Source organism: Streptomyces sp. NPDC029292, from assembly GCF_055569295.1.
Genome location: NZ_JBVHXR010000009.1, coordinates 159,658 through 217,328 on the forward strand (window position 1 = coordinate 159,658; position 57,671 = coordinate 217,328).

Annotated in this window: 40 protein-coding genes and 2 pseudogenes (1 of these 42 running past the window's edge); 26 read left to right on the forward strand and 16 right to left on the reverse strand. The window is 69.8% G+C overall.

Annotated features, from left to right (window positions below):
* Positions 1 to 802, reverse strand: partial view of an SPFH domain-containing protein gene (locus tag ACZ4WS_RS21190; RefSeq protein ID WP_467982503.1) — the 5' portion only. It extends 245 nt beyond the left edge of the window; 802 of the gene's 1,047 nt are visible here — the first part of the coding sequence; its start codon is at positions 800 to 802; the stop codon falls past the left edge of the window.
* Positions 803 to 968: 166 nt separating this feature from the next.
* Between ACZ4WS_RS21190 and ACZ4WS_RS21195 the strand changes: the two genes are divergently transcribed.
* From ACZ4WS_RS21195 to ACZ4WS_RS21205, 3 genes are all read left to right on the forward strand, one after another.
* A complete protein-coding gene (locus tag ACZ4WS_RS21195; protein ID WP_467982505.1) occupies positions 969 to 2,192 on the forward strand; it encodes an arginine deiminase in 1,224 nt (407 codons plus the stop codon).
* Between the two features lie 71 nt (positions 2,193 to 2,263).
* Complete coding sequence (argF, locus tag ACZ4WS_RS21200) at positions 2,264 to 3,271, forward strand: ornithine carbamoyltransferase (RefSeq protein ID WP_467982506.1); 1,008 nt, start codon at positions 2,264 to 2,266, stop codon at positions 3,269 to 3,271.
* Positions 3,272 to 3,467: 196 nt separating this feature from the next.
* Entirely contained in the window at positions 3,468 to 4,928 is a 1,461-nt protein-coding gene (locus tag ACZ4WS_RS21205; protein WP_467982507.1) for an amino acid permease, read from the forward strand.
* On the opposite strand, the gene ACZ4WS_RS21210 is transcribed toward ACZ4WS_RS21205, so the two are convergent.
* Positions 4,888 to 5,340, reverse strand: coding sequence for an ATP-binding protein (locus tag ACZ4WS_RS21210; protein WP_467982509.1), 453 nt, complete (start codon positions 5,338 to 5,340; stop codon positions 4,888 to 4,890). The genes ACZ4WS_RS21205 and ACZ4WS_RS21210 overlap by 41 nt on opposite strands.
* A 317-nt stretch (positions 5,341 to 5,657) precedes the next feature.
* On the opposite strand from ACZ4WS_RS21210, the gene ACZ4WS_RS21215 reads away from it, so the two are divergent.
* On the forward strand, positions 5,658 to 6,485 hold the full coding sequence (locus tag ACZ4WS_RS21215; RefSeq protein WP_467982510.1) for an enoyl-CoA hydratase family protein: 828 nt from the start codon (positions 5,658 to 5,660) through the stop codon (positions 6,483 to 6,485).
* 242 nt (positions 6,486 to 6,727) lie between these two features.
* Positions 6,728 to 9,109: a bifunctional salicylyl-CoA 5-hydroxylase/oxidoreductase gene (locus ACZ4WS_RS21220; RefSeq protein WP_467982759.1), complete on the forward strand. Its 2,382-nt coding sequence runs from the start codon at positions 6,728 to 6,730 to the stop codon at positions 9,107 to 9,109.
* A gap of 22 nt (positions 9,110 to 9,131) precedes the next feature.
* On the opposite strand, the gene ACZ4WS_RS21225 is transcribed toward ACZ4WS_RS21220, so the two are convergent.
* The 5 genes from ACZ4WS_RS21225 to ACZ4WS_RS21245 form a co-directional block, all read right to left on the reverse strand.
* Positions 9,132 to 10,343: a sulfate adenylyltransferase subunit 1 gene (locus ACZ4WS_RS21225; RefSeq protein ID WP_467982511.1), complete on the reverse strand. Its 1,212-nt coding sequence runs from the start codon at positions 10,341 to 10,343 to the stop codon at positions 9,132 to 9,134.
* Between the two features lie 2 nt (positions 10,344 to 10,345).
* The gene (cysD, locus tag ACZ4WS_RS21230; RefSeq protein ID WP_467982512.1) at positions 10,346 to 11,287 is read right to left on the reverse strand and encodes a sulfate adenylyltransferase subunit CysD; all 942 of its coding nucleotides are present in this window, start codon (positions 11,285 to 11,287) and stop codon (positions 10,346 to 10,348) included.
* On the reverse strand, positions 11,284 to 11,835 hold the full coding sequence (gene cysC / locus ACZ4WS_RS21235; protein WP_467982514.1) for an adenylyl-sulfate kinase: 552 nt from the start codon (positions 11,833 to 11,835) through the stop codon (positions 11,284 to 11,286). Before cysC ends, cysD begins: the two co-directional genes overlap by 4 nt.
* Positions 11,836 to 11,948: 113 nt before the next feature.
* Positions 11,949 to 12,836 (reverse strand): PaaX family transcriptional regulator, encoded by an 888-nt coding sequence (locus tag ACZ4WS_RS21240; RefSeq protein WP_467982516.1) that lies wholly within the window; start codon positions 12,834 to 12,836, stop codon positions 11,949 to 11,951.
* Positions 12,837 to 12,851: 15 nt separating this feature from the next.
* The gene (locus tag ACZ4WS_RS21245) at positions 12,852 to 14,648 is read right to left on the reverse strand and encodes an AMP-binding protein (protein WP_467982517.1); all 1,797 of its coding nucleotides are present in this window, start codon (positions 14,646 to 14,648) and stop codon (positions 12,852 to 12,854) included.
* Between the two features lie 139 nt (positions 14,649 to 14,787).
* Here ACZ4WS_RS21245 and ACZ4WS_RS21250 point away from each other — a divergent pair, with 139 nt between their 5' ends.
* Both ACZ4WS_RS21250 and ACZ4WS_RS21255 read left to right on the forward strand, forming a co-directional pair.
* Positions 14,788 to 15,981 (forward strand): acyl-CoA dehydrogenase family protein, encoded by a 1,194-nt coding sequence (locus tag ACZ4WS_RS21250; RefSeq protein WP_467982519.1) that lies wholly within the window; start codon positions 14,788 to 14,790, stop codon positions 15,979 to 15,981.
* Positions 15,978 to 16,376 (forward strand): RidA family protein, encoded by a 399-nt coding sequence (locus ACZ4WS_RS21255; protein ID WP_467982520.1) that lies wholly within the window; start codon positions 15,978 to 15,980, stop codon positions 16,374 to 16,376. Before ACZ4WS_RS21250 ends, ACZ4WS_RS21255 begins: the two co-directional genes overlap by 4 nt.
* 16 nt (positions 16,377 to 16,392) lie before the next feature.
* Here the strand turns inward: ACZ4WS_RS21255 and ACZ4WS_RS21260 are convergent, their stop codons facing one another.
* Positions 16,393 to 16,587 carry a DUF5999 family protein gene (locus ACZ4WS_RS21260; protein ID WP_467982522.1) on the reverse strand — a complete coding sequence of 65 codons (195 nt, stop codon included), beginning with the start codon at positions 16,585 to 16,587 and terminating at the stop codon, positions 16,393 to 16,395.
* A gap of 311 nt (positions 16,588 to 16,898) precedes the next feature.
* Here ACZ4WS_RS21260 and ACZ4WS_RS21265 point away from each other — a divergent pair, with 311 nt between their 5' ends.
* The 3 genes and pseudogenes from ACZ4WS_RS21265 to ACZ4WS_RS21275 all read left to right on the forward strand — a co-directional run bounded on the left by ACZ4WS_RS21265 (position 16,899) and on the right by ACZ4WS_RS21275 (position 17,945).
* A complete protein-coding gene (locus ACZ4WS_RS21265) occupies positions 16,899 to 17,330 on the forward strand; it encodes a DUF6299 family protein (RefSeq protein ID WP_467982523.1) in 432 nt (143 codons plus the stop codon).
* A 121-nt stretch (positions 17,331 to 17,451) separates the two neighbouring features.
* Positions 17,452 to 17,589 (forward strand): annotated as a pseudogene (locus ACZ4WS_RS21270) (12-oxophytodienoate reductase); the annotation flags it as partial.
* Positions 17,590 to 17,684: 95 nt separating this feature from the next.
* The gene (locus tag ACZ4WS_RS21275) at positions 17,685 to 17,945 is read left to right on the forward strand and encodes a molybdopterin dinucleotide binding domain-containing protein (protein ID WP_467982760.1); all 261 of its coding nucleotides are present in this window, start codon (positions 17,685 to 17,687) and stop codon (positions 17,943 to 17,945) included.
* A gap of 40 nt (positions 17,946 to 17,985) precedes the next feature.
* On the opposite strand, the gene ACZ4WS_RS21280 is transcribed toward ACZ4WS_RS21275, so the two are convergent.
* The 3 genes from ACZ4WS_RS21280 to ACZ4WS_RS21290 form a co-directional block, all read right to left on the reverse strand.
* Positions 17,986 to 19,515 carry a helix-turn-helix domain-containing protein gene (locus tag ACZ4WS_RS21280; protein ID WP_467982525.1) on the reverse strand — a complete coding sequence of 510 codons (1,530 nt, stop codon included), beginning with the start codon at positions 19,513 to 19,515 and terminating at the stop codon, positions 17,986 to 17,988.
* A 78-nt stretch (positions 19,516 to 19,593) separates the two neighbouring features.
* Positions 19,594 to 23,970: a hypothetical protein gene (locus ACZ4WS_RS21285; protein WP_467982527.1), complete on the reverse strand. Its 4,377-nt coding sequence runs from the start codon at positions 23,968 to 23,970 to the stop codon at positions 19,594 to 19,596.
* A gap of 142 nt (positions 23,971 to 24,112) precedes the next feature.
* Positions 24,113 to 24,706: a TetR/AcrR family transcriptional regulator gene (locus ACZ4WS_RS21290; protein WP_467982529.1), complete on the reverse strand. Its 594-nt coding sequence runs from the start codon at positions 24,704 to 24,706 to the stop codon at positions 24,113 to 24,115.
* A gap of 70 nt (positions 24,707 to 24,776) precedes the next feature.
* Between ACZ4WS_RS21290 and ACZ4WS_RS21295 the strand changes: the two genes are divergently transcribed.
* From ACZ4WS_RS21295 to ACZ4WS_RS21320, 6 genes are all read left to right on the forward strand, one after another.
* Positions 24,777 to 25,616 (forward strand): class I SAM-dependent methyltransferase, encoded by an 840-nt coding sequence (locus ACZ4WS_RS21295; protein WP_467982530.1) that lies wholly within the window; start codon positions 24,777 to 24,779, stop codon positions 25,614 to 25,616.
* Between the two features lie 274 nt (positions 25,617 to 25,890).
* A complete protein-coding gene (acnA, locus tag ACZ4WS_RS21300) occupies positions 25,891 to 28,605 on the forward strand; it encodes an aconitate hydratase AcnA (RefSeq protein WP_467982532.1) in 2,715 nt (904 codons plus the stop codon).
* 439 nt (positions 28,606 to 29,044) lie between these two features.
* Positions 29,045 to 29,761: a response regulator transcription factor gene (locus ACZ4WS_RS21305; protein WP_467982533.1), complete on the forward strand. Its 717-nt coding sequence runs from the start codon at positions 29,045 to 29,047 to the stop codon at positions 29,759 to 29,761.
* Complete coding sequence (locus ACZ4WS_RS21310) at positions 29,758 to 31,320, forward strand: sensor histidine kinase (RefSeq protein WP_467982535.1); 1,563 nt, start codon at positions 29,758 to 29,760, stop codon at positions 31,318 to 31,320. The genes ACZ4WS_RS21305 and ACZ4WS_RS21310 overlap by 4 nt, the downstream gene beginning before the upstream one ends.
* 477 nt (positions 31,321 to 31,797) lie before the next feature.
* A complete protein-coding gene (locus tag ACZ4WS_RS21315; RefSeq protein WP_467982762.1) occupies positions 31,798 to 32,889 on the forward strand; it encodes a lytic polysaccharide monooxygenase auxiliary activity family 9 protein in 1,092 nt (363 codons plus the stop codon).
* 343 nt (positions 32,890 to 33,232) lie between these two features.
* The gene (locus tag ACZ4WS_RS21320) at positions 33,233 to 36,505 is read left to right on the forward strand and encodes a GH92 family glycosyl hydrolase (protein WP_467982538.1); all 3,273 of its coding nucleotides are present in this window, start codon (positions 33,233 to 33,235) and stop codon (positions 36,503 to 36,505) included.
* Positions 36,506 to 36,575: 70 nt separating this feature from the next.
* Here ACZ4WS_RS21320 and ACZ4WS_RS21325 read toward each other — a convergent pair whose 3' ends face one another.
* Positions 36,576 to 40,403, reverse strand: a complete 3,828-nt coding sequence (locus ACZ4WS_RS21325) for a GH92 family glycosyl hydrolase (RefSeq protein ID WP_467982540.1) — start codon at positions 40,401 to 40,403, stop codon at positions 36,576 to 36,578.
* 490 nt (positions 40,404 to 40,893) lie between these two features.
* Here ACZ4WS_RS21325 and ngcE point away from each other — a divergent pair, with 490 nt between their 5' ends.
* Genes ngcE through ACZ4WS_RS21340 form a run of 3 tightly spaced genes read left to right on the forward strand, consistent with a single transcriptional unit; the run spans position 40,894 to position 44,248 of the window.
* A complete protein-coding gene (ngcE, locus tag ACZ4WS_RS21330) occupies positions 40,894 to 42,345 on the forward strand; it encodes an N-acetylglucosamine/diacetylchitobiose ABC transporter substrate-binding protein (RefSeq protein ID WP_467982542.1) in 1,452 nt (483 codons plus the stop codon).
* 59 nt (positions 42,346 to 42,404) lie between these two features.
* Positions 42,405 to 43,328, forward strand: a complete 924-nt coding sequence (locus ACZ4WS_RS21335) for a carbohydrate ABC transporter permease (RefSeq protein ID WP_467982544.1) — start codon at positions 42,405 to 42,407, stop codon at positions 43,326 to 43,328.
* Positions 43,328 to 44,248, forward strand: a complete 921-nt coding sequence (locus ACZ4WS_RS21340; RefSeq protein WP_467982546.1) for a carbohydrate ABC transporter permease — start codon at positions 43,328 to 43,330, stop codon at positions 44,246 to 44,248. Before ACZ4WS_RS21335 ends, ACZ4WS_RS21340 begins: the two co-directional genes overlap by 1 nt.
* Before the next feature lie 9 nt (positions 44,249 to 44,257).
* Here the strand turns inward: ACZ4WS_RS21340 and ACZ4WS_RS21345 are convergent, their stop codons facing one another.
* Positions 44,258 to 44,560, reverse strand: coding sequence for a thiamine pyrophosphate-dependent enzyme (locus tag ACZ4WS_RS21345; RefSeq protein ID WP_467982548.1), 303 nt, complete (start codon positions 44,558 to 44,560; stop codon positions 44,258 to 44,260).
* A 46-nt stretch (positions 44,561 to 44,606) separates the two neighbouring features.
* Positions 44,607 to 45,518 (reverse strand): annotated as a pseudogene (locus ACZ4WS_RS21350) (molybdopterin cofactor-binding domain-containing protein).
* Between the two features lie 169 nt (positions 45,519 to 45,687).
* On the opposite strand from ACZ4WS_RS21350, the gene ACZ4WS_RS21355 reads away from it, so the two are divergent.
* The 7 genes from ACZ4WS_RS21355 to ACZ4WS_RS21385 all read left to right on the forward strand — a co-directional run bounded on the left by ACZ4WS_RS21355 (position 45,688) and on the right by ACZ4WS_RS21385 (position 55,841).
* Positions 45,688 to 46,887 (forward strand): ROK family transcriptional regulator, encoded by a 1,200-nt coding sequence (locus ACZ4WS_RS21355; protein WP_467982549.1) that lies wholly within the window; start codon positions 45,688 to 45,690, stop codon positions 46,885 to 46,887.
* Positions 46,888 to 47,020: 133 nt separating this feature from the next.
* On the forward strand, positions 47,021 to 48,100 hold the full coding sequence (locus ACZ4WS_RS21360; RefSeq protein WP_467982551.1) for a sugar ABC transporter substrate-binding protein: 1,080 nt from the start codon (positions 47,021 to 47,023) through the stop codon (positions 48,098 to 48,100).
* A 232-nt stretch (positions 48,101 to 48,332) separates the two neighbouring features.
* Positions 48,333 to 49,124 (forward strand): ATP-binding cassette domain-containing protein, encoded by a 792-nt coding sequence (locus tag ACZ4WS_RS21365; RefSeq protein WP_467982553.1) that lies wholly within the window; start codon positions 48,333 to 48,335, stop codon positions 49,122 to 49,124.
* Entirely contained in the window at positions 49,121 to 50,443 is a 1,323-nt protein-coding gene (locus tag ACZ4WS_RS21370) for a sugar ABC transporter permease (RefSeq protein WP_467982555.1), read from the forward strand. Before ACZ4WS_RS21365 ends, ACZ4WS_RS21370 begins: the two co-directional genes overlap by 4 nt.
* 257 nt (positions 50,444 to 50,700) lie before the next feature.
* The gene (dxs, locus tag ACZ4WS_RS21375; RefSeq protein WP_467982556.1) at positions 50,701 to 52,632 is read left to right on the forward strand and encodes a 1-deoxy-D-xylulose-5-phosphate synthase; all 1,932 of its coding nucleotides are present in this window, start codon (positions 50,701 to 50,703) and stop codon (positions 52,630 to 52,632) included.
* Between the two features lie 146 nt (positions 52,633 to 52,778).
* A complete protein-coding gene (locus tag ACZ4WS_RS21380) occupies positions 52,779 to 54,302 on the forward strand; it encodes an amino acid permease (RefSeq protein WP_467982558.1) in 1,524 nt (507 codons plus the stop codon).
* A gap of 72 nt (positions 54,303 to 54,374) precedes the next feature.
* On the forward strand, positions 54,375 to 55,841 hold the full coding sequence (locus tag ACZ4WS_RS21385; protein ID WP_467982560.1) for an ArnT family glycosyltransferase: 1,467 nt from the start codon (positions 54,375 to 54,377) through the stop codon (positions 55,839 to 55,841).
* 20 nt (positions 55,842 to 55,861) lie between these two features.
* Here the strand turns inward: ACZ4WS_RS21385 and ACZ4WS_RS21390 are convergent, their stop codons facing one another.
* Both ACZ4WS_RS21390 and ACZ4WS_RS21395 read right to left on the reverse strand, forming a co-directional pair.
* Positions 55,862 to 56,227 (reverse strand): NTP pyrophosphohydrolase, encoded by a 366-nt coding sequence (locus tag ACZ4WS_RS21390; protein WP_467982562.1) that lies wholly within the window; start codon positions 56,225 to 56,227, stop codon positions 55,862 to 55,864.
* A 125-nt stretch (positions 56,228 to 56,352) separates the two neighbouring features.
* Entirely contained in the window at positions 56,353 to 57,459 is a 1,107-nt protein-coding gene (locus ACZ4WS_RS21395) for an LCP family protein (protein ID WP_467982563.1), read from the reverse strand.
* Positions 57,460 to 57,671: the final 212 nt, after the last annotated feature.

The following is a 57,671-nucleotide window of genomic DNA, read 5'->3' on the forward strand; positions in this document are numbered from 1 at the left end:
CGGCCTCCGCCTCCGCCAGACGCACCGTCCGCGCCGCCTCCGCCCCGGCGCGCACCGCGTCCGCCGCCGCGTGCTCCTCCGCCTCGCGTCGCGCGTTCGTGCCGCGCTGGTCGACCAACTGCTCCTCGCGGCGGGCGAGTTCGATCTGGCTGGCGAGTTCGTTCTCGGCGATGGCGCGTTCCCGCTCGACGGCGACGGCACGGCGTTCGTACGTCGCCTTGTCCGCCTCCTGCTGGATCTGCTCGCGGGCGGGGGTGCGCAGCGCCCGCTCCACCTCGGGCTCCGGGCGCAGGGCGACGACGCGTACGGCCACCACCTCGATCCCGGTCGCGGGCAGCCGGGGTTCCGCGGCGAGACCGCCCGAGACGCGTTCCCGTACCGCCGCGACGCCGTCGACCAGGGCGGCCGCCAGCGACGTACGGGCCAGCACGTCCAGCGCGTGCTGCTGGGCCGTCTCGGTCAGCAGCCCCGCCAGCTGTTCCAGGGGCGTGCCGCGCCAGACGCCGGTGTCGGGATCGATGGAGAAGTCGAGGCGCGCGGCCGCGAGCGCGGGATCGCTGATGCGGTAGGTGACGGTCGCCTGCACCGCGACGTCCTGGAAGTCGGACGTACGGGCGTGGAAGGTCATCGCCAACTCGCGGTCGTCGACCGGGACTTCGGAGAGCGCGGCGGTCAGGGAGCGGTACCAGAAGCTGAGTCCGGGGCCGTCGTGCACCAGACGGCCCGCCCGGTGGTGGCGGACGTGGGTGGTCGGCGCCCCGCGCAGATGGCGCCAGCCGAGACGCCGGGTGATGTCGGCCATGGAGCTACCCCCTCGTCGCCGGGCAAACCCGGCGACCCTCGCTCACCAATTTTCGTCAGTACGACGATAATGGTGAGGTCTGGTTATCGTCAAGGGGACGAAATCAAGTGGCCCGGGTCGAGGAGATCGGCGGGTGAACACGCGTCCGGATGGTCAGGATGGAGGCATGGGATTCCATGTCGACTCCGAGGCCGGGCGGCTGCGCCGCGTCATCCTGCACCGGCCGGATCTTGAGCTCAAAAGGCTCACCCCCAGCAACAAGGACGCCCTGCTCTTCGACGACGTGCTGTGGGTGCGCCGGGCGCGCGCGGAGCACGACGGGTTCGCCGATGTGCTGCGCGACCGCGGGGTCACCGTCCACCTCTTCGGCGACCTGCTCACCGAGGCCCTGGAGATCCCGGCGGCCAGATCGCTCGTCCTGGACCGGGTCTTCGACGAGAAGGAGTACGGGCCGCTCGCCACCGATCATCTCCGGGCCGCCTTCGAGACCCTGCCCGCCCCGGAGCTGGCGTCCGCACTCGTCGGCGGCATGACCAAGCGGGAGTTCCTGGACGCCCACCTGGAGCCGACCTCCGTGCGCTTCCATGTCATGGATCTCGACGACTTCCTGCTCGGGCCGCTGCCCAATCACCTCTTCACCCGGGACACCTCCGCCTGGATCTACGACGGCGTCTCCATCAACGCCATGCGCTGGCCCGCGCGGCAGCGCGAGACCGTGCACTTCGAGGCGATCTACCGGCACCATCCGCTGTTCCGTAAGGAGAGCTTCAACCTCTGGTCGGAGGGTCAGGTGGACTATCCGTCCACCATCGAGGGCGGTGACGTGCTCGTCATCGGCAACGGCGCGGTACTCATCGGCATGAGCGAGCGGACCACGCCCCAGGCCGTCGAGATGCTCGCGCACAAGCTGTTCGAGGCGGGCTCGGCGCGCACCATCGTGGCGCTCGACATGCCCAAGCGGCGGGCCCTCATGCACCTCGACACCGTGATGACCATGGTCGACGGCGACATCTTCACGCAGTACGCGGGGCTCGGCATGCTCCGCTCGTACACCATCGAACCCGGCGTGGGGGAGAAGGAGCTGAAGGTCACCGACCACCCCCCGGAGCACATGCACCGCGCGATCGCCGCGGCACTGGGCCTGAGCGAGATCCGTGTCCTCACCGCCACCCAGGACGTGCACGCCGCCGAGCGCGAGCAGTGGGACGACGGGTGCAACGTCCTCGCCGTCGAACCGGGCGTCGTGGTCGCGTACGAGCGCAACTCGACCACCAATACGCATCTGCGCAAGCAGGGCATCGAGGTGATCGAGATCCCGGGGAGTGAGCTGGGCCGGGGGAGGGGTGGGCCGCGGTGCATGAGCTGTCCCGTCGACCGGGAGGCCGTATAGGCTCCGTATAGAAATGTTGGATGTCGTATAGAATTCCAATGTCCCCGTCTTCGTAACCCAGGAGCGCCCCCATGGCGACAGTCCCGACCGCCCTCGCCGGCCGCCACTTCCTCAAGGAGCTGGACTTCACCGAGGAGGAGTTCCGCGGCCTGATCGAGCTGGCCGCCGAGCTGAAGGCGGCCAAGAAGGCCGGGACCGAGACCCAGCACCTGCGGGGCCGCAACATCGCGCTGATCTTCGAGAAGACCTCGACGCGTACGCGCTGCGCGTTCGAGGTCGCGGCGGCGGACCAGGGTGCCTCGACGACGTACCTGGACCCGTCCGGCTCACAGATAGGCCACAAGGAGTCCGTGAAGGACACCGCGCGCGTCCTCGGCCGGATGTTCGACGGGATCGAGTACCGGGGCGACAGCCAGGCCTCCGTCGAGGAGCTGGCGGCGTACGCGGGCGTGCCCGTCTACAACGGTCTGACCGACGACTGGCACCCCACCCAGATGCTCGCCGACGTGCTCACGATGACCGAGCACAGCGACAAGCCGCTCGGCGAGATCGCCTTCGCCTACCTCGGCGACGCCCGCTTCAACATGGGCAACTCGTATCTGATCACCGGCGCGCTGCTCGGCATGGACGTCCGCATCGTCGCCCCGCAGTCCTACTGGCCCGCCGACGAGATCGTCGCGCAGGCCCGCAAGCTCGCCGAGAACAGCGGCGGCCGCATCACGCTCACCGAGCACCTCGCCGAGGGCGTCCACGGCGCCGACTTCGTCGCCACCGACGTCTGGGTCTCCATGGGCGAGCCCAAGGAGGTGTGGGACGAGCGCATCGGCGCCCTCTCCCCGTACGCCGTGACGATGGACGTCCTGCGCGCCACCGGCAACCCGGACGTCAAGTTCCTGCACTGCCTCCCGGCCTTCCATGACCTGGGCACGAAGGTCGGCCGCGAGATCTACGAGACCCACGGGCTCGACTCCCTCGAGGTCACCGACGAGGTCTTCGAGTCGGCGCACTCGGTCGTCTTCGACGAGGCCGAGAACCGGCTGCACACCATCAAGGCGATCCTGGTCGCGACGCTGGCCTGACCCCGCGTCGCCCGCCCGCCCGACACGTCGCCCGCCCGACATCCGCGCCCGCGCGACAGATCGCCAACCCGCCCGAAAACCGCGCACGCCCGAAATCCCCGTACGATCCTCGACGGGCCCGGAACCACCCCTTCCGTGGCCCGCCGCGCGGCCCACCCCGCCGCGCCCCGCACCACCGGAAATGAGCACCACCCGCATGCCCGCTCCACGCACCGCGCTCCGCAAGCGCGCTCCCCGTATCAAGTCCCCCGAGCTCCTGATCGCCGACTCCGGCGCGGACCTCGAAGGCCATGGCCTCAAGCGCACCATGGGCCTCTTCCAGCTCGTCTGCTTCGGCGTCGGAGCGATCGTCGGCACCGGAATCTTCGTCGGCCTCTCCGACTCGGTCGCGCAGGCCGGACCCGCCGTGGTCGTGTCCTTCCTGCTCGCCGCGGTCACCTGCGTCTTCACCGCGTTCTCCTTCGCGGAACTGGGCGGCGCGATCCCGGTCTCCGGATCCTCGTACTCCTTCGCCTACGCGGGGCTCGGCGAGAGCACGGCCTTCCTCGTCGGCTGGTGCCTGCTCCTGGAGTACGGCGTCTCCGTGTCGGCCGTCGCGGTCGGCTGGAGCCAGTACGCGAACGAGCTGCTCAGCAGCCTTACCGGCTGGCAGCTGCCCGCCGCCCTCTCCGCGGGTCCGTCCGACGGCGGAGTCATCAACTTCCCCGCGATCATCGTGATCGCGCTGGCCTCGGTCCTCCTGATGCGCGGCGTGCGCGAGAGTGCCCGGGCGACCGCCGCCATGGCGGTCCTCAAGCTCGTCATCCTCGTGCTCTTCTGCGCGATCGGGTTCAGCGCCTTCAAGGACGGCAACCTCACGCCGTTCTCGCCCGCCGGACTCGGCGGCATCGGCGCGGGCACCACGGCCGCCTTCTTCTCGTACATCGGCTTCGACGCGATCACCACGGCCGGCGAGGAGGCCAAGAACCCCCGCCGCAACATCCCCATCGCCATCCTGATCTGCATCGGCCTGGTCACGTTGCTGTACTGCGCCGTCGCCCTCGCCGCGATCGGCGCCATCGGCGCGGACAAGGTCGGCGGGCAGCCCGCCGCGCTGTCGTACGTCGTCAACGAGGTCACCGGCTCCACCGTCGGCGGCGGAGTCATCGCCTTCGGCGCGGTCGTCGCCATCGCCTCGGTCGTCCTCGCGGTGATGTACGGGCAGACCCGCATCCTCATGTCCATGTCCCGTGACGGACTCATCCCGCGCGTCTTCGAGAAGATCTCGCCGAAGACCTCGACACCGGTCGCGGGCACGGTGATCGTCGCGGTCGTCTTCGCCGTCCCGGCGGCCTTCTCCTCGCTCGACGCCGTCGTCAACCTGACGACCATCGGCACGCTCGCCACCATGGCCGCCGTCAATGTCGCGGTGATCGCGCTGCGGCGCAGGGAGCCGGGTCTGGCGCGCACCTTCCGGGTGCCGCTCTACCCCGTCGTACCGGTGCTCGGCGTCGGCTTCTGCCTGTATCTGATGTACGAGACGGGCTGGACGACCTGGATCCAGTTCGCGTTGTTCCTGGTGGCCGGATTCCTGGTGTACGTCCTCTACGGGCGCCGCCACTCCCGGCTGGCCGTGGCTACACCGGCCGTCGCTGAGCAGGAACCACAGGCAGTCTGAACCAGACCGCCTTGCCGGAGTCGGTGGGGCGGTGGCCGCAGGAGGAGCTGAGGGTGCGGATCAGGAGGAGGCCGCGCCCGTGCTCCTGCCAGGGGTCGGGCTGGCCGGGCGGGCCGGGGACCGTGAGATTGCCCGGCGGCGCCGGGTCCGGGTCGTGCACCTCGACCTGACAGCCGGTCGGCAGCAGCTCCACGACCAGCTCTATGGGCCCCTTGCCCGCGGTGTGCTCCACGGCGTTGGCGACCAGCTCCGCGGTGAGCAGCTCCGCGGTGTCGCTGTCGGCCGCGTGCCGCAGTTCGGCCAGCGCCGTCCGGACCAGGGCGCGCGCGACAGGCACGGCCGCGGCGGTGTGCGGCAGCGCGATGCGCCAGGAGGAGGGGGCTGGGGTGTCGTACAAGGTGGGTCCGTTCATGGAGCAGGCTGTCCTGCTTTCAACTTTAGAAATGGTACGGCGCGTCCGGACAGAGGCGCTCGGCGGGCTTATTTCGGGACATCGGCTGGTGTTTCTTCGGGACATTCGGCCCGTTGTCCGGCGGCTTACCCAGGTCAACGCTCCGCCTCGCACGATGCGCTCCCGTCGTTACGCGGCTATCGAGGACCCGTGACTCGGTGACAGGGAAAGGTCGCTTCGCCACAGTGTTATCGCGTGGTCGTGACGACAGTCACAGGACAGTGATAACTTCGAGGTGTAGCGCAGACCGCCGCCCTCGCCCGAGGAGGCCGCACCTCATGAGTCCCTTCACCGGCTCCGCCGCCCGCACCGCCGACTGGCAGCACCTGGGGTGCGAGGTCGCCGACGGGGTCGCCACGGTCACCCTGGCCCGCCCCGAGAAACTCAACGCGCTCACCTTCGGCGCCTACGCCGACCTGCGCGACCTGCTCGCCGAGCTGTCCCGCGAGCGGTCGGTACGCGCCCTGGTGCTGGCCGGCGAGGGCCGCGGTTTCTGCTCCGGCGGCGACGTCGACGAGATCATCGGCGCCACCCTGTCCATGGACACCGCCCAGCTCCTCGACTTCAACCGGATGACCGGGCAGGTCGTGCGGGCCGTACGGGAATGCCCGTTCCCGGTGATCGCGGCGGTGCACGGGGTGGCGGCGGGCGCCGGAGCCGTGCTGGCGCTGGCGGCCGACTTCCGGGTGGCGGACCCGAGCGCCCGTTTCGCCTTCCTCTTCACCCGCGTCGGACTGTCCGGCGGCGACATGGGCGCCGCCTATCTGCTGCCCCGGGTCGTCGGGCTCGGGCACGCCACCCGGCTGCTGATGCTCGGCGAACCCGTGCGCGCTCCCGAGGCCGAGCGGATCGGCCTGATCAGCGAGCTGACCGACGAGGGCCACGCGGACGAGGCCGCCCGAGCGCTGGCCCGCCGCCTCGCCGAGGGCCCGGCCCTCGCCTACGCCCAGACGAAGGCGCTGCTCACCGCCGAACTGGACATGCCGCTCGCCGCCTCCGTCGAACTGGACGCCTCGACCCAGGCCCTGCTGATGAACGGCGAGGACTACGCGGAGTTCCATGCGGCGTTCACGGAGAAGCGCCCGCCGAAGTGGCGGGGGCGATAGCCGTGGCGGCGACGGGCGGCGGGGTGACGTCGGCGGGCGATGGCTCGGTGTCGGTGGGCGGGGTGACGTCGGCGGGTGATGGCTCGGTGTCGGTGGGCGGGGTGGCGGCGGTGGGCGATGGCTCGGTGTCGGTGGGCGGGGTGGCGGCGGTGGGCGATGGCTCGGTGTCGGTGGGCGGGGTGGCGGCGACGGGCGATGGCTCGGTGTCGGTGGGCGGGCGCGGGCGGCAGGTGGCAGCGGGCGTGCGACCGCCGGAGGGTGCGCGGGTCCCGAAGGCCGCGGCCGCGCGGCCGCGCGCAGCTCTGCGTGTCGCCGTCATCGGCGGCGGCCCCGGCGGCCTGTACGCCGCGGTCCTCCTCAAGCGCCTCGACCCGGCCCGCGAGATCACCGTCTGGGAGCGCAACGCCCCCGACGACACCTTCGGCTTCGGTGTCGTCCTCTCCGACGAGACGCTCGGCGGGATCGAGCACGCCGACCCGGTCGTGTACGCGGCGCTCCAGGACGAGTTCGTCCGCTGGGACGACATCGACATCGTGCGCCGCGGAGTGCGCCACACCTCCGGCGGCCACGGCTTCGCGGCACTCGGCCGGCGCAGGCTCCTGGAGATCCTGCACGCACGCTGCCGCTCGCTGGGTGTCGAGCTGCGCTTCCGGGAGGAGGCCCCCGAAGCGGCACGGCTCTCCCAGGAGTACGACCTGGTCGTCGCCGCGGACGGTGTGCACAGCGCCACCCGCGAGGCGCACGCCCATGTGTTCCGCCCCCATGTGGTGACTCACCACTGCCGCTACATCTGGCTCGCCGCCGACTTCGCCTTCGACGCGTTCCGCTTCGAGATCGCCGAGACCGAGCACGGCGTGATGCAGCTGCACGGCTACCCCTATTCCCGCCCGTCGCCCGACCACCACCCCTCAACGAGGCCCTCCGGGCCGCAGAATCAATTCGGCGCCTCCACCGTCATCGTCGAGATGCGCGAGGAGGTGTGGCGCGCCGCAGGTTTCGAGGACCTCGACGAGCGGGAGTCCGTCGAGCAGTGCGCCAAGATCTTCGCGGACGCGCTCGGCGGGCGGTCGCTGCGGTCCAACAAGTCGACCTGGACCACCTTCCGTACGGTCGTCAACGACCGCTGGTCGCACGGCAATCTCGTCCTCCTCGGCGACGCGGCGCACACCGCCCACTTCTCCATCGGCTCCGGCACGAAGCTCGCCGTCGAGGACGCGCTCGCGCTGGCCGCCTGCCTTCAGGAGCGACCCTCGACCGCCGAGGCGCTGGCCGCGTACGAACAGGAGCGGCGCCCGGTCGTCGCATCCACCCAGCGGGCCGCACAGGCCAGCCTGGAGTGGTTCGAGAACATCGGGCGCTATCTCGACCAGCCCGCACGCCAGTTCGCCTTCAACCTCCTCACCCGCAGCCGCCGCGTCACCCACGACAATCTGCGGCTGCGCGACGCGCACTTCACCGAGAGCGTGGAGCGCGAGTTCGGATGCCCGGCCGGTACGCCCCCGATGTTCACGCCGCTGCGGCTGCGCGGCCTGACCCTGCGCAACCGGGTGGTCGTCTCGCCCATGGACATGTACTCGGCCGTGGACGGCGTCCCCGGCGACTTCCACCTCGTCCACCTGGGCGCGCGAGCACTCGGCGGCGCCGGTCTGGTGATGACCGAGATGGTGTGCATCAGTGCCGAGGGCCGCATCACGCCCGGCTGCGCGGGGCTCTACACGCACCGACAGGCCCAGTCCTGGCGGCGGATCACCGACTTCGTGCACGCGCAGGCGCCGGGCACCGCGATCGGCCTGCAGCTCGGCCACGCGGGGCGCAAGGGTTCCACGAAGCTGATGTGGGAGGGCATCGACGAGCCGCTGGAGGAGGGCAACTGGCCGCTCGTGGCCGCGTCCCCGATCCCGTACAAGCCGCGGAGCCAGCCACCCCGCGAGCTGTCCCGCGCCCAACTCACCGATCTCCGCGAGCAGTTCACGGCAGCGGCCTGGCGTGCCGCGCGCTGCGGCTTCGACCTGCTCGAACTGCACTGCGCCCACGGCTACTTGCTCTCCGGCTTCCTGTCGCCGCTGACCAACCGGCGCACCGACGGGTACGGCGGCTCGCTCGCGCGCAGGCTCCGCTTCCCGCTCGAAATCTTCGACGCCGTAAGGGCCGTGTGGCCACAGGAGCGGCCCATGACGGTCCGTATCTCCGCCACCGACTGGGCCGAGGGCGGCAACACGGGGGATGAGGCCGTCGAGATCGCCCGTGCCTTCGCCGCGCACGGCGCCGACGCGGTCGACGTGTCGACGGGGCAGGTGGTGGCCGACGAGCAGCCGGAGTACGGGCGCTCGTACCAGACGCCGTATGCGGACCGGATCCGCCACGAGACCGGCATCCCGGTGATCGCCGTCGGCGCGATCTCCTCCTGGGACGACGTCAACTCCCTGATCCTGGCCGGGCGTACGGACCTGTGCGCGCTGGCCCGGCCGCATCTGTACGACCCGCACTGGACGCTGCACGCGGCGGCCGAGCAGGGGTACGAGGGTCCGGGCGTCGCCTGGCCGATGCCCTACCGCGCGGGCAGCCGACGCCCGCAGACCGGACGCACCGACGCCCCCAAGCCCCGGCTCACGCTGGGGACTTGAGGGCGTACGCGGTCAGGAACGGTCAGGACAGGTCGGCCATCCCGGCCGTCAGCGTCGAGCCGTCCGCCGGGTCGACGAGGATGAACGCTCCGGTGCGGCGCACCTCGGCGTAGTCGTCGAGCGCGAGCGGCTCCGCGGTGCGCAGGGTGATCCTGCCGAGGTCGTTCGCGGTCAGCTCGGCCGCGCCGCCCAGGTCCTTGACGATCGCCTTCACGGTCCGCGTCGTGTGCTTGACCAGGACCCGGTCACCGACCCGCAGCGCGCGGTCGGCGAGATGGCAGACGGCCGCCCGGACGTCCTGGGTCAGCGTGGGCGCGTCGGGCCCTGCGGTGATCATGTCGCCGCGCGAGACATCGCGCTGGTCGGCCAGGCGCAGGGTCAGCGACTGGGGCGCGTACGCGATGTCCGCGTCCTTGCCGAGTACGTCGATGCCGGTGATCTCGGAGCTCTCGCCGGACGGATGGACCGTGACACGGTCGCCGACGCGCAGCGTGCCGGACACCAACTGGCCCGCGTAGTGGCGGACTTCGTCGTGCCGGATCACGTACTGGACCGGGAAGCGTGCCGGGGCGGACGGGATGTCGGAGGCGACCGGCACGGTCTCCAGGAACTCCAGGAGCGCCGGACCCTCGTACCAGTCCATGCGCGCCGAACGGTCCACCACGTTGTCGCCGCACAGCGCGGAGACGGGGATCGGTGTGAAGCCGGGCAGGTCCAGCTCGGCGGCGTGGCCGGCGAAGTCCTGGACGATGCGGTCGAACTCCTTCTCCTCGTACCCGACGAGGTCCATCTTGTTCACGGCGAGGACGACGTGCGGGACGCGCAGGAGCCCGGCGACGGCGGCGTGCCGGCGGGTCTGCTCGACCACGCCGTGGCGGGCGTCGACCAGGATGATCGCCAGCTCGGCGGTCGAGGCGCCGGTGACCATGTTGCGGGTGTACTGCACATGGCCGGGGGTGTCGGCCAGGATGAACCGGCGGCGGGGCGTGGCGAAGTAGCGGTAGGCCACGTCGATGGTGATGCCCTGCTCGCGCTCGGCGCGCAGACCGTCGGTGAGGAGGGCCAGGTCGGGGGCGTCCTGGCCGCGGCTGGCCGAGACGCGCTCGACGGCCTCCAGCTGGTCGGCGAGGACCGACTTGGAGTCGTGCAGCAGCCGTCCGACGAGGGTGGACTTGCCGTCGTCGACGGAACCGGCGGTGGCGAACCGGAGGGTGTCGATGGTGGTGCTGGTCATGACTAGAAGTACCCCTCGCGCTTGCGGTCTTCCATCGCGGCCTCGGACATCTTGTCGTCGGCGCGGGTGGCGCCCCGCTCGGTGAGGCGGGAGGCGGCGATCTCGGCGATGACCTGGTCGAGGGTCACCGCGTCGGAGTCGACGGCGCCCGTGCAGGACATGTCACCGACCGTGCGGTAGCGGACCTGCCGCTTCTCGACGGTCTCGTTCTCGCGCGGGCCGCCCCACTCGCCCGCGGTCAGCCACATGCCGCCGCGCTGGAACACCTCGCGGTGATGCGCGAAGTAGATCTCGGGCAGCTCGATGCCTTCGCGGGCGATGTACTGCCAGACGTCCAGCTCGGTCCAGTTGGAGAGCGGGAAGACGCGGACGTGTTCGCCGGGTGCGTGGCGGCCGTTGTAGAGCTGCCACAGTTCGGGGCGCTGGCGGCGCGGGTCCCACTGGGAGAACTCGTCGCGCAGCGAGAAGACGCGCTCCTTGGCGCGGGCCTTCTCCTCGTCGCGGCGTCCGCCGCCGAAGACGGCGTCGAAGCGCTCGGACTGGATCTTCTCGGTGAGCGGCACGGTCTGCAGCGGGTTGCGGGTGCCGTCCGGGCGCTCCTTGAGGACACCGCGGTCGATGTAGTCCTGTACGGAGGCGACATGGAGGCGCAGCCCATGTTCGGCGACCACACGGTCGCGGTACTCCAGGACCTCGGGGAAGTTGTGTCCGGTGTCCACGTGCAGCAGCGTGAAGGGGATCGCCGCGGGGGCGAACGCCTTCAGCGCGAGGTGCAGCATGACGATGGAGTCCTTGCCGCCGGAGAAGAGGATCACCGGCCGCTCGAACTCGCCCGCGACCTCACGGAAGATGTGGACGGCCTCGGACTCCAGCGCGTCCAGGTGCGACAGCGTGAACGCATGCCCGGACACGGCCGGGGTCGGCTCGGAAACGGTCTGGGTCATACGAGCCCCCTCGCGGCGAGCACCGCGTGCACGGACGCCGCGGACTCTTCGGGCGTCTGCAAGTGCGTCTCCAGTGTCAGCGCCGGGTCGAGCGGCGGCTCGTACGGATCGTCGACACCGGTCAGCCCGCTGAGCCGGCCCGCCGCCTGCCGGGCGTACAGCCCCTTCACATCGCGCTCGCTGCACACCTCGACCGGCGTGGCGACATGCACCTCGATGTACGGCGTCCCGCTCTTCTCGTGGCGCGCCCGGACGGCCTCGCGGCTGTCGGCGTACGGCGCGATGACGGGCACCACGGTGAGGACGCCGTTGCGTGCGAGGACCTCGGCGACCAGGCCGATGCGCTGCACGTTCGTGTTGCGGTCCGCGCGGGAGAAGCCGAGCCCGGCGGAGAGGAAACGGCGGATCTCATCGCCGTCGAGGACCTCCACGCGGTGTCCCTCGGCCTTCAGGCGACTGCCAAGAATGCGGGCGATGGTCGTCTTGCCCGCGCTCGGCAGGCCCGTGAGCCAGACGGTGGCTCCCTGAGCCCTTGCCGTGGTGGTCATACGTGCTGTCCTCTTCCTGTCCTGGCGTGCGGCTCACGACGCTAGGTAAGAAACATGAGAAGAGTGAAGGAGGAGCCTGAGGGTTCCCTTAGCGACTGCTGATGTGACTGAGGTCACGCCTCATCGGAGCGCCCGGAGTGCCCGGAGTGCCCGGAGTGGTCGGAAGGCTCGGAGTGCTCGGAAGGCTCGGTCACGCCCGCGAAGACCGCCCCCGCGTCCCGCAGCCGCCCGTGCAGCGCCCGGAAGACGGTGGCCGAGCGGGCGCCCGGCCAGTCCTGCGGCAGCAGCGCGGCGGGCAGTCCCGGGTCGGCGTACGGGAGATGGCGCCAGGAGTCCAGGGCGAGCAGATAGTCGCGGTACGCCTCCTCGGGCGGGGTGTCCGCGCGCCGCTCCCAGGCGTGCAGCACGCGCGCGTGCTGGTCGAGAAACGCCTCGTGCTGCTTGGCGATCGCGGCCAGGTCCCACCAGCGCGCGACCGCGTCCGCGGTCGCCGCGAAGCCCAGGTGCTCCCCGCGGAACAGCTCCACGTACGGAGCGAGTCGCAGCCGCTCCAGCGTGTGCCGCGTCTCCTCGTAGAGCCGCGCCGGGGCGAGCCACACCCCGGGGGCCGCCGTCCCGAAGCCGAGCCCGGCGAGGCGCGAGCGCAGCACATGCCGCTTCTGGCGCTCGGACTCCGGCACGGAGAAGACGGCGAGCACCCAGCCGTCGTCCTCAGTGGGCACCGCCGGGTACACCCGCCGGTCGCCGTCTTCGAGCAGCTGGCGGGCGTCCGGCGACAGCGCGTACCCGGCCGCACCGGCTGCCGTGCGGGCCGGCTCGAGCAGCCCGCGGCGCTTGAGCCGTGACACCGACGACCGTACGGAGGGCGCGTCGACGCCGACTGCGGCGAGAAGCCGGATCAACTCGGCCACCGGCACGGGGCCGGGCATGAAGCGGCCGTACGCGCCGTAGAACGTGACGATGAGGGACCGGGGGGCGTGCTGCTCTGACACGTTGATCACTCTAGTGCGCGAAGATCACTTGGGACCGCTGCCTGTGGACAGGTCATCGCCTGCCACGGAAGCGGAATTGACGTGCGGGGTGTCCTCCTTGACGTGCGGGGTGCCCTCCTTGACGTACGCGGTGACGTCCTTGGCCTGCGTGGGGTCGTCCTTGACGTGTGTGGTGTCGTCCTTGCCGTCCGTACGCAGCCGGAACCGCTGGAGTTTCCCGGTCGCCGTGCGCGGCAGTGCGTCCAGGAAGACGATCTCGCGGGGGCATTTGTACGGCGCCAGCTCGGACTTGAGGAAGCTGCGCAGCGCCTCCGGATCCTGGCGCGCGCCGGAGCGCAGGACCGCGTACGCCACCACGACCTGCCCGCGCGCCTCGTCGGCCCGCCCCACGACCGCCGTCTCGACCACGTCCGGGTGACGCAGCAGCGCGTCCTCGACCTCGGGGCCCGCGATGTTGTACCCCGCCGAGATGATCATGTCGTCGGCGCGGGCCACATAGCGGAAGTAGCCGTCGGGGTCGCGGACGTAGGTGTCACCGGTGATGTTCCAGCCGTCGCGCACGTACTCCCGCTGCCGCGCGTCGGCGAGATAGCGGCAGCCGACCGGGCCGCGCACGGCGAGCAGTCCGGGCTCTCCGTCGGGCACGGGCTCGCCGGAATCGTCGACCACGCGCGCGTGCCACCCCGGTACCGGAACGCCCGTGGCGCCGGGCCTGACGTGCTCGTCGGCGGCGGAGATGAAGATGTGCAGCAGTTCGGTGGCGCCGATGCCGTTGATGATGCGCAGCCCGGTGCGGGTGTGCCAGGCCCGCCAGGTCGAGGCGGGCAGGTTCTCGCCCGCGGACACACAGCGCCGCAGCGACCCGGTGTCGTGCGCGTCCAGCTCCGCCAGCATCGCCCGGTACGCGGTCGGCGCCGTGAACAGCACGGAGACGCGGTGCTCGGCGATCGCGGGCAACAGCTGCTTGGGCCCTGCCTGTTCGAGCAGCAGGGCACTGGCTCCGACCCGCAGCGGAAAGATCACCAGACCACCGAGCCCGAAGGTGAACCCGAGCGGGGGACTGCCCGCGAAGACATCGTCCTCATGTGGCCGCAACACATGCTTCGAGAAGGTGTCCGCTATCGCCAACACATCACGGTGGAAGTGCATACAGCCTTTGGGACGACCGGTCGTGCCCGAGGTGAACGCGATCAGCGCGACGTCGTCGGCGCTCGTGTCGACGGCCGCGAACGGCTCGTCCGGCGCGCCCGTGATCCGCAGCAGCAGGTCGTCGGGCGCGTCCCCGCCGTACGTCGTGACCCGCAGCCCCGGGATCTCCGCCTTGACGAGGTCGTCGACCGACCGTACGTCGCACAGGGCATGCGTCACCCGGGCGATCTCGCAGATCGTGGCCAGCTCGTGCGGGCGCTGCTGCGCGAGCACCGTGACGGCCACCGCGCCCGCCTTCAGGACCGCCAGCCAGCACGCCGCCAGCCAGGGTGTGGTGGGCCCGCGGAGCAGTACCCGGTTGCCGGGGACGACGCCCAGCTCGGTGCTCAGCACATGGGCGATCCGGTCGACGCGGGCGAGGAGCTGCCCGTACGTCCACAGGTCGCCGGACGGCGTACGGAAGGCGGGGCGCTCGGGGCGGGCGTGGCCGAGCAACTCGACGGCGCAGTTGAGCCGGTCGGGGTAGCGCAGCTCGGGCAGATCGAAGCGGAGCTCGGGCCACTGCTCGGGGGGAGGGAGGTGGTCGCGGGGGAAGGGGTCGACGTGCGCCGAGACCGGCGGCTGCGCCGGGTCCGTGGGCTCGGTCGGCTCCAAGGTGTCCCTGGGGTCCATGGCGGTTCGCCCCCTTGTCGTGGTGGGCTCGCACCAGGAGCGTATCGTGTTGGTGACGACAGTCAACGGTCCGCGATAGCCTGGGGGTGCAACCCGGCAGGCCCTGATGCGCGTCCCGGCAGGGGAGAGAGGACCGGCAATGACCGCATTCTCGCTCGATCCGACGCAAACCGCCTGGTGTGGCGAGCTGCGCACGCTGGCCGCGGAGCGGCTCCGTCCGCTCGCCCGGAAGGGCGAGCCGGGCCACGTCAACCGCCCCCTCGTCGCCGCACTCGGCCGACTCGGCCTGCTCGCCCGCCTGTTCACCTCGGGCGCGCTCGACCTGTGCCTGATGCGTGAGTCCCTGGCCCAGGCCTGTACGGAGGCCGAGACGGCGCTCGCCCTTCAGGGCCTGGGCGCGCACCCGGTCCACGCGTACGGCACCCGGGCCCAGCGCGAGACCTGGCTGCCCCGCGTCTGTGACGGCACCGCGGTGGCCGCCTTCGCTCTCAGCGAGCCGGGCGCGGGCTCGGACGCGGCGGCGCTGGCGCTGCGGGCGGACAAGGACGGATCCGGAAGCTGGCGGCTCACCGGTGAGAAGTGCTGGATCTCCAACGCCCCCGAGGCCGACATCTACACCGTCTTCGCGCGGACCACCCCCGACGCCGGGGCCCGTGGCGTCACCGCCTTCCTCGTCCCCGCCGACCGCGCCGGCCTCACCGGCACCCCGCTCGACATGCTCTCGCCGCACCCCATCGGCGCCCTCGCCTTCGACGCCGTACCGGTGACGGCGGACGACGTGCTCGGCGAACCCGACCGCGGCTTCCGGGTCGCCATGCACACCCTCAACCTCTTCCGGCCGAGCGTGGGCGCCTTCGCGGTCGGCATGGCGCAGGCGGCCCTGGACGCGACCCTCGCCCACACGGCCGGTCGGGACGCGTTCGGCGGCAAGCTGAGGGACCTGCAGACGGTGGCCCACCAGGTGGCCGAGATGGCGCTGCGCACGGAGGCGGCCCGCCTGATGGTGTACGCGGCCGCGGCGGCGTACGACGAGGGGGCTGGGGACGTACCCAAGCGAGCCGCGATGGCGAAGCTGCTGGCGACCGAGACGGCCCAGTACGTCGTCGACGCGGCGGTCCAACTGCACGGAGCCCGCGCCCTGCGCCGCGGTCATCTCCTCGAACACCTCTACCGAGAGGTCCGTGCGCCCCGCATCTACGAGGGGGCGAGTGAGGTCCAACGAGCGGTCATCGCGAAGGAGTTGTACGCCACGGGAGGTTCCGCAACTACTGGGCCCGTGAGCACCGAGAACCGTGGAGGCGCCGTGAGCACCGAGACCGTGGAGGCGCCGTGAGCGCCGAGCGCGTCAACCCGCCCGACCTCTCCCCGCCCACCGGCTTCTCCCATGCCGTCGTCGCGACCGGCACCCGTGTGGTCTTCCTGGCGGGCCAGACCGCGCTCGACACGGACGGGAAGGTGGTCGGCGAGACGCTGCCGGAGCAGTTCGAGAGGGCGCTGACGAACCTGCTGACCGCCCTGCGGGCCGCCGGCGGCACCCCTGGCGACCTGGCCCGGGTCACCGTCTACGCCACCGACGTCGCCGACTACCGCGTTCACGCTCCCGAACTCGGCCGCATCTGGCACCGGTTGGCGGGCCGCGACTACCCCGCCATGGCCGTCGTCGGAGCCGCTCGCCTCTGGGACGAACAGGCCCTGGTCGAACTCGACGGCTTCGCCGTGCTGCCGTAAGGGCCGGGCGGAGAGGTCAGGCCGCGACGGCCAGCTGCTCGACGAACACCCGGTGCGGAGCGATCACGCTGCCGTCGGGGAGCAGTTCGCCGGTGTCGTCGAAGACGATCGCGCCGTTGCACAGGAGGTTCCAGCCCTGCTCGGGATGGGCCGCCACGATGTGCGGGACGCTGCTGTCAACGGACTGGCACGAAGACTGGTGGGAACACACGGCGCACCTCCACGTCGGATGCGATGAGTGCCGGCGGCGTTGTCGTCGCCCTCGCATGAATAGACCATGCGCGCGCGGCGAACTCATCGGAACAGCCGGTCGTGAAGCGTGACAACACGCGGACAACACTCGGACGTCCCCAAGACGGACGGTGCGGGCTCGCCACCATTGACGGAGCGGATTCGCCACCAAGGAACGTGCGGACTCGCCACCAAAGGGGTGATGATCACCGCCCTCGGGCCACCGGACCGGTACCTGTGGAGCTGCCTTTTTCCTGCCCCTTTCCCGGCCCCTCTCCAGGAGGTACTCCCATGTCCTTGCGCCAGGTCATCGGCGCGGCCACCGGTGCCGCGCTGCTCCTGCTCGTCGCCCCGTCCGCCGTCGCCCTGTCCGATTCGAACGAAGAGGTGACCGTCGACCCGACCGGCCATGTCGCGGCCGACGGAACCATCACGCTCTCCGGCACCTACCGCTGTCTGAGCGGTACGGGGCCCGTGCTGGTGTCCTCGTCGGTGTCGCAGAGCGACCCTCGCGTCCACCACGGCATCGGCGGCACCTCGGCGGTCTGCGACGGTGTGGAGCACCGCTGGACCAACTCGGAGAAGCGCGCGCCCGGCACCGTCACCCCGGGCAACGCCCACGTCGAGGCCACCCTGATGGAACTGAGCCCCGGCTTTGGCGGCCTCCCGCTGCCGAAGTTCCACGCGACCCGACAGCAGGACATCGTCGTCACCGAGAGCTGACGACCGTCCAGATGTCTCCGCCCGCGAGCAGAGCGGCGAGATCGCCCTTGCCGTTCTGCTCGATGGCCGTGTCCAGCTGGTCGGTGACGTGGAGTGGGCGTCGTGGACCAGGATCTGGGCTTCGCCCCCCGTGCCCGAGGCCACGAGCATCGGCCCCGCCGGCATGGCCGTCGACGGCACACCGACCGGCCGGGCCATGACCCAGACCGACATCGACGTCGTCGCGGCCTACGCCGAGGCCGCCGCGGCGGCTGAGCGGACCGTTGACACGGTGTTCGACAACAAGCCCGAACTGATGCGCAGGGCGGGCGCCCCCGAGGTGCTGCTGCACCCCGACGGCACGGCGGGCCCGGCATCACCGACGGCGCCCCGGTCCTGGTACGCAGTGAAGCAGGCGCCTTCCACGCCACCGCCCGCCTCACCGACCGCACTTCCCCCGGCGTCGTCCTCACCACCAAGGGCCGCTGGCCCAAGCACTCCCCGGGCGGGAGCGCGGTCAACGCCACCGTCCCCGAGGAGGACTCGGGTTACGGGGGCGGCGCCATATTCCACGACAACCGGGTGCGGATCGAGGCCGTGGAGGTGCTGCCGGAGGTGCCGGGGGACCCTCCCTGAGCAGGGTTCGCACAACAGCGGCAGCCCCTGGTCACCCCGTTCAGATGTCCCGGAAGATCTCGATCTGCGCGCCGATCGAGTTGAGCCGCTCGGCCAGGTCCTCGTAGCCGCGGTTGATGACATACACGTTCCGCAGCACCGAGGTGCCGTCGGCCGCCATCATGGCCAGCAGGACGACCACGGCGGGCCGCAGCGCGGGCGGGCACATCATCTCGGCGGCGCGCCAGCGGGTCGGGCCCTCGACGAGGACGCGGTGCGGGTCGAGGAGCTGGAGGCGTCCACCGAGCCGGTTCAGGTCGGTGAGGTAGATCGCGCGGTTGTCGTAGACCCAGTCGTGGATGAGGGTCTTGCCCTGCGCGGAGGCCGCGATGGCCGCGAAGAACGGGACGTTGTCGATGTTCAGGCCCGGGAACGGCATCGGGTGGATCTTGTCGATCGGCGCCTCCAGTTTGGAGGGCCGGACGGTGAGGTCCACCAGGCGGGTACGGCCGTTGTCGGCGAAGTACTCGGGCGTACGGTCGTGATCGAGGCCCATCTCCTCCAGGACCGCGAGCTCGATCTCCAGGAACTCGATCGGCACCCGGCACACCGTCAGCTCCGACTCGGTGACCACCGCGGCGGCGAGCAGGCTCATCGCCTCGACCGGGTCCTCGGACGGCGAGTAGTCCACGTCGACGTCGATGTTGGGCACGCCGTGCACGGTGAGCGTGGTGGTGCCGATGCCCTCGACCCGTACGCCCAGCGCCTCCAGGAAGAAGCACAGGTCCTGGACCATGTAGTTGGAGGAGGCGTTGCGGATGACCGTCACACCGTCGTGGCGGGCGGCGGCCAGAAGCGCGTTCTCGGTGACGGTGTCCCCGCGCTCGGTCAGCACGATCGGGCGGCCGGGGGAGACCGAGCGGTCCACCTGGGCGTGGTAGAGGCCCTCGGTGGCGGCGATGTCCAGGCCGAAGCGGCGCAGCGCGATCATGTGCGGCTCGATCGTGCGCGTCCCCAGGTCGCAACCGCCCGCGTAGGGCAGCTTGAAACCGTCCATGCGGTGCAGCAGCGGGCCGAGGAACATGATGATGGACCGCGTACGACGAGCGGCCTCGGCGTCGATCGCCTCCATCTCCAGCTCGGCCGGGGGCACGATCTCCAGGTCGACCCCGTCGTTGATCCACCGGGTGCGGACACCGATGGAACCGAGTACCTCCAGAAGGCGGTACACCTCTTCGATGCGGGCGACGCGGCGCAGCACCGTGCGCCCCTTGTTCAGGAGCGTCGCGCACAGCAGTGCCACGCACGCGTTCTTACTGGTCTTGACATCGATCGAGCCGGACAGGCGACGTCCGCCCACCACGCGCAGATGCATCGGACCCGCGTACCCCAGAGAGACAATCTCACTGTCCAGGGCTTCACCGATTCGAGCGATCATCTCAAGGCTGATGTTTTGATTGCCGCGCTCGATGCGATTGACGGCGCTCTGACTGGTGCCGAGCGCCTCGGCAAGCTGCGACTGTGTCCAGCCCCGGTGCTGCCGGGCGTCACGGATGAGCTTGCCGATGCGTACGAGGTAGTCGTCTGCCATGGCGCGACCGTATATCGTCTGTGAGATAAAGAAAAACGGAGCGCGTCCTTCCGTGTAAGGGAGGCCACCACAGGCCGGTCACAGGGGAGTTCGGGCGCTGTGCTCCAGGAGCGCGGCCACGGTGGTGGGGCAGCCGGGCATGAGCCAGTGGATGTCCTCGCCGGTCAACGCCGCGAACAGCCGCCGCCAGGCCCGCTCGTCGGTGCCCAGCAGCTTCCCGGCGAGTTCGGCGACTTCCTCCCTCGCCTGCCGCATGGCGGTGCGGACGGAGTCGGGAAGCTCACGGCGTACGGCGCCTTCGGCCAGGTAGTGCAGGACGCCCGCCGCACCGGCGGCGTGCCGCACGAGGTCCGTCCCTGTGATGAGGCTCTCTTCGATGAGGAAGTCGAACAGGCTGGTCCGCGCGGGCATCCCGTTGTCGCGGGAGCGGCATGCCACGGCGGCGCGGGCGCAGTCGGGGTTTCGTCCCGTAAGTGCCCGATTGCGCAGTTGTTCCCAGCTCGTGATGGCTGTCGCCGTGACCGCGGCGGGCGCGTCCGGCAGTTCACCGAGCGCGCGCCACACCTTGCGGGGGAATGGATCCTTTTCGTGCTCTTTGATCAGTACGTCCCAATCCCGCACATAGGGCAGTTCGAGGACGCGGTCCTCCTCGTTGTACTCCGTGCAGGCTCGCAGCCTCGCCACCAGCCGCTCCGGCCCCAGCTCACGGTCGAGTCGGGCGGCGATCACGGCTTCCGGGTCGGCCGAGTCCAGTGCCCTGACGACGAGTTTGGCCGCGGCAGGCTTGAGCAGCCCCCGCTCGGCCAGTGCCCGCAGATGGTCCGGGCCGCCGTACCTCAGTGAGGCGCGCGCGGCGAGCAGATGATCCAGCAGCGGGCGCCGCTGCCCCCAGGAAGCGAGCGCGTGCTCGATGATCTCGGGGTCGGCGGCTTCGAGCTGGACGCGCTGAAGGTACTCCCAGCCCTTGGAGTAGAACGACGACGTCACGAGTTGGTCGCGCAGCTCCGGTGCGAGCGGCACGAGGTCGTCGGGCCCCTCGGCGACGCGACCGCGCGGGCGGCGGGAGAGGATCATCTGACGCAGTGCCACGGCGGCCGGGCCGTTGTTGGCCTTCGCGTACAGGGCCGCGTTGACGGCGGGGTCGTCCAGGCCGAGGAGCCGCAGTCGCAGCTCCCAGTCGCGGTACAGCTCGCGCCACGAGCGGGTGAGAGCGAGCAGCGCGGCCCGGTCGTCCGAGGCGAAGAGGTACGCGACGAGTTCGTCCGGCAGGTACTCGCTCGCGCACGCGTGCTCGGTCAGCGCGACCGCCGCCCCGGAACCGAGCAGCGGCAGTACGGCGGCCAGGGCGGCGACGTCCGCGTGCAGCAGGAGCCGCCCGCCGAGGGGGGTGACGGCCGTGGCGTCCTGCCCGGCGTCGCCCTCGTCGAGCACCTCGCCGAGGGGCCGGTCGGCCCAGCCCTCGTCCATCGCGGCCAGGGCGCGCAGCCAGCGCCCGGTGTCGGTGCCGAGCCGCTCGGCGACCAGGGCGCGGGCGGCCCGCAGCTGCGGCCCGTGCGCCTTGCGCAGGCGCCACTCCTTGGGCACCGGATTCATCTCGCGTGCGGGCGTGCGGGCGGCCATCTCGCGCGGCGCGACGAACCCGTGCCGATAGCTGTCCATGTCGGAGAGCGGGCGGAGACTGCGCTCCCGGGGGGTCAGCCGCTCGCCGTTGCCGGGCGAGCCGTGGGCGGCGCAGGCCTCGACCAGCCAGTCGGGGCGGGCGATGCCGGGGACGCTGTAGGGGAAGGCGTTCGCGAGGGCGCGCAGGACGCCGCGGTCGGTGGGCACGGGCGCGCCCGGGACGAGCGTGCGCAGCAGATGGGCCGCGGCCAGGCTCGAGAGGGGCTCCAGCTCCTGACGAAGAGCGCGCTCTTCGCCCTCGGCGAGCCGGGGCCGGGGAGCCGCCGGGACCGGCCTCAACTGCTCTTCCACAGCGGCGAGTTCACGCGCGTCCTGGCGGGCGAGCTCCGCCGCGTCGGGCCGGGGACCCGCCACCTGGGCGGCCACCTCGATCAGTTCGGCGAGCGTCCCGGCGTACGTCCCCAGGAGGCGCAGCGCGACGACCGCACCTTCCGGGTGGCCCGCGAGGTGTTCCCGTACGAGTCCGGCGGCATACCGGCGGGCCCGCACGGCCACGTCGTCGTCGACGTCGCGCAACGACCCGAGCGTCTCGCGGGCGGGGTGGGCGGTGTCGATCAGCCGCTCGGGTCCGAGCAGACCGCGCTCGACCGCGCCGGTGAACTGGCGCGGGCCCGGGTACGGGGCGGTGCGCAGCAACTCGACCGGATCGGTGCCGTGGTCCGTGGTGCCGGGCCAGGGCCACTGGTTGCCGTGCACCGCGCTGAGCGCTTCGTGGACCGCCGCGTCGACGTCCTCGTGGCGCAGCAGTTCGGCGAGGGGCTCCGGCTGGATGCCCTGCCCGTCGTGCGCGGCGACCAGCCGCGTGAAGTCGTACGTGTACGGCTCGTGGACCAGGGTCTGCACCAGACGCCGGGTGGCGTTGCGCCCGCGCGGCTGCGTGAGGAGGGCGGGCAGGGCGTCCGGGTCGTCGAACGGGCGGAGTCCTTCCTTGAACCGGCTCAAGTCGTCCGTGACAGCCGCCCGTTCGAGTACGGGATGCGTACGGGCGTCCTCGGGGAACAGGCCGAGCAGCCGGCGCACGTCCTCCGCTCCGCCGCGCTCCCAGACCCGCGCCACGGCGTAGTGCCGCCCGTCGTCGCTGAGGAACGGCCAGGCGTGGCGGACGAGTTCGGGGTCCCCGCTGGTGACGAGCGGCGTGCGCAGATGCCGGTCCGTGTCGCCCAGCAGCGCGGCGCGCAGCGCCGCGTCGAGCGGCACGGGGGCGGTACGGCCCGGGGTGCGCGGCACGCCCGAGGCGATCGCCCGGCGCAGTGACAGCGTGGCCTTCTGGTTGCGGAACACGGCCGCGTTGACGGCCGGTTCGTCCAGCTCCGTGAGCCGGCGCAGCTCGCGCGCCCCGAGCGCGACATTGCCCCCGACGGCGGCCGCCACGCGCGGATCGCCCGCCGCGAGCGCGGTGTCCAGGGCATGCGGGGGCAGCGAGCCCTTGCCGAGCAGCGCCACCAGCAGATCGTCCGGGAGGTGGGGCAGCAGGCCGCTGAGATCGTCCGGTGCGGCGGCGTACAGCAGAAAGCGGTACGGCTTCGTCAGCGCGGGCGGCTTGGCCGACCCCGCGGGCGCGGAGCCGTCGGCGAGGGCGTCGAGCAGGGCGGCGAGCGTGCCCTTGTACCGGGACAGGGTGGTGCGCAGCGTGGCCCAGCGGCCCGGGTCGGCGCCGAGGCGGCTGTGCAGCAGCTCGCGCAGGGGCGCGGACGGGCCGAGCTCCGCGAGGGCGGTGGCGGCGGTGCGGGCGGGGGCGACGGTGTCGAGAACGAGGGTGGACAGAGCGGCGTCGGCGGCAGCGGGGGGCGTGCCGGGCCGTGCGTCGGCGCTCTGTGCCAACGCCGCGCAGATCCGGGCCAGTTCGGGATGGCCCGGGGTCTCGGCGGCCGCTCGCACCAGTGCGGAGCAGGGCCGTGCGACGTGCACGACGACAGCGGGGTGGGTGCGGTAGAGCTCGGCGAGCACGGGCTCGGGGCAGTCCGGGCGCCTGGCGAGGAAACGTACGGCCGGTTCCGGGAGCGGGTCCGAGCGGTGGGCCGTGAGCAGCGCGTCCCACTCCAGAGTGCGGCGCCAGCGCGGCTCGGCCTCACCGGCACGCAGTCCCGCGACCAGTCCTTCGGCGCCCTCGGCCGTGGCGACGGCGGCCCGCAGCTGGGCGCCGTCGGTGCCGAGCGCGGCGCGCGCGAGGCCGGCGACGGCGGGGTGCAGCGGCGCGTCCGCGCTGTCGAGCAGGGCCCGCAGCCGGTCGGGGTGTGCCAACAGGCCCAGTACGCCGCGCAGTTGCTCGGCGGAGGTCATCGCCGTGCCGCACACGCGCACCGCGTGCTCGACCACCTCGGGCACGTCGCTGACCACCCCGGCGCCCACGAAGTGCGGAATGCCGGGCAACTCCCGCTGGGTGGCGAGGATCCGGTCACGCAGGGGAGCGAGGGCGGCCGGGTCCGCGTGGCGCCCCGGCATGAGGATGAGACGGCGCATCCACGACCGTGCACAGCGGTGCTCGTACACCTGCCGGTCGACGACCGGGTCCGGGCACTCGAGCAGCGCGGCCAGATCGTCCTGGGTCACCCCGTCGGCCCTGACCAGCGTGCGGCGCACCAGCGGGTCGGGGTCCCGGGCCGCGTTCGCCCGGGCCTCGGGGGACAGGGGCACCCACGTCATATAGCGCGGCTCCTGCTCCCCGAGCCGCCGCCGTATCCGTCCGGCCTCACCCGGCTCGGACCCGGAGACCAGCAGGGCGAGCAGCTGCGCCCCCCGGATGTCGTAGCCGCTCGTCGTCGCGTCCGCCGTCACGGATCGTCCCCCTGCGCACGTCGCCTGCGTACGCCATGCGCGTACGTCGTCTGTGTACGTCACCGTCGTCGCGGTGACCAACTGACGGGCACACTCCATCACATGGGATCCCGCAACCGGCAACGGCGACAGCGCCGTTGACTCAACTCGGTCGCACGACGCCCGCGATGACCGTGGTCACCATCCTGCGGACGGCTTCCGCCTCCGGCGGTGTGCCGTCCCGGTCGGCGAACAGCAGGTGCCCGGCTCCGACCAGTGTGGGAGCGAGCGTGTCGACGTCGGCATCCGCCGCGATACGGCCCAGGTCGCGCTCGGTGGTGAGGTAGGAGGCGATCATGGCCGTCGCTTCCGTCAGCAGGGGGACGCCGACGGGCGTGGCCGGGCGCAGTCGGGCGCGCAGGTCGTCCCGGGAGATGACGAGGCCGAGGATCGCCAGTGCGACCGACTCGAACAGGGCCGTCAGCGCGCCGCTGAGGTGGTCGGCGACGGAGCCGGTCCCGGCGCACTCGCGCAGGGCGGCGGCCTGGTCGCCGAGCCGGCCGATGCGGTCCAGCACGAGCTCGGCGAGGAAGGCGTCGAAGTCGGCGAAGTGCCGGTGCAGGACGCCCTTGGCGCAGCCCGCCTCCGTGGTGACCGCCCGGCTGGTCAGCGCGTTCGGCCCGTCCCGGAGCAGGACGCGCTCGGCGGCGTCGAACAGCTGCCGGCGCGCGTCGCGCATGGCCACCCCTGTCGGCATCCCGCACATCCCTCTTTCCTCGCCGGTTCCGCCCGTTGATGAGTGGGCGACCGCCCACTATGGTGGGCACATGCCCACTATACCTCCGGAGCGATCACGTTCCGCTGGGAACGAGCCCCATCAACACCGGCGGACAGCCGAGTCGTTCGGCGCGGACGCCGAACGCTACGAACGGACGCGGCCCCGCTATCCCGACGCCATGGTGGACCGGATCGTCGCTGCCGCCCCCGGGCCCGACGTCCTCGATGTCGGCTGCGGTACCGGCATCGCCGCCCGGCAGTTCCAGGCGGCCGGCCGCCTGGTGCTCGGGGTGGAGCCCGACGCGCGGATGGCCGACCTGGCGCGGCGGCTCGGCGTCGAGGCCGACGTGGCGACGTTCGAGGCCTGGGATCCGGTCGGCCGGGAATTCGACGCGGTCGTCGCCGGCACGGCCTGGCACTGGATCGACCCGGTCGCGGGAGCGGCCAAGGCCGCGCGGGTGCTGCGGCCCGGCGGGCTGCTGGCACCGTTCTGGAATGTGTTCCAGCTTCCGCCCGAGGCGGCGGAAGCCTTCGCCGCGGTCTACCGGCGGGTGATGCCCGACGCGCCGTTCGACTTCCGGGCGATGGCGAAAAAACCGGCCCTGGAGGTGTACCAGGCGCTGTTCACCAAGGCCGCCGACGGGATCCGGGAGGTGGGCGGGTTCACCGACCCGGAGCAGTGGCGCTTCGACTGGGAGCGGATCTACACCCGGGACGCGTGGCTGGACCAGCTGCTCACCCACGGCGTCTTCACCCAGCTCCCGCCGGACCGCCTCGCGGAGGTGCTGGAGGGCGTCGGGGCCGCTGTCGACGCGATGGGGGGCGACTTCACGGCGCGGTACGCGACCGTGGCGGTCGCGGCGGCGCGCACCGGCGCCGCATCCCTGTAGAGCGGTCGAGGCGGCCCGGCCGTGGCCGTCACTGTCCGGCGCGCCGGGTTCAGTCGGGACGAGTCCAGGTATACAGGGACGCCACGAGCGGGCCGGGCATGACCAGCCCGCCCCCATGTACTAGAGTTATCTCGACATCGAGATATCTGCCGAGGCGCACCGCAGCCGCCACCCTGGTAAGGGTTGCCTAACTTAGCCTTACCTTAGCGGATCGGCCAAGACGTCGTGGCGGCAGGATGCGGTGGGAACGCGCACATCAATGAAGGAGACTGTCGTGTCGGCGAACAGCTTCGACGCCCGCAGCACGCTGCAGGTGGGCGACGAGTCGTACGAGATCTTCCGGCTGGACAAGGTGGAAGGCTCGGCTCGCCTTCCGTACAGCTTGAAGGTGCTGCTGGAGAACCTGCTCCGTACCGAGGACGGCGCGAACATCACCGCCGACCACATCCGGGCCCTCGGTGGCTGGGACTCGCAGGCCCAGCCCAGCCAGGAGATCCAGTTCACGCCGGCCCGCGTGATCATGCAGGACTTCACCGGCGTGCCCTGTGTCGTCGACCTCGCCACCATGCGTGAGGCCGTCAAGGAGCTCGGCGGCGACCCGGCGAAGATCAACCCGCTGGCCCCGGCCGAGCTGGTCATCGACCACTCCGTCATCGCCGACAAGTTCGGCACCAACGACGCGTTCGCGCAGAACGTCGAGCTGGAGTACGGCCGCAACAAGGAGCGCTACCAGTTCCTGCGCTGGGGCCAGACCGCCTTCGACGAGTTCAAGGTCGTCCCGCCGGGCACCGGCATCGTCCACCAGGTGAACATCGAGCACCTGGCCCGTACGGTCATGGTCCGTAACGGCCAGGCGTACCCCGACACCCTCGTGGGTACGGACTCGCACACCACGATGGTCAACGGCCTGGGTGTGCTGGGCTGGGGCGTCGGCGGTATCGAGGCCGAGGCCGCAATGCTCGGCCAGCCGGTCTCGATGCTCATCCCGCGCGTCGTCGGCTTCAAGCTGACCGGCGAGCTGAAGCCCGGCACCACCGCCACCGACCTCGTGCTGACCATCACGGAGATGCTCCGCAAGCACGGCGTCGTCGGCAAGTTCGTCGAGTTCTACGGTGAGGGCGTCGCCGCCACCTCCCTCGCGAACCGCGCCACCATCGGCAACATGTCGCCGGAGTTCGGCTCCACCGCCGCGATCTTCCCGATCGACGACGAGACGCTGAAGTACCTGCGTCTGACCGGCCGTGACGAGCAGCAGGTCGCGCTCGTCGAGGCGTACGCCAAGGAGCAGGGCCTCTGGCTCGACCCGGCCGCCGAGCCGGACTTCTCCGAGAAGCTGGAGCTCGACCTCTCCACGGTCGTCCCCTCCATCGCCGGCCCGAAGCGCCCGCAGGACCGCATCATCCTGGCCAACGCCAAGGAGCAGTTCGCGCAGGACGTCCGCAACTACGTCTCCGAGGACGAGGAGTCCGGCAAGGAGTCCTTCCCGGCCTCCGACGCTCCGGCCGAGCACAACGGCGTCCCGACCCGCCCGACGCTGGTCACCGCCGCCGACGGCTCGACGTACGAGATCGACCACGGCGCCGTCACCGTCGCCGCGATCACCTCCTGCACCAACACCTCGAACCCGTACGTCATGGTCGCCGCGGCGCTCGTGGCCAAGAAGGCGGTCGAGAAGGGCCTGACCCGCAAGCCGTGGGTCAAGACCACACTCGCCCCGGGCTCCAAGGTCGTCACCGACTACTTCGACAAGGCGGGCCTGACCCCGTACCTCGACAAGGTCGGCTTCAACCTTGTCGGCTACGGCTGCACCACCTGCATCGGCAACTCCGGCCCGCTGCCGGAAGAGGTCTCCAAGGCGGTCAACGAGCACGACCTGGCCGTGACCTCGGTACTCTCCGGCAACCGTAACTTCGAGGGCCGGATCAACCCCGACGTCAAGATGAACTACCTTGCGTCCCCGCCGCTGGTCGTCGCGTACGCCATCGCCGGTTCGATGAAGGTCGACATCACCAAGGACGCCCTGGGCATCGACCAGGACGGCAAGCCGGTCTACCTCGCGGACATCTGGCCCTCCGAGGCCGAGGTCAACGACGTCGTCGCCAACTCCATCGGCGAGGACATGTTCAACAAGTCCTACCAGGACGTCTTCGCGGGCGACGCCCAGTGGCAGGCGCTGCCGATCCCGACCGGCAACACCTTCGAGTGGGACCCGCAGTCCACCTACGTCCGCAAGCCCCCGTACTTCGAGGGCATGGCGCACGAGCCGTCCCCGGTCACCGACATCGCCGGTGCCCGCGTGCTGGCCAAGCTGGGCGACTCGGTCACCACCGACCACATTTCCCCGGCCGGTGCGATCAAGGCCGACACCCCGGCGGGCAAGTACCTGACGGAGCACGGCGTCGAGCGCCGCGACTTCAACTCGTACGGCTCCCGCCGCGGTAACCACGAGGTCATGATCCGCGGTACGTTCGCCAACATCCGCCTGCGCAACCAGATCGCGCCGGGCACCGAGGGCGGCTTCACCCGCGACTTCACGCAGGCGGACGCGCCGGTGGCGTTCATCTACGACGCCTCGCGCAACTACATCGAGCAGGGCATCCCGCTGGTCATCCTGGCCGGCAAGGAGTACGGCTCCGGCTCGTCCCGCGACTGGGCCGCCAAGGGCACCGCGCTGCTCGGCGTCAAGGCTGTCATCGCCGAGTCGTACGAGCGCATCCACCGCTCGAACCTCATCGGCATGGGCGTCCTGCCGCTCCAGTTCCCGGAGGGCGCCACCGCCGAGTCCCTCGGCCTCACCGGCGAGGAGACCTTCTCCTTCACCGGCGTGACCGAGCTGAACAACGGCATCACCCCGCGCACGGTCAAGGTCACCACCGACACCGGCGTCGAGTTCGACGCGGTCGTCCGCATCGACACCCCCGGCGAGGCGGACTACTACCGCAACGGCGGCATCATGCAGTTCGTACTGCGCAACCTGATCGCCAAGTAATCAACAACTAGGCAGTCCGGTACGGCAGTTGGGCCGCACTCCTCCTGAGGGGAGTGCGGCCCTTCGCGTACGACGGCACGGCTGGACCCAGCCGCGCTGCGCCGCGCGCATCCCCAACCGGAAGCGACTCCCCGCGCCCAGCCGCTCCTGCAGGTCGCCCACCCGGCGACGCAGCGTCCGCAGGCTCACCCCCAGATGGCGGGCCACCGCCTCGGTGGCCGCGGAGTGCCGGATGAGGTCTGGACCAGCGTGCGTGCCGGGCCCGAAGGTGTTCAAGGGGTTCCTGCGGCCGGACTGTGTCAATGCCCGCTTCGGCCAACGGAGTTGGAGGCTCCGGCGCCGCTGGGTGGGGGTGCCGGCCGGTCCGAGCGTCCGCTCACACGGCTACGGCTAAGCCGGAACACAGGGTTCTCTCAGCGGACGGGGACAGGATCGTCACATGTCTGGCACCCGAAGCGACCGCGTCCGCGTGCTGATCGTCGATGACGAGCCGGGGCTCACCGAACTGCTGTCCGTCGCTGTGACGGAGGCGGGCTGGCGGCCCTATCCAGCGGCCGACGGACAGAGCGCGCTGCGCGTCGCGCGAGGCTGCGCCCCGCACGTCGTCGTCCTCGACGGGATGCTGCCCGACCTGGACGGAGTTCAGGTGCTGCGGCGGCTGCGGTACGAGAATCCGAAGCTGCCCGTTCTCATGCTCACCGCGCGTGACGCGCTGGAACACCGCATCGACGGGCTCACCGCGGGTGCCGACGACTATGTGACGAAACCCTTCTCCCTGGAGGAGGTCGTGCTGCGGCTGCGCGGACTGCTGCGCCGGGCCGGGGCCGAGCACGCACAGTCCGACGGCGCCGTACTGGTCCTCGGCGACCTGGTGCTGACCGAGGGCACCCGCGAGGTGCACCGCGACGGCACGCCCGTCCGGCTCACGGCCAAGGAGTTCGACCTGCTCAGCCTGTTGCTGGGGCACCCGCGCCAGGTGCTGAGCAAGGCCCAGATCCTGGACCATGTGTGGAGCAGCTCCTTCGACGCCGGCGGAAACCTGGTCGAGGTGTACATCTCCGGTCTGCGCCGGAAGCTCGACAAGGGGCGGGCGCCCATGATCCACACGGTGCGCGGGATGGGGTACGTCATCAGGCCGCCGGAGGACGGGAGATGAGCCGCCCACCGCACGCGCGTCTGCGAGGCCGGTCCCTGCGTACCCGCCTCCTCGTCTTCATCAGCGTCATCCTGGTCGTGGTGTGTGCCGCGATGGCCCTCACCACGGTCTTCGCCCAACGGGCCTATCTGCTCGGCAACCTGGACGAGCACGTCACCCACGCCGCGGAGCGCAGCCAGGGCGGGATCCAGGTCGGGCCCGGCGTCCGCACGGACCTTTCGTTCCTCAATGAACAGGGGCAGGCGTCCGGCACGCTCGGCGCCCGGCTCGACGACGCCGGGAACGTCATCGCCGCCCAGGTGGTGATCCGGGGCGGCGGACTCCAGGCACTCACCGCCGCCCAGCGCGCGTCCCTCGGCGGCATCACGGCCGACGGATCCCTGCACACCCGGACCGTTCCCGGCCTGGGCACCTACCGGGTCACCGCCCTCCAGGTCGACGGGAGTCCCGTCCTCACCGGCCTCCCGATGGACGACGTGCAGGACATGATCAGCGGCCTGGTGGTGGTCGAGGCGGTCGTGGCGGCCGCCGGACTCGCCGTCGCGGGCTGCGTCTGCGCCGTCGTCATCCGGCGCCAACTGCGCCCGCTGGGGCGGGTCGCCGCCACCGCCGTCGAGGTGTCCCGCTCCCCGCTCGGCCACGGTGAGGTCACCCACCTGATCCGGGTGCCCGAGCGCGACACCGACCCCGGCAGCGAGGCCGGCCAGGTCGGCGCCGCGCTCAACCGCATGATCGACCACGTCGAGTCCTCGATCGGCGAGCGCCAGCGCAGCGAGGAACGCATGCGCCGCTTCCTCGCCGACGCCAGCCATGAACTGCGTACGCCGCTCGCGTCCATCGCCGGATACGCGGAGTTGATGAACCGCGGCACCGAGAAGATCGAGCCGACCCTGGCCTGGCGGCGCGTCTCCGCCGAGTCGGCGCGGATGACCGGCCTGGTCGAGGATCTGCTGCTGCTCGCCCGGCTCGACGAGGGCCGGCCCCTGCACGCGACGGAGGTCGACCTCGCAGCCCTGGTCGCCGAGTCCGTATGGGACGCGCGGGCCGCCGGGGACGGCCACAACTGGCAGTTGGCGCTGCTGGTCGACTCCCCGGCACTGGTCGTCGGCGACGAGGCACGGCTGCATCAGGTGGTGGCCAACCTGTTGGCCAACGCCCGTGTGCATACGCCTGTTGGCACGACCGTGGTCGCTTCGCTGGAGGTCACGGAGGCGTCCTGCACGATTCGCGTACGGGACGACGGCCCCGGTATTCCGCGGCACCTGCTCCCCTCGGTCTTCGAGCGCTTCACCAGGGGCGACGTCTCCCGCGCCCGCAGCGGCCCGGCGGACGGCGGCTCCGGCCTCGGCCTCGCCATCGTCGCGGCCATCACGGCGGCGCACGGGGGCCGTATTCACGTGGAAAGCGCGCCCGGCCGCACGGAGTTCACCGTCGAGCTGCCGTCCACCACGGCCGTCGAGCTGCCGCCGTCCGGGGCCGTCGGGCTGCCGCCGTCCGGGGCCGTCGGGCAGTCCCGCGCGGCGTTCGCCGTCGAGTCGTCGTCCGCGGGACCGGTCTGAGCCGGGGCCTCAAGTCCGGCTTCAGGTCTGGCTTCAGGTCTGGCTTCAGGCCCGGGCTCAGGTCTGGCTTCAGGTGTAGGTCGGCATTCAGGCCCGGCTTCACGCTCGCCTTCAAGTCCGCATTCAGACCCGGTTCCACGCCCGGCTTCACAATCGGATCCACTCGACATCCACTCCGTCATCCCTACGCCCAACGGCAACGACTACGGGAAGGAGCTCCTTCGGCAGCACTACCTGACGTCACCTCACCACCAGTGACGTAACACTGGTCTTTCTCGGTCATGGCGAGGGCCGTACCCACCTGTGAGGAGGGTGCGGCCCTCGTGCGTGAGGCGTTTACAGAGGTTCCTGCGCGCGCTAACTTCCGAATGAGGTGGGAGCGCTCCCATGGCAGCGGACCGGAACCCGCCCCCGGAGCCGCTCCCGCCTCGTCCGGTTCTTCCCACGACATCGAGCAAAGGAGCTCTTGTCATGCACATGTCCTACATGGCGCCGCGGAAGTCGTCGACCGCATCCCGATTACCGCTGCCCACCCGCCGCAGAGCACTGTTCCTCATCCTGCTCGCCGTCCTCAGTACGCTCCCCGCCCTCGGCCTGGTCGTCACGACCGGCGGCGCGGCGGCAGCCCACGGCACCCCCATGAAACCCGGCAGCCGCACCTTCCTGTGCTGGCAGGACGGGCTGACCGACACCGGTGAGATCAAGCCCGTGAACCCGGCCTGCAAGGCGGCGCAGCAGGTCAGCGGCACCACGCCGTTCTACAACTGGTTTTCGGTGCTCCGCTCGGACGGCGCGGGCCGCACCCGCGGCTTCGTCCCGGACGGCGAGCTGTGCAGCGGCGGCAACGCCAACTTCACGGGGTTCAACCTCCCGCGGAACGACTGGCCGCTCACCCATCTCACCTCGGGCGCGACCGCCGACTTCTCGTACAACGCCTGGGCCGCGCACCCTGGTTGGTTCTACGTCTACATCACCAAGGACGGCTTCGACCCGACCAAGACGCTCACCTGGGACGACATGGAGGACCAGCCGTTCCTCACGGTCGACCACCCGCCGCTCAACGGCACCCCGGGCACGGTCGAGGCCAACTACTCGTGGAGCGGCAAGCTCCCCGACGGCAAGTCCGGCCGCCACATCATCTACATGGTCTGGCAGCGCTCGGACAGCGCGGAGACCTTCTACTCCTGCTCCGACGTCGTCTTCGACGGCGGCAACGGCGAAGTGACGGGCATCCACGACCCGGGCAACCCGACCGAGCCACCGCCCGGCGCGTGCTCCGCGACCCGTCGTACGACCAACAGCTGGTCCGGCGGTTACCAGGCCGAGGTGACCGTCACCAACACCGGCGACGTGCCGATGCTCGGCTGGATGGTCGACTGGACGCTGCCGAGCGGGCAGTCGGTCGCCAGCCTCTGGAACGGCAACGTGACGTACAACGGTCAGGATGTGATGGTGCACAACGCCGACTGGAACGGGGCGTTGGATCCGGGCAAGAGCACGACGTTCGGGTACGTCGTCCAGGGCACCGGTGACGATCCCTCAACGGCCCTGCCCTGTCGGGTGGGGTGACCCTGCGCGGCTCAGGGCGGACCGGGTGGGTGGTTCGGTACTCACCCGGTCCGCGAGCCCGGACGCGGTCGGGGGAGGCCCGGCCCGGGATGGTGCGGCTTGTGGTGACCCTGGTGCGCGACAACGTTGTCGAATGGTCTGTACATGACTCTACCGCCTCAACAGACAACGATGTCAACCCAGTTGACCTTCGACGAGGCGTGCGCTGCGCCAACGGGGTGTGCGCCGGGCGCGTCTCCCGTGCCGCGGGCGGTCTTCCGTGGTGCCCGTGGCGCACGTTACTGTCCCTGCGGCTTGTGCGACCTGTGGTGCGCGACCCGTCCGAAGGAGGAGGGGCCGCGTCATGCGTTTCCGTCCGTCATCCGTCCTGCTGGCCGTCGCTCTGGCGGCCGGTGGGATCACCCCAGCGGTGGCCGCGACCGCCGCACCCCCGGACCTGGTCCGGGATCCCACCGCATACGTCGACCCGCTCATCGGCACCAAGAACGGCGGCAATGTCTTCCCCGGCGCCGTCGTGCCCTTCGGCATGCTCTCCTGGAGCCCCGAGAACACTCGCGGGGACGCCACCCGCACGGCCGCGCCGGGCGGCTACCAGTACGACGCCACGCGCATCCGGGGCTTCAGCCTCACCCACATGTCCGGCACGGGCTGCGCGGGCGGCAGCGGCGACATCCCCTTCTTCCCGTACGCCGGCGAGGTCACCTCGTCCCCGGCGAGCGACACCAAGGACGCCGTGTACGCGGCCGATTTCGCGCACGCCGACGAGAGCGCGGAGCCCGGCCACTACAAGGTCGGGCTCGCCTCCGGTGTCACCGCCGACCTCACGGCGACCGCCCGCACGGGCTCGGGACGCTTCACCTTCCCCGCCGACCAACCCGCCTCGCTGCTGATCCGTACCGCCAACTCCGAAGTCGGGTCCACGGATTCGTCCCTGCGGATCGACCCGGCGACCCGCACGGTCTCCGGATCCGTCACCTCCGGGAACTTCTGCGGCTACCTCGACCCGGAGGGTCAACGCGCCTACTACACCCTCTACTTCACCGCCCGCTTCGACCATGACTTCAAGGCGACCGGCACCTGGCAGGACGACAGGCTGAGCCCCGGGAGCACGGAAGCCAGTGGCGGCACCGGGGGATTCGGGCAGGGCGGCCGTCCCGTCGCGGGCAAGGGCGCGGGCGGCTACGTGGAGTTCGAGCCCGGCGCCGATCCCGTGAACGTCAAGGTCGGTATCTCGTACGTCAGTCAGGCGGGCGCCGAGGCCAACCTCGCGTCCGAGAACCCGCCGTACCGGTCCTTCGCCTCGGTCCAGGGTGCCGCCCACCGCGCCTGGCGCGACCGGCTCGGCGCCATCAAGGTCGGCGGCGGTACGGACACCGATCGCACCACCTTCTACACCGCGCTCTATCACGCCCTCCTGCACCCGAACGTCATCAGTGACGCCGACCGCAGATACCGGGGTCCCGACGACAAGGTCCATCTCGTCAGCCGCGGCCACCGGGCGCAGTACGGCACCTTCTCCGGCTGGGACGTCTACCGCTCCCAGGTCCAGCTGCTGACCCTCCTCAACCCGGACACCGGCTCCGACATCGCGCAGTCGCTGCTCGAAACGGCCCGGCAGAACGGGGGAGTCTGGGATCGCTGGCTGCACGGCGCGAGCGGCACGCACGTCATGAACGGCGATCCTTCACCGGCCGCGCTCGCGGGCATCCGGGCCTTCGGCGGCACGGACTTCGACCTTCGGGGCGCGCTCGACTCCCTGGTCCAGGCGGCCACGGTGCCGACGGAGCAGGATCTCTCCTCGGCGGGCAAGCCGGTCCTCTCGGTGGGCCAGCGTCCGTCCCTCGACAAGTATCTGAAGCAGCACTACATGCCCTCCGTGTCCAACGCGTGGGGCGGCGCCGCCGAGACCCTGGAGATGTCGGGCGCGGACTTCGCGATCTCCCAACTCGCGGCTGCCGCAGGGAAGAAGGGGACCGCCGACGAGTTCGCCCAACGCTCCCAGTGGTGGCAGAACAACTTCAACATCGCGGCCGACCCCACCGGCGGCTACGTCGCGAACCGTAAGGCGGACGGCAGTTGGGTCACCGGCTTCACCCCCGCCACCGGCAACGGTTTCGTGGAGGGGACGGCGGCCCAGTACACCTGGATGGTGCAGCACGACCCGGCCGGGCTGTTCGCGGCCATGGGCGGCCGCGACAAGGCCCTCGACCGCCTCGACATCTTCTTCCACAACGCCGACGGCAGCTGGGCCTTCACGGGCAGCGGCGGCGACAAGTCCGAGCTGGACAACGAACCGTCGATCAACGTGCCGTACCTGTACGACTACGCGGGTGCCCCCTACAAGACGCAGGCGACCGTCCGCGCCGCGATGAACCAGCTGTGGTCGACGCAGCCGGGCGGCATCCCCGGCAACGACGACCTCGGCGCGATGTCGTCCTGGTACGTCTTCTCCGCACTCGGCATGTACCCCCAGGTGCCCTCCCGCGCCGAACTCACCCTGTCCTCACCGCTGTTCCCGAGGGCCGAGATCGAACGGCCGGGCGGCGGTGACATCGAGATCCGGGCCGCGGGCGCGGCCGCCGACGCCCCGTACATCCACTCTCTGAAGGTCAACGGCCGTATCAGCGACCGGCCTTGGCTCCCGGCCTCTTTCGTCCGGGACGGCGGCACGCTCGACTACACGCTGGGCGACACCCCCGACAAGCAGTGGGGCAGCTCCGAGGATGCCGCTCCACCCTCCTTCCGCGAGGGCGAGCAGCCGTACCAGATCGGCGTGGGGCCGACCACGGCGACGCTCGCGCCGGGCGGCAGCGCGAAGCTCGACATCCGCGCCCTCGCCCTGAGCGGCGGCGCGGGACCCGAGGTCCGCTTCCGCGTGGACGCGCCGGAGGGCGTGACGGCGACCCCCGCCGAGGGCACGGTGACCGACGGCGCGCAGCAGATCACCCTGTCGGCCGCAGAGGACGCCAAGCAGGGCTTCTACGACGTCAAGGTCACGGTGACGTCGACCGACACCTCGTACGGACAACCCGTCGCGCTCACCGTCGCGGCCCCCGGCTCCCTCCTCGCCGCATACAACAACACCGGCATCTCGGACGACACCGGCGACCACGACGAGGCCGACTACGACGGCGGCGGCTGGAGCTACTCCCGCCAGGCCCTCGCCGACGCCGGCCTCACTCCCGGCCGACAGGGCACCGTCGACGGCCTCACGTACACCTGGCCCGACTCCCCGTCCGGCCGTCCCGACAACGCCTCGGCCACCGCCCAGACCATCGAACTTCCCGACCCCGTGACCCAGTTGTCGTTCATCGGCAGCGCCGTCAACGGCAACCAGCAGACCAAGGCCACCGTCACCTACACCGACGGCACCACCGACTCCATCGACCTCTCCTTCACCGACTGGACCGTCGGCGGCGGAGCCGGCACCGTCCAGTACGGCAACGAGACCGTCGCCAAGGCCGCGTACCGCAATGTCGCGGGCGCCGACAAGGACCCGGTGCCGACCTACGTCTTCGCCACCAAGCCCTTCCAGGCCCCGTCCGGCAGGACCATCAAGAGCGTGAAGCTGCCCGACAACGCGGACCTGCACGTCTTCACCCTCGCCGTGAACTGAACCCACCCAGGAACGCGAGGCGGGCCCGGAGTCTCCTCCGAGCCCGCCCCTCTCCCGTGGGGGGTGTGCGTCAGGCCAGCAGTTCCACCTCCGCGAGGGTCGACTGGCCGTCGAGGACCAGGCGGTAGTGGGCGTACGAGCCCGGGTCGGCGACCGTGAAGGCGCGGGTCTGCTTGTCCCAGGGGAAGGACTCGCCGGAGCGCTTGTCGACGTCGGTCCACGTCGTGCCGTCGGACGAGCCCTGCAGGACCCACCCGGTCGGGGCCTTCGTGTGGTCCGAGGACGACGTCAGGGTGTACTGAACTCCCTTGGTGGAAGCGGCGATCGGCAGGTCGACCGAGGTGACCGTCGCATCCGTCGCCGACGTGTTGTCGAACAGCGCGCCCTCCCCCTTCAGGGCGTCCGTGCGCGGCGAGGGCACCTTGTCGTCCTGGGTGATCGACACGGGCGCCGCGTTCTTGCCGGTGCCCCATGAGGACGGCTTGGAGCCCATGTCGAACTCCAGCACGCCACCACGGGAGATGAGGGAGTGCGGTAGTGAAGTCGAGTTCCACTTCTTGCCGTTGACCCTCAGGCTCTGCACGTACACGTTCTTCGCGCTGTTCTTCGGGGCCTTGACGACCAGGTCCTTGCCGTTCTCCAGGTGGACCGTCGCCTTGGTGAACAGCGGGGAGCCGATGGCGTATTCGCCGCTGCCCATCACCAACGGGTAGAAGCCGAGCGCGGAGAAGAGGTACCAGGCCGACTGCTCGCCGTTGTCCTCGTCGCCGTGGTAGCCCTGCCCGATCTCGCTGCCGGTGTAGAGGCGGGAGAGGACCTCGCGGACGTTCTTCTGCGTCTTCCAGGGCTGCCCCGCCGCGTCGTACATGTAATTCACGTGGTGCGCCACCTGGTTGGAGTGCCCGTACATGCCGAGGCGTACGTCACGGGCCTCGGTCATCTCATGGATGACTCCGCCGTACGAGCCCACGAAGTCGGGCGAGGCCGTCTCGGGCGTGGCGAAGTACGCGTCCAGCTTCTTGGCCAACCCGCTCCGGCCGCCGTACAGGTTCGCCAGACCCCGGCTGTCCTGCGGCGCCGTGAACGCGTACCCCCAGCCGTTCGTCTCCGTGTAGTCGTAGCCCCACACGCGTGGGTCGTACTTGGACGACTCGACCCGCCAGCCGCCCTTGTCGTCGCGGCCCTGGAAGAAACCGGCCGTCCCGTCGAACAGATTCACATAGTCCTGGGCCCGGTTGAGGAAGTACGCGGACTCCTCCTTGTAGCGCTTCTTGCCGGTCTTCTTGTAGAGGGCCCGGCCCATCTCGGCGATGCCGTAGTCGTTGACATAACCCTCCATGGCCCACGACAGGCCTTCGCCCGTGTCGGTGCTCGTGTAGCCGAGGAATGGTGAGGTCGCCATGCCCTTGCGGCCCACGCCCGATGTCGGCGGGACGACCGTGGCGTTCTTCAGGGCCGCGTTGTACGCCGACTCCGCGTCGAAGCCGACACCCTTCACATACGCGTCCGCGAACGCCACGTCCGACGAGGTGCCGGTCATCAGGTCCGCGTACCCGGGCGAGGACCAGCGCGAGGTCCAGCCGCCGTCCTTGTACTGCTGCACGAACCCGTCGACCATCTCACCTGCTTGACCGGGCGTCAGGAGCGAGTAGGCGGGCCAGGTCGTCCGATAGGTGTCCCAGAAGCCGTTGTTGACGTACACCTTGCCGTCGACGATCTTCGCGCCGGTGTGGGTGGGTGTGTCGGGACCCGGCATGGGCGAGAACGGCGAGGCGTACTGGTACGCCGAACCGACCTTCTCGAAGCCGGAGTTGGGGTAGAGGTACAGCCGGTACAGGCTGGAGTACAACGTTGTCAGCTGGTCCGGCGTCGCGCCCTCGACCTCGACCTTGCCGAGCAGCTTGTCCCACTGCTGCTGGGCCCGCGCCTTGACGGTCCCGAAGGACGTGCCGTCGGGGATCTCCTGGCGCAGGTTGTCCTTGGCCTGGTCGATGCTGATGAGCGAGGTGGCGAGGCGCAGCGTGACCGTGTGGTCCGCGCCGGCCGTGAACTTCAGATACCCCTTGACCCCGCTGGAGTCGCCTTCGGTCACGGGCGCGTCGAAGACCCCGTACACGAAGAGCCGGGTGGCACCTGTCGACAGGCCGGACTTCACGTCCGAATAGCCGGTGACCACGCCGGCGGACTTGTCGAGCGTCAGCCCCGCCTGCTCGGTGACGTTGTCGAAGACGACGCCCGCGTCGTCACCGGGATAGGTGAAGCGCAGCGCCGCCGCGTGGTCCGTGGGCGCCATCTCGGCCTTGAGACCGTTCTCGAAGGTCACCCCGTAGTAGTAGGGGCGCGCGGTCTCGTTCTCGTGCCGGAAGGCGAGGGCGCGGGCGGTGCGGCCGGTGTCCGGGGTGCCGGACGCGGCCGACGGCATCACCTGGAAGGTCTGCCGGTCGCCCATCCAGGGGCTCGGCTCATGGCTCGCGCTGAACGCCTGGAGGGTGGGCAGGTTGTCCGCGTTGTTCGCCCGTGCGTAGTCGTAGAGCCAGCTCAGCGAGCCCGCGTTGGTCACCGGCGTCCAGAAGTTGAAGCCGTGCGGGACGGCCGTCGCCGGAAAGTTGTTGCCGCGCGAGAAGCCGCCGCTGGAGTTGGTGCCGCGGGTCGTCAGTGCGTAGTCGGACAGATGCGCCTTGGGCTTCTCGGGCGCCACGACCTTGAGGGAGACGTCGTCCAGCCAGCCGCGGAACTTCGCCGGGCCTTTGGGCGAGTCGTATGCGACCAGAATCCGGTCCACCGTCTTCCCCGCCGCGACCGATCCGATCCGTGAGGCGACGTCGTTCCACTGGTTGACGTAGAGGACCTTGGACGCGCCCTGCCCCTGCGGCGTCAACGCGAAACCGTGCTGGTCGACGGGGTTCAGGTCACTCAGATAGGTGCCGTCCGTGAAGACCAGGTCCACGGAGACGTTCGTGGCGTCGTAGTCCCGGTCGCCGTCCGCCATGGAGGGGAAGATCCGGTACGACAGCTCGGTGTCCCGTCCGACGGCCACGTTCACGTCGAACACCTTGTTGTACGAGTACGCCCGGCCGTCCGCCTTGTGCGTACCGGCGTACCGCAGGGCCCGCTTGCCGGTGAAACCCGCGCCCGCCTTCGCGGTGGGGGAGCCGCTCGGTCCGCGGTCCACCAGCGAGAGCATGTCCTTGGGCGTCGGGTCGTCACTGGCGCCGGTGGAGAACTGGACGTCGGAGAGCTGGAGGATGTCCCCGCCGTCGTTCTTGGTGACGTCGAGGCGGAAGTGCTGGTACTCGACGGGACCCGTGATGTCGTACGACTTCGTCTGGAACCGCTCACCGAAGGCTTCGCCGGCACGCGTGTCGAGGGTCTTCCAGTCCTTGCCGTCGGTGGACCCCTGGAGGGTCCAGTCCTGCGGGTCGCGCTCGTCGTGGTCGTTGGCCGAGGTAAGCGCGTACGTGACCACCTTGACCGGGGAGTCCAGGTCGAACTCCGCCCAGCCGGTGGGCTCGAAGGTCAGCCACTTGGTGCTCGGCTCGCCGTCGACGAGGTTCTCCTTCACCTCGCCCGCGCCCGTGTTCTCGCCGCTGGCGCGGACGTCCGTGACGTGGTCGGTGACATTGCCGGGGATGCCTGAGCTGTATCCGCCGTCGACGCCGGATGCTCGCTTTGTACCGTCCAACGCCGTGTCGACGGTGTTCAGCCAGTCCGGCGCGGGATCACCCGATTCGAACGAGGAGGTGAACTCCCGGTCGGCGGCCGCCGCTTGGGCCGGCAGGGCGATTGCCACGCCTTGCGAGGCGACCAGCAGAGAAAGCGCTGTCACCCCCAGTGCTGCCGAGGAACCCCATCCGGGCCGAGCCGTAGAACTCCGTCTGTACCGAGCTCTGTGCTGCATTCGAGAGCACCCTCCCTGCGCCTGCACGGACAACGTTGTCAAATCGCTGGGCAAGGATCAGTAGGGGGTCAAGTTGCCAGTGATGTCAAGGGTGTTGGATGTGGCATCCGGGATGAATACCGTGCGACGAACCGCGCATTGGGTTCATTGCGGGAGGTTGGCACCCTGTCGATCTTCTCCGGGGTGAGGCGGGGGCGCCCCATATTTCCGGGAGGTCTCAACTCGGAAAAGACCCACCGGTAAACCTGCATTCGATCTTGCTCCGCTGGCGGGAAATGGACTATACCTGTCGGCGTCTGCTCCGCCGTTCGATGGCGATGGACAGGCACAACCCCGGGGGGAAATCGGGACGCGGAGGACCGTGTCACCTACACCGATCGCCGTGTCGTCCGACTGAAACCTCCATGCACGACCCCAGCTTTGACCTAATCGCGGTGCCGGGGAGGATCCGGTTCACCGCCTGAGTCCTGGAGAAGGCGAGGACTTGAGCATGGGATCCACTTCCGCCGAGAACAGCAACCCCGAGGGTGTCGGCCGCCGTGATCTGATCAAGCGGTCGGCGGCACTCGGCCTGATCTCCGTACCCACGATGAGCTTCCTGTCCGCGTGTGCGAGCAGCGACAGCGGTACTGAGGGCAAGGCCAAGACCGGCAAGAAGACGAAGAAGAATCCGCTGGGCGTCAACGAGACCGCGGCGCTCTCGGTCGTCATCTTCGACGGCGGTTTCGGCACGAAGTACGCGACCGACGCCAACGCCGAGTACAAGAAGGCGTACCCCAAGGTCAAGATCGATTTCCACAAGACACAGAAGATCCAGTCCGAGCTGCAGCCCAAGTTCAACGGCGGCACTCCTCCGGACCTGATCGACAACTCCGGTGCCCAGCAGATGGACATGGGCGTGCTGGTCGGTAAGAAGCAGCTCACCGACCTGACCCCGCTCCTCGACGCGCCGTCGATCGACGACCCGGCCAAGAAGGTCCGTGACACGCTGCGCCCCGGCATCGTCGAGATGGGCCAGTTCGACGGCGACCCGGTGTGGATCATGTACTACGCGTACACGGTCTACGGCGTGTGGTACTCCGAGACTGCCCTGAACAAGCTCGATTCGACGTACCCCGAGGACTGGGACGCCATGCTCGCGCTGTGCGCGAAGGCGAAGAAGCAGGGCATCGCCGGCTGGACGTACGCGGGCAAGTACCCGTACTACCTGCCCTTCTCGCTCTACCCGTTCATCGCCAAGATCGGCGGCCGCGAGGTTCTCGACAAGATCGACAACCTGGAGCCGAACGCGTGGAAGGACCCGGCCGTCAAGGCCGCGTTCGAGGCGTACTACGAGCTCTACAAGAAGGGCTACATCCTCAAGGGCACCCCGGGTATCGACCACATTCAGTCGCAGACCGCCTGGGCCAAGGGCAAGGCGCTCTTCATCCCGAACGGCTCCTGGGTGGAGAACGAGTCCGCGAAGGTCATCCCGGCGGACTTCAACCTGGCCGTCAGCGGCCCGTCCAGCCTCGACAGCTCCGACAAGATGCCGTTCGGCACCATCTGGGCTTCCGGCGGCGAACCCTTCATCGTCCCGGCCAAGGCGGCCAACCCGGCGGGCGGCATGGAGCAGCTGCGCATCATGCTCAGCGAGGCCTCGTCGAAGAACTTCACCAGCCAGGTGAAGTCGCTCACCGCTTTCAACGGCGGCACCGAGGGCATCACGCTGACCCCGGGCCTCAAGTCCGGTGTCGCGGCCCTGGACAAGGCCGGCGACAACGTCGTCAACCCGCGCCTCCAGGACTGGTACGTGAAGCTCCAGAAGGAGCAGATCGGTGTCTCCGGTCTCGGCGAGATGATGGCAGGGCGACTGACCCCGGCCGAGGCCATCAAGAAGATCCAGGGCTACGCGGACGCGGCGGCCAAGGACCAGTCCATCAAGCACTACAAGCACCAGTAGCGGAACGTGCGCAGACGTCACCAGCGGCGGCACCCGCTAAACGATCGGGGTCGGTAACCATGCAACACGGCAAGTACCGGTTCATTGTGGGGTTCTTGGTGACCCCCTTGGCTTTGTACGGGATCTTCGTGATCTGGCCGTTCATCCAGGCGATCTACTACTCGTTCACGGACTGGACCGGTCTGAGCCCCGACTTCAAGATGGTCGGCTTCGCGAACTACCGCAGAATGCTGGACGACGACATCTTCTGGAAGTCGTTGCAGCACAGCCTGCTGTTCGCGTTGCTGCTGCCGCTGGTGACGCTGGGCCTCGCACTCTTCTTCGCCTTCATGCTCAATGTCGGTGGGCGGCGCCGAAAGGGCGCCGCCATCACCGGGGTGCGCGGCTCGGGCTTCTACAAGATCGCCTATTTCTTCCCTCAGGTGCTGTCGATCGCCATCGTCGCGCTGCTCTTCCAGTTCGCGTACAACCCCAACGACGGGGTGATCAACGGGACTTTGAAGGCCATTGGTCTCGACAGTGTCCAGCCGGACTGGCTGGGTGACCCGAATCTCGCCCTCTGGTGCGTGATGGCGGTACTTCTCTGGAGCACGGTCGGGTTCTTCGTCGTGCTGTTCTCCGCGGGAATGGCGTCGATCCCGAAGGACTTCTACGAAGCCGCCCTCCTCGACGGCGCGTCCCGATTCACCACCTTTTTCAAAATCACCCTTCCCCTGCTCTGGGACACCGTGCAGTCCGGATGGGTCTACATGGGAATCCTGGCCCTCGGTGCCGAGGCATTCGCCGCCGTACAGATCATGACCGTGGGTCCCGGCGGGCCCGATTACTCGACCACGGTCCTTCCGCTGTACGTGTACCAATCGGCGTTCCGCGACGCGAACGCCGCCTACGCGACAACGATCGGTGTCGCCCTTCTCATCGTCACGCTGCTGTTCGCAGCGATCGTGATGCGGCTGGGCCGGCGCGAGCGGCTGGAGTTCTGATGAAGACCACTGACACCCCGCCGCCCGTGGAGCCGGTCGAGGACCGTCCTCAGGTGACGAAGACGAAGGCGGCGCCGGAGAAGGCGAAGAGCAGCGAAGGCGGCGCCCTCAACGTCTTCTCGCACGGCATCCTCATCCTCTGGGCCATCATGGTCGTACTGCCGCTCCTGTGGGCGGTGATGACGTCCTTCAAGGACGACGACTCCATCTTCAGCTCACCCTGGTCGCTGCCGGACAAGCTGCACTTCGACAACTGGTCGCGCGCCTGGTCGCAGGCGCACATGAGCGACTACTTCGGCAACACGCTGATCGTGGTCGGATTCTCGCTGGTCGGCACGCTTGTCCTCGGTTCGATGGCGGCGTACGTCCTCGCCCGTTTCGACTTCCCGGGCAACCGCTTCATCTACTTCCTCTTCGTCGGAGGAATGAGCTTTCCGATCATGCTCGCCCTGGTGCCGCTGTTCTATGTGCTGAACAACATGCAACTGCTGAACACCCTGCCGGGCCTGATACTCGTCTACATCGCCTACTCGCTGCCGTTCACGGTCTTCTTCCTGACCTCGTTCTTCAGGACGCTCCCGAGCTCGATCGCCGAAGCGGCATTCGTCGACGGTGCCTCGCACACCAGGACGTTCTTCCAGATCATGCTGCCGATGGCCAAGCCCGGTCTGATCAGCGTCGGTATCTTCAACTTCCTGGGGCAGTGGAACCAGTACATGCTCCCCACGGTGCTGAACACCGACCCGGACAAGAAGGTGCTCTCCCAGGGCCTCGTCGAGCTGGCGACCAGCCAGGGGTACAAGGGCGACTGGTCCGGTCTGTTCGCCGGCCTGGTGATGGCGATGCTGCCGGTGCTGGCCGCGTACATCATCTTCCAGCGGCAGGTGGTGCAGGGGCTGACGGCGGGTGCGTTGAAGTAGCCGTCGGGCTCAGTCGGGGGTGATCACCTCCAGCAAGCAGGGATACGGGGAGTCCAGTGCCGTCGCCAGTGCGGCGGCCAGGTGTTGCGCACGGTCCACCCGGGCCGATGCGCAGCCCTGGGCACGTGCCAAGGCCGTGAAGTCGCCGGTCAGGGCCGTGCCCACCGGCTTGTCGATGCCGAATCGCTCGGCGAAGCGGTTCAGGGTCGCGTGCGCGCCGTTGTTCACCTCGATCACCGTGCGGGGCAGGCCCAGTTCGGCAGCCGACCACAGAGCCTGGACGGAGTACATGGCGGGCCCGTCGCCGATCACAGGGATCCCCCATTGCTGGTCCTCCTGGTCCTCCTGGTCCTTCTGGTCAGTCCTGGTCCGGCTTGACCGCCTGGAGGGCGGTCCGGACGGTGGACGGGGACATCGGTGTCGCCGTCAGCAGTTCGGCGATCTCGGGTACGGCGTCCGCCATGGCGTTGGCGAGGGGCGCCGGCGGCGGAATGGCCCGGCTCTCGCCAAGTCCCTTGAAGCCGCAGGGAATGACGGCGCTGGGCGTGACCCGGTCCTCGGCCGGCTCCGCCGGAATGTCGCCGGGGGAGGGCAGTACGTAGTCGGCGTAACCGGCGCTGATCGGCTGTCCGTCGGCCGGGTCGTACGCGACCTCCTGAACGAGGGCGATGCCGATGCCCTGGGCCATGCCGCCGGTGATCCGTCCGGCGCGGCTGCGCGGATTGACCAGCACGCCGCTGTCGTCGACAGCCCACTAGTCCTCGACGTGTGTCCGGACGGTCTCCGCGTCGACCGCGACCGCCGCGCCGTGGGTGCGGTACGAGAAGGTCAGGGCCGGTGGGGCGAAGTCGACCGTTTGCTCCAGCTGGGTGGGTTCGGGATCGGTTCCGCCCCACCCCTTCCACCCCCGGAAGGCGACCTCTCGCCAGGCGATTCCGACCTCCTGCCCCTCGGCCCGGAACACCTCGCCGTGCGAGGTCACGTCCGCGGGATCGACGCCCGGACAGCGGGCGGCGAGCCCGCGCATGCGTTCCCGCATGCGCTCGCCTGCCTTCATCAGCGCACCGCCCGCGAGCGTCAGGAAGCGGCCGGCCTGCGCGGAGAGGTCCGAACAGGGCGAGGTGGCGGTGGCTCCGCGCGTCGGCCGCCCCGGCCGGCTGAGCTCCCCGGCTGTGTGCAGCGGATGAACGGAGCCCGCCGGGGAGACGGCGGTGAGCCGACCGGCGGATTTCCGGGAGTATGTCGGGGAACCGGGCGGCAGGACCCGCATCCGGACAGGGAGACTCTGCCCCGATTTCCGTCAAGGACTTGACTGCGGTAACCCGTTCAGCGGAGCTTGGAGTTCACAACTTGTAAGTGAACCGGGGCTCCGCTGCTGTGACCCGGATCACACCGGCGGCATCGTGGCCGTCCGGCTGAGGGCAGGAGTGGATGAGTCGATGGAGACTCCGGGGTCGCAGTCGTCGCTGCACCGAGCCAATCTGGAGCGCGTCGTACGTGCGGTGCGCCTTGCGGGTTCGCTCACGCAGGCGGAGATCGCGAGGACGACGGGCCTGTCCGCCGCGACCGTGTCCAATATCGTCCGGGAACTCAAGGACGGCGGAACGGTCGAGGTCACACCCACTTCGGCCGGCGGCCGCAGGGCCCGCAGCGTCAGTCTGAGCGGTGACGCCGGCATCGTGATCGGCGTCGATTTCGGGCATACGCATTTGCGCGTCGCGGTCGGGAACCTCGCCCACCAGGTGCTGGCCGAGGAGTCCGAGCCGCTCGACGTGGACGCCTCCGCCGCGCAGGGCTTCGACCGGGCCGAGGAGCTGGTCAATCGCCTGATCGCGGCAACCGGGGTGGACCGTTCCAAGATCGCGGGCGTGGGGCTCGGTGTGCCCGGTCCGATCGACGTCGAGTCGGGGAGCCTCGGCTCCACCGCGATCCTGCCGGGCTGGACCGGCACGAAGCCCGCCGAGGAGTTGCAAGGGCGGCTCGGCGTACCCGTGCACGTGGACAACGACGCCAACCTGGGCGCGCTCGGCGAGATGGTCTGGGGGAGCGGGCGCGGGGTCAAGGACCTGGCGTACATCAAGGTCGCCAGCGGTGTCGGCGCGGGCCTGGTGATCAACGGCAAGATCTACCGGGGCCCGGGTGGCACGGCGGGAGAAATCGGGCATATCACTCTCGATGAATCCGGCCCCGTGTGCCGCTGCGGCAACCGAGGCTGCCTGGAGACCTTTGCGGCCGCGCGCTATGTGCTGCCGCTCCTCCAGTCCAGTCATGGCACCAATCTGACCATGGAAGGCGTGGTCAGACTGGCGCGCGACGGTGATCCGGGCTGCCGTCGGGTGATCGCCGATGTCGGCCGTCACATCGGCAGCGGCGTCGCGAACCTCTGCAACTTGCTGAACCCGAGCCGGGTGGTTCTCGGCGGCGATCTCGCCGAGGCCGGGGAGCTGGTTCTCGGGCCCATCAGGGAGTCGGTCAGCCGGTATGCGATCCCCAGCGCCGCGCGTCAACTCTCGGTGCTGCCAGGGGCACTTGGGGGTCGCGCGGAGGTGCTCGGAGCGCTCGCTCTCGCACTCAGCGAGATGGGCGATTCGACCCTTTTGGATGGCTCGCTGACTGCAGCCACCCCTGCCTTCACTTAGAGAACGCATAGCGCCGTTGCAATCTCGTTAAGTATTTACTTCTTGACGTCTTACGTGCGGCCGAGTTGACTTCGAGCCACCTCGGCCGCAGCGTTGCGGCCCTGTCAGGGAGGCACCCCCAATGAACGCAACGATGCGTAGAGTCGTGATCGGTACCGCCGCGGTCTCGATGGCCCTTTCCGTGGCCGCCTGTGGCAAGGCCGGTGACAAGAGCTCTGACAGCAGCAGCTCGGACAGCAAGACCATCGGTCTGCTGCTTCCCGACAGCGTCACCACGCGCTACGAGAAGTTCGACCACCCGCTCTTCGACGCCAAGGTGAAGGAGCTGTGCTCCGACTGCAAGGTCGAGTACGCGAACGCGGCGGGTGACGCGGCCAAGCAGGCCCAGCAGGTCAGCAGCATGATCACCAAGGGTGTCAAGGTCCTCGTGATCAGCGCCCAGGACTCCGCCGCCATCAAGTCCTCCATCCAGACCGCGGTCGACAAGGGCATCAAGGTCGTCGCGTACGACCGTCTCGCCCAGGGTCCGGTCTCGGCGTACGTCTCCTTCGACAACGTCAAGGTCGGCGAGCTCCAGGGCCAGGCGCTGCTCGACTCGCTCGGCTCCAAGGCGACCACCAAGTCCAAGGTCGTCATGATCAACGGTGACGACGCCGACCCGAACGCCGGGCAGTTCAAGAAGGGCGCCCACAACGCGCTCGACGGCAAGGTCAACATCGCCTACGAGCAGTCCGGCCTCTGGAAGGACACCGTCGCCGCCCAGAAGATGTCCGCGGCCATCACCCAGCTCGGTGCCAAGAAGATCGCGGGCGTCTACTCCGCCAACGACGGCATGGCCGGTGGTATCGCCAACACCCTCAAGGGCGCCGACATCAGCGGCATCCCGCTGACGGGTCAGGATGCCGAACTGGCGGGCATCCAGCGGATCGTCGCGGGCACCCAGTCCAGCACGGTCTACAAGGCCTTCAAGCCGGAGGCGGACGCCGCCGCCCAGCTCGCGGTCAACCTGCTCCAGGGCAAGAGCATCAAGGACCTCGCCACCACGACGCAGACCAGCGGCTCCGGTGACAAGGTGCCCTCGCAGCTGCTGACCCCGGTGTCGGTCACCAAGGCCAACATCAAGGACACGGTGATCGCGGACAAGCTCTACACCGTCGCGGACATCTGCACCTCGGAGTACGCGAAGGCCTGCAAGGCCGCCGGTCTCCAGTAGTCACCCGAATCTCGGGCGAACGCCCGAGTCACGACCGCTCGGCGGTCTCGCGAAACCTGTCCGACGCCTGCCCCACCTTCATACCCCGCTGCGGGGTGGGCGTCGGACGGAACCGACCGTTGCCAAGCGCAGCGGATTCGCGCATGTTCATCTTGTAAACCTTGTGCGTTTTGCACATCCCTCCGCGCCTGTCAGTAAGCGCGGCATCCCCGCCGGTCAGGCGGCGAAGGAGATGGTTCACGTGTCCGCTACGCCCGTGCTGGCGTTGCGCGGAGTCTCTAAGCGATTCGGTGCTGTGCAAGCGCTCACCGATGTCGAACTGGAGGTTCACGCCGGAGAAGTGGTCGCCCTGGTCGGCGACAACGGCGCAGGAAAGTCGACCCTGGTCAAGACGATCGCGGGTGTTCACCCGATCGATGAGGGTGTCATCGAGTGGGATGGCAAGCCGGTCAGCATCAACAAGCCGCACGACGCCCAGGGACTCGGCGTCGCGACGGTCTACCAGGACCTCGCCCTGTGCGACAACCTCGATGTGGTCGGCAACCTCTACCTCGGACGCGAGCTGCTGCACCGAGGCGTCATCGACGAGGTGACGATGGAGCAGAAGGCTCGCGAGCTGCTGAGCACGCTCTCCATCCGCATCCCGAGCGTGCGTATCCCGATCGCGAGCCTCTCCGGTGGCCAGCGCCAGGTCGTCGCCATCGCGCGCGCCCTGATCGGTGACCCCAAGGTCGTCATCCTCGACGAGCCCACCGCCGCCCTCGGCGTCGAGCAGACCGCGCAGGTCCTCGACCTGGTCGAGCGGCTGCGCGAGCGGAACCTCGGCGTCATCCTCATCAGCCACAACATGGCCGACGTCAAGGCGGTCGCGGACACCGTCGCCGTCCTGCGCCTGGGCAAGAACAACGGCTCCTTCCCGGTGAAGGACACCAGCCACGAAGAGATCATCGCCGCGATCACGGGAGCCACGGAAAACGCCGTGACCCGTCGTGCGGGGCGTCGCAGCACGGAGGCGGCAAAGTGAGCGACACGTCCAAGGTCACGAAGTCGGACTCCGAGCCGGAGCCCCAGACCACCGTGGCGCCCGCCGACGACCCCACGGCCGCGCCCGTGCCCGTCGTCGACCCGCGGCTGCTGGTCCGCGAAGAGGGCCTGAAGGGCTACGTCACCGAGTTCAAGCGCAAGGTGAAGGGCGGCGAGCTGGGCTCGCTGCCGGTCTTCGTCGGACTGATCATCATCTGGACGATCTTCCAGTTCCAGAACGACCGGTTCCTCAGCGCCGACAACCTGTCCAACATCAGCTACTTCATGTCGGCCACCGGCATGCTGGCCATCGGCCTGGTGTTCGTCCTGCTGCTCGGAGAGATCGACCTCTCCGTCGGCTCGGTCAGCGGTCTGGCGTCCACGCTCTTCGCCGTCTTCGTGGTCAACCACGGCATGAACGGCTGGCTGGCCCTGATCCTGACCGTCGTCACCGGTGTCGGCATCGGCGCGCTGCACGGCTGGTTCTTCGCCAAGATCGGCGTACCGGCCTTCGTCGTGACACTGGCCGGCTTCCTCGGCTGGAACGGTCTGATGCTGTGGCTGCTCGGTTCGAGCGGCACCATCAACGTCCCGGCCGAGACGGGCCCGGTGCACCTGCTCGGTCAGAGCTCCTTCTTCATGGACCAGGCCGTCATCGGCGCCTACGTGCTGGCCGGCCTCGGCGTCCTCTCCATGCTCGTGGGCTCCTTCGGTGAGCAGCGCCGCCGCCGTGCCGCCGGTGTGCCCTTCCGGCCCACCGGCGAGATCCTCGTGCGGGTCGGCGCGCTCGCCGTGGCGTCCTTCGCCGCCGCGGCCGTGCTGAACAACGCCTCGGGTGTGTCCAACGCCCTGGTGATCTTCCTCGCGGCGCTGGTGATCGTCGACTTCGTGCTGCGGCGCACCACGTACGGCCGGAAGATCTTCGCGGTCGGCGGCGGCATCGAGGCGGCCCGCCGGGCCGGTATCAGCGTGCCCATGATCCGTATCACCGTGTTCGCCATCTCCGGCGGCTTCGCGGCGGTCGGCGGCATGTTCTTCGCCGGGCAGACCGCGAGCGCGACCCTGAACGCCGGTGGCGGCAACACCCTGATGCTGGCCATCGCGGCCGCCGTCATCGGTGGCACCAGCCTCTTCGGTGGCCGGGGCAACGTCTGGTCGGCCCTGCTGGGCATGCTGGTCATCCAGTCCATCCAGACCGGCCTGGACCTGCTCAACATGAACACGTCCATCCAGTACATGATCACCGGCGCGGTGCTCCTGGGTGCCGTGGTCATCGACTCGGTGTCCCGCAAGAGCCAGAAGGCCGCGGGTCGCGCATAACGCGGGGTGCCCTAGGAGCGCGTACGCCGGTAAGACGGGGCGCGCTTCAGTACAGCCCCTCTTGAACCTGTGCCCGGTACCAATGGCGGTGCCGGGCACAGTCATGTTCAGGCGCCCTGGGCGGCGAACGTGTATTCCCCTCCGTACAGCCGATCGCGTGACGTACAACGCGGAGCCCGGACGTCGCCGTGAAAGGCGGAACATTAGACTCGACAGACCCGGCAAAGCTCGAACAGCTCTACTGCAAGGAGGCACGGGTGCCGCTGCTGACCCGCATCAGGGGACCGCGCGATCTGGACCGGCTCAGCCTGGAGCAGCTGGACCAGCTGGCCGGCGAGATCAGGACCTTTCTCGTCGACGCGGTCTCCAAGACCGGCGGCCACCTCGGCCCCAACCTCGGTGTCGTGGAGCTCACCATCGCGCTGCACCGCGTCTTCGAGTCGCCCAAGGACAGGGTGCTGTGGGACACGGGCCACCAGTCCTACGTACACAAGCTGCTCACCGGCCGCCAGGACTTCTCGAAGCTGAAGATGAAGGGCGGCCTCTCCGGCTACCCCGCGCAGGCCGAGTCCGAGCACGACGTGATCGAGAACTCGCACGCCTCCACGGTCCTCGGCTGGGCCGACGGCCTGGCGAAGGCGAACCAGGTCCTCCGTAAGGACGACCACGTGGTCGCCGTCATCGGCGACGGTGCCCTCACCGGCGGCATGGCCTGGGAGGCGCTCAACAACATCGCGGACGCCAAGGACCGCCCGCTGGTGATCGTCGTCAACGACAACGAGCGTTCGTACGCCCCCACCATCGGCGGCCTCGCGAACCATCTGGCGACCCTGCGCACCACGGACGGCTACGAGCGCTTCCTGGCCCGCGGCAAGGACCTCCTGGAGCGCACCCCGGTCGTCGGCAAGCCGCTCTACGAGACCCTGCACGGCGCCAAGAAGGGCCTCAAGGACTTCATCGCCCCGCAGGGCATGTTCGAGGACCTCGGCCTGAAGTACGTCGGCCCGATCGACGGCCACGACATCGAGGCTCTGGAGTCCGCCCTCGCCCGCGCCAAGCGCTTCGGCGGCCCCGTCATCGTGCACTGCCTCACCGAGAAGGGCCGCGGCTACCAGCCCGCCCTCCAGGACGAGGCGGACCGCTTCCACGCCGTCGGCAAGATCCACCCCGACACGGGCCTGCCGATCGCCTCCTCCGGCGCCGACTGGACCTCCGTCTTCGGCGAGGAGATGGTCAAGCTCGGCCAGGAGCGCAAGGACATCGTCGCCATCACGGCCGCGATGCTCCAGCCGGTCGGCCTCGACAAGTTCGCCAAGGTCTTCCCGAAGCGGGTGTACGACGTCGGCATCGCCGAGCAGCACGCGGCCGTGTCCGCGGCGGGCCTGGCCACCGGCGGCCTGCACCCCGTCTTCGCCGTCTACGCGACCTTCCTCAACCGCGCCTTCGACCAGGTCCTGATGGACGTCGCGCTGCACAAGTGCGGCGTCACCTTCGTCCTGGACCGGGCGGGCGTCACGGGCACCGACGGTGCCTCGCACAACGGCATGTGGGACATGTCGATCCTCCAGGTCGTGCCGGGCCTCAGGCTGGCCGCGCCGCGCGACGCCGACCAGGTCCGCGCCCAGTTGCGCGAGGCCGTCGAGGTCACCGACGCGCCGACCGTGGTCCGCTTCTCCAAGGGCGCGGTCGGCCCGGCCGTGCCCGCCGTGGGCCGGATCGGCGGCATGGACGTGCTGCGGGCGCCGGGCACCGACGCGCCGGACGTCCTCCTCGTCTCCGTCGGCGCGCTCGCGCCGATGTGCCTGGAGATCGCCGGCCTCCTCGACAAGCAGGGCATCTCCACGACCGTCGTCGACCCACGCTGGGTCAAGCCGGTCGACGAGGCCATGGCCCCGCTCGCCGAGCAGCACCGCGTGGTCGTCACCGTCGAGGACAACTCCCGCGTCGGCGGTGTCGGTTCGACGATCGCGCAGGCGCTGCGCGACGCCGGCGTCGACATGCCGCTGCGTGACTTCGGCATCCCGCCGCGCTTCCTCGACCACGCCTCCCGGGGTGAGGTCATGGCGGAGATCGGCCTGACCGCCCCGGACATCGCCCGTCAGGTCACCGGGCTGGTCGCCAAGCTGGACGGCCGGTTCGAGCGCACCACCGCCGAGGCCGTGGACGCGGTGGAGCCCGCGCGCGACTGACGCACCCCCGCAGGTCCAATGGGCCGGTTTCAGCACTCCTTCAGAGTGGTGAAACCGGCCCATTCGCCTGAATCCGTCCGCGCCGGGGCATACGCATCACACGCCCCCTCGATCATGTCGAGGACGTCAAGCGTGGAGGTACGCCCGTGAGCAGCACCCTCTTCAGAACGAAGAAGGTCGAACAGTCGATCTTGGACACTGAGGAGCCGGAGCACGCACTCAAGAAGTCGCTGTCCGCTCTGGATCTCACCGTCTTCGGCGTCGGTGTCATCATCGGCACCGGCATCTTCGTCCTCACCGGCAAGGTCGCCAAGGAGAACGCGGGACCGGCGGTCTCCCTGGCGTTCGTCGCGGCGGGCGTCGTCTGCGGCCTGGCGGCGCTCTGCTATGCGGAGTTCGCGTCCACGGTCCCGGTGGCGGGGTCCGCGTACACCTTCTCGTACGCCTCGCTCGGCGAGCTGCCCGCCTGGATCATCGGCTGGGACCTGGTCCTGGAGTTCGCGCTCGGTACGGCGGTAGTGGCCGTCGGCTGGTCGGGGTACGTGCGCTCGCTGCTGGACAACGCGGGCTGGCATCTGCCCGACTATCTCAGCGGGCGCGAGGGGGCCACCGGGTTCGGCTTCGACATCCTGGCCGCAGCGCTGGTGCTGGTGCTCACCGTCATCCTGGTCATCGGCGTGAAGCTCTCCGCCCGGGTCACCACGGTCGTGGTCGCCATCAAGGTCACCGTGGTGATGATCGTGATCATCGCGGGCGCCTTCTTCATCGTGGGCGACAACTACAAGCCCTTCATCCCCAAGGCGCAGGCCCAGGAGGCGGGCAGCAGTCTCCAATCCCCGCTCGTCCAGCTGATGTTCGGCTACACACCCACCAACTTCGGTGTGATGGGCATCTTCACCGCTGCCTCCGTCGTCTTCTTCGCCTTCATCGGCTTCGACGTCGTGGCCACCGCGGCCGAGGAGACCAAGAATCCGCAGCGGGACATGCCGCGCGGCATCCTCGGCTCCCTGTTCATCTGCACGGCGCTCTACGTCGCCGTGTCGATCGTCGTCACGGGCATGGAGAATTACCGCCAACTGTCCATCGACGCCCCGCTCGCCGACGCCTTCAAGGCGACCGGGCACCCCTGGTACGCGGGCGTCATCAGCTTCGGCGCCGCCGTCGGTCTGACCACGGTCTGCATGATCCTGCTGCTCGGCCAGACCCGGGTCTTCTTCGCGATGAGCCGCGACGGGCTGCTGCCCCGGTTCTTCTCCCGCGTCCACCCGAGGTTCCGCACCCCGCACCGGCCGACCATCCTGCTCGGCGTGATCATCGCGATCCTCGCGGGTTTCACCAGCCTCAGCGAACTGGCCGAACTGGTCAACATCGGTACGCTCTTCGCCTTCGTCGTCGTCGCGATCGGCGTCGTCATCCTCCGCCGCACCCGCCCCGACCTGCACCGCGCCTTCCGCACCCCGCTGGTGCCGCTGGTCCCGATCCTGTCGGTGCTCGCCTCGCTGTGGCTGATGCTGAACCTGCCCGCGGAGACCTGGGTGCGGTTCGGGGCGTGGATGGTGATCGGCTTCGTCGTCTACTTCCTGTACGGGCGCTCGCACAGCCGCCTGGGCCGTCACGAGGAGACGACGGTGGGCCAGGTGATGAGGCCGCCGGGCCGCGACGCCAAGTAATCGCACCGGTTGATCCTCCGGCCCCGTATGTCCCGCTCAGGCGGAGACTGCGGGGCCGGATAGCGTGCACCTATGCTCGCCGAGCTCCTGGAATCACCACGCTCCGTAGCCGCGTCACGGGTAGCGGACCGCGGCTACTGGAGACGGCTGCTGCCCCTCCTCGCGCTGCTGGTCTGCGTCACCCGGGCCCCCTCCTTCGTGCGACCGCTGTGGAACCCCGACGAGGGCTATCTCGCCGTACAGGCGCGGATACTGGCGGACGGGGGAGAGCTGTACGAGACGGTCGTGGACCGCAAGCCGCCGCTCGTGCCGTGGCTGTACGAGGGAGCCTTCGCGGTCTTCGGTGACACATCGCTCACCTCGGTGCGGGTGCTGGCGATGGGGGCCCAGCTGCTGACCGCGCTGCTGCTCGCCTCGCTGGCCCGGCGCCGCTGGGGGAACACGGCGGGCCGCACGGCGGGCGTCCTGTACGTCCTGGTCTCCATCGGGCTCAACCCCGAGGACGCGCAGGCCGCCACCTTCGAGGTGTTCGCGCTGCCCTGCACCGCCGCCGCGATGTGGTGTGCGGACCGGCGCCGCTGGGGTGCGGCCGGGCTCGCCGTCGCATGCGCGTTCCTGGCGAAGCAGACCGGCGGGGCGGTGCTGGTGCCGGTGGTGTGGCTGCTGTGGCGTGCTGAGGCGCCTCCACGAAGTGGCTTGGTACGGCTGGCAGTTGGCGCCGTCGTTCCGGTCCTGTGCGCGGCGCTGCTCACCGACCCGGCGGGGTTCCTGTTCTGGACGGTCACCGGATCGGGCGCGTACGCCTCCTTCGCCGGCTCCGAACTCCACGTCCTGGTCCGTGGACTGATCAACACCGCGATCCTGGCGGCGGCCTGTGCGGGCCTGATCCCGCCGGTCGTCCGCGTGCTGCGCGTCGCCCGGACCGGTTCGGGCGAACTCTGGCTGTGGCTCGCCTCGTCGGTGGCGGCGGTGCTCCTGGGTTTCCACTTCTTCGGGCACTACTACCTGCAACTCATCCCGCCCGTAGCTCTGTTGGCGACGGCCGCGCTGCAGATCCTGCCCCGCGCCAGGATGGTGACCGCGGTCCTCACCTCGGCCTGCTGCTGCGCGCTGTTCCTGGCCTGGGGCCTGCTCGCCCCGCGCCCCGAACTCGTCCACGCCCAGCGGCTCGCCGACGCGATGGCCCGCCGCACCGGCCCGGGGGACCGGGTGCTCGTCTGGGGCATACACCCGGAGACGTACTGGCTGGCCGACCGCACCCCCGCCAGCCGCTATCTGACCGCCGGCCTCCTCACCAACTACAGCGGCGGCCGCAACGGCCCCCAGGTCGGCCAGAAGTACGCCGTCGAGGGCACCTGGCCGGTGTTCCGCGAGGAGATGGCCACCCACCCGCCGGCCCTCGTCGTCGACGACTCCCACCACAAGCCGTACGCCCCGGAGCGGGTGCCGTCGCTCCGGCGGCTGCTCGAGGCGGAGTACGAGGAGGTGGGGGCGGTCGACGGAGCCGTGCTGTACGCGCACACGGGTGATCGGGGCTGACCCGTCCTCCGTACCGGTGTTCAGGACGGGCCCCGCACCGCCCGCGGCCCCACCACCTCGGCCCCCGACTCACGCACCCGGCGGCACAGTTCGCGGTCCGCCGTGACGACCAGGCACGGGCGGCCCTGGGCCTCGGCCGCCAGCTCCGCGATCAGGTCGTCCCCGCTGCCGGGCGCGGCCTCCACCCGTACGCCGGGCACGGACTCCACGCCCTTGGCCGCGCCCTCCACCACGAGGACGATCTCCACGGGTCCGGGGTGCCCCGGAACGCCGTCCCGGGCGAGCCGGTCCCGCAGGCGTTCCGCGGCGCCCCGGCGGTCGCGCCACCAGCCGTCGGGGACGGAGCCGACGACGTTGGCGGCGTCGATGATCACAAGTGTCGTCACGGTGTTTCCTCCCGGACCGGGGTCGCCGGGTCCAGTGTGCGCCTCTCGGCCGATGAGCCGGCGTTCATGGAGATGAGTCGGCGTTCATGAAAGACGAGTCGGCGTTCATGGAGACGAGTCGGCATTCACGAAGCGGACGAAGTCCCGCCGGTCGCCGGTGACTTCTTCGCCGACTCGGGGATCTCGGAGTCGGTACGGATCGCCTTCCACAGCGTCGCCGCCTGAGGCTCGGCGGCCACCACCCGGTTCGGGTCGGCCTTGTCGTACGCCACCGGCAGCATGACCGTCTCCATGCCCGACGGGTCGATGCCCTTCATGCTCTGCCCGAAATCGGCCAGCGCGGTGAGGGAGGCGAGGTCCGAGTCGGTGGTGAGGGCCTCGGTCAGCTTGTCCGCGATCGTGTAGAACTTCGTGGGGCTGCCCAGCAGATCCTGCTTCTTGATCTCGGAGAGCAGGGCGATCAGGAACTTCTGCTGGAGCCCGATCCGGCCGAGGTCGCTGGCGTCGCCGTAGCCGTGCCGGGTCCGTACGAACTTCAGCGAGTCCTCGCCGTTCAGGCGGTGCGTTCCGACGCCGAGCTTCAGCCCGGACGTGATCGGCTGGTCGAGCGTGACGGTCACCCCGCCGATCGCGTCGACGATCTCCTTGAAGCCGGCGAAGTCCAGCTCGATGAGGTGATCGACGCGGACATCGCTCATCTGCTCCACGGTCTTCACCGTGCAGGCCGAACCGGCCTCGGAGTACACCGAGTTGAACATCACCCGCTCCTTGGCGGGCAGCTCCGTGCCGTCGGAGGTGGTGCACTCGGGGCGGGTGACGAGGGTGTCGCGCGGGATGCTCACCGCGACCGCCTCGGTCCGCCCCTTGGCTATGTGCACCAGCAGCGTGGTGTCGGACCTGGCCCCGCTCACCCGGGCCCCGTCGAGCGTGGCGTTGTCCCCGGCCCGCGAGTCCGAGCCGAGCACGAGCAGGTTCATCGCGTCCCCGGCCGCGTCGGTCCGCCGAGGCCGGTTCTTCTCGTCGCCCAGTGCCTTGTCCAGATCGACCGCGCTGTCCTTGAGGTGGGAGTCGAGCCGGTGGTACAGCCACCAGGCCGTCCCGCCGCCGAGCACCGTCACCAACAGCAGCCCGGCCAGCAGGACACGGAGGATCCTCCGGCCGCGGGTCCGGGGCCGCCCGACCCGCCGCCCGCGGGTGGGACGGTCGCCGGCGGGAAGGCGGGCGTGGCTCATGTCGCTCCGGTTTTCAATGGGTTCGTGGTGGATTTCAGTGGTTTTGGATCGGCGCTCCGCACCGGGCGGATGGCAGTGGGATGACTGAGACACACGAGGCGGGCGGAGGGTTGTACGCGCGGCCAAGTGAGAAGAGGCACGTGTGAACGTGTGTTTGAGATGTGAAGTTCTGTGTGAAATTTTTGTTAGCATCCCCTCTCTTGTTCGATTCG

Bases quoted from the DNA above. Each gene is read 5' to 3' on its own strand.
- ACZ4WS_RS21195 (WP_467982505.1), top strand. From the start codon at position 969: ATGGGATTCCATGTCGACTCCGAGGCCGGGCGGCTGCGCCGCGTCATC.
- argF (WP_467982506.1), top strand. From the start codon at position 2,264: ATGGCGACAGTCCCGACCGCCCTCGCCGGCCGCCACTTCCTCAAGGAG.
- ACZ4WS_RS21205 (WP_467982507.1), top strand. From the start codon at position 3,468: ATGCCCGCTCCACGCACCGCGCTCCGCAAGCGCGCTCCCCGTATCAAG.
- ACZ4WS_RS21210 (WP_467982509.1), bottom strand. From the start codon at position 5,340: ATGAACGGACCCACCTTGTACGACACCCCAGCCCCCTCCTCCTGGCGC.
- ACZ4WS_RS21215 (WP_467982510.1), top strand. From the start codon at position 5,658: ATGAGTCCCTTCACCGGCTCCGCCGCCCGCACCGCCGACTGGCAGCAC.
- ACZ4WS_RS21225 (WP_467982511.1), bottom strand. From the start codon at position 10,343: ATGACCAGCACCACCATCGACACCCTCCGGTTCGCCACCGCCGGTTCC.
- cysD (WP_467982512.1), bottom strand. From the start codon at position 11,287: ATGACCCAGACCGTTTCCGAGCCGACCCCGGCCGTGTCCGGGCATGCG.
- cysC (WP_467982514.1), bottom strand. From the start codon at position 11,835: ATGACCACCACGGCAAGGGCTCAGGGAGCCACCGTCTGGCTCACGGGC.
- ACZ4WS_RS21245 (WP_467982517.1), bottom strand. From the start codon at position 14,648: ATGGACCCCAGGGACACCTTGGAGCCGACCGAGCCCACGGACCCGGCG.
- ACZ4WS_RS21250 (WP_467982519.1), top strand. From the start codon at position 14,788: ATGACCGCATTCTCGCTCGATCCGACGCAAACCGCCTGGTGTGGCGAG.
- ACZ4WS_RS21265 (WP_467982523.1), top strand. From the start codon at position 16,899: ATGTCCTTGCGCCAGGTCATCGGCGCGGCCACCGGTGCCGCGCTGCTC.
- ACZ4WS_RS21280 (WP_467982525.1), bottom strand. From the start codon at position 19,515: ATGGCAGACGACTACCTCGTACGCATCGGCAAGCTCATCCGTGACGCC.
- ACZ4WS_RS21290 (WP_467982529.1), bottom strand. From the start codon at position 24,706: ATGCCGACAGGGGTGGCCATGCGCGACGCGCGCCGGCAGCTGTTCGAC.
- ACZ4WS_RS21295 (WP_467982530.1), top strand. From the start codon at position 24,777: ATGCCCACTATACCTCCGGAGCGATCACGTTCCGCTGGGAACGAGCCC.
- ACZ4WS_RS21305 (WP_467982533.1), top strand. From the start codon at position 29,045: ATGTCTGGCACCCGAAGCGACCGCGTCCGCGTGCTGATCGTCGATGAC.
- ACZ4WS_RS21310 (WP_467982535.1), top strand. From the start codon at position 29,758: ATGAGCCGCCCACCGCACGCGCGTCTGCGAGGCCGGTCCCTGCGTACC.
- ACZ4WS_RS21315 (WP_467982762.1), top strand. From the start codon at position 31,798: ATGTCCTACATGGCGCCGCGGAAGTCGTCGACCGCATCCCGATTACCG.
- ACZ4WS_RS21320 (WP_467982538.1), top strand. From the start codon at position 33,233: ATGCGTTTCCGTCCGTCATCCGTCCTGCTGGCCGTCGCTCTGGCGGCC.
- ACZ4WS_RS21325 (WP_467982540.1), bottom strand. From the start codon at position 40,403: ATGCAGCACAGAGCTCGGTACAGACGGAGTTCTACGGCTCGGCCCGGA.
- ngcE (WP_467982542.1), top strand. From the start codon at position 40,894: ATGGGATCCACTTCCGCCGAGAACAGCAACCCCGAGGGTGTCGGCCGC.
- ACZ4WS_RS21335 (WP_467982544.1), top strand. From the start codon at position 42,405: ATGCAACACGGCAAGTACCGGTTCATTGTGGGGTTCTTGGTGACCCCC.
- ACZ4WS_RS21340 (WP_467982546.1), top strand. From the start codon at position 43,328: ATGAAGACCACTGACACCCCGCCGCCCGTGGAGCCGGTCGAGGACCGT.
- ACZ4WS_RS21355 (WP_467982549.1), top strand. From the start codon at position 45,688: ATGGAGACTCCGGGGTCGCAGTCGTCGCTGCACCGAGCCAATCTGGAG.
- ACZ4WS_RS21360 (WP_467982551.1), top strand. From the start codon at position 47,021: ATGCGTAGAGTCGTGATCGGTACCGCCGCGGTCTCGATGGCCCTTTCC.
- ACZ4WS_RS21365 (WP_467982553.1), top strand. From the start codon at position 48,333: ATGGTTCACGTGTCCGCTACGCCCGTGCTGGCGTTGCGCGGAGTCTCT.
- ACZ4WS_RS21385 (WP_467982560.1), top strand. From the start codon at position 54,375: ATGCTCGCCGAGCTCCTGGAATCACCACGCTCCGTAGCCGCGTCACGG.
- ACZ4WS_RS21395 (WP_467982563.1), bottom strand. From the start codon at position 57,459: ATGAGCCACGCCCGCCTTCCCGCCGGCGACCGTCCCACCCGCGGGCGG.